The sequence below is a fragment of the Cryobacterium glucosi genome (genome assembly GCF_004402235.1).
Lineage (GTDB): Bacteria > Actinomycetota > Actinomycetes > Actinomycetales > Microbacteriaceae > Cryobacterium > Cryobacterium glucosi.
On sequence record NZ_SOFS01000012.1, the window covers coordinates 343219 to 399983 of the forward strand.

52 protein-coding genes and 5 tRNA genes (2 of these 57 only partly in view) are annotated in these 56765 nt (G+C 64.0%); 24 read left to right on the plus strand and 33 right to left on the minus strand.

Annotated features, from left to right (window positions below; genetic code table 11):
- The 11 genes from ruvC to E3O46_RS04280 all read right to left on the minus strand — a co-directional run.
- Positions 1 to 361, minus strand: the 5' portion of a protein-coding gene (ruvC, locus tag E3O46_RS04230) for a crossover junction endodeoxyribonuclease RuvC (protein ID WP_174774634.1). 239 nt of this gene lie to the left of the window's left edge; only the first 361 of its 600 coding nucleotides appear in the window; it begins with the start codon at positions 359 to 361; its stop codon lies off the left edge, out of view.
- 12 nt (positions 362 to 373) lie between these two features.
- Entirely contained in the window at positions 374 to 1138 is a 765-nt protein-coding gene (locus E3O46_RS04235; protein ID WP_134561163.1) for a YebC/PmpR family DNA-binding transcriptional regulator, read from the minus strand.
- Between the two features lie 177 nt (positions 1139 to 1315).
- Entirely contained in the window at positions 1316 to 1852 is a 537-nt protein-coding gene (locus E3O46_RS04240) for a DUF1697 domain-containing protein (RefSeq protein ID WP_134559863.1), read from the minus strand.
- Between the two features lie 58 nt (positions 1853 to 1910).
- Entirely contained in the window at positions 1911 to 2504 is a 594-nt protein-coding gene (pdxT, locus tag E3O46_RS04245) for a pyridoxal 5'-phosphate synthase glutaminase subunit PdxT (protein ID WP_134449443.1), read from the minus strand.
- Between the two features lie 9 nt (positions 2505 to 2513).
- Positions 2514 to 3416 (minus strand): pyridoxal 5'-phosphate synthase lyase subunit PdxS, encoded by a 903-nt coding sequence (pdxS, locus tag E3O46_RS04250; protein WP_134449442.1) that lies wholly within the window; start codon positions 3414 to 3416, stop codon positions 2514 to 2516.
- An 81-nt stretch (positions 3417 to 3497) separates the two neighbouring features.
- On the minus strand, positions 3498 to 4052 hold the full coding sequence (locus tag E3O46_RS04255; RefSeq protein WP_174775113.1) for an HIT family protein: 555 nt from the start codon (positions 4050 to 4052) through the stop codon (positions 3498 to 3500).
- Position 4053: 1 nt separating this feature from the next.
- Positions 4054 to 6006 (minus strand): threonine--tRNA ligase, encoded by a 1953-nt coding sequence (thrS, locus tag E3O46_RS04260; protein ID WP_134561165.1) that lies wholly within the window; start codon positions 6004 to 6006, stop codon positions 4054 to 4056.
- Positions 6007 to 6097: 91 nt separating this feature from the next.
- Complete coding sequence (locus tag E3O46_RS04265) at positions 6098 to 6769, minus strand: hypothetical protein (protein ID WP_134449439.1); 672 nt, start codon at positions 6767 to 6769, stop codon at positions 6098 to 6100.
- A 104-nt stretch (positions 6770 to 6873) separates the two neighbouring features.
- Positions 6874 to 6945, minus strand: a tRNA-Val gene (locus tag E3O46_RS04270).
- A 35-nt stretch (positions 6946 to 6980) separates the two neighbouring features.
- Positions 6981 to 7054, minus strand: a tRNA-Cys gene (locus E3O46_RS04275).
- 50 nt (positions 7055 to 7104) lie between these two features.
- Positions 7105 to 7176: transfer RNA gene (locus tag E3O46_RS04280), tRNA-Gly, on the minus strand.
- A 158-nt stretch (positions 7177 to 7334) separates the two neighbouring features.
- Here E3O46_RS04280 and E3O46_RS04285 point away from each other — a divergent pair.
- Positions 7335 to 7410 (plus strand) — tRNA-Val (locus E3O46_RS04285).
- 69 nt (positions 7411 to 7479) lie between these two features.
- Here the strand turns inward: E3O46_RS04285 and E3O46_RS04290 are convergent.
- On the minus strand, positions 7480 to 8631 hold the full coding sequence (locus E3O46_RS04290; RefSeq protein WP_166787381.1) for a site-specific integrase: 1152 nt from the start codon (positions 8629 to 8631) through the stop codon (positions 7480 to 7482).
- A 129-nt stretch (positions 8632 to 8760) separates the two neighbouring features.
- Here E3O46_RS04290 and E3O46_RS04295 point away from each other — a divergent pair, with 129 nt between their 5' ends.
- Both E3O46_RS04295 and E3O46_RS04300 read left to right on the plus strand, forming a co-directional pair.
- Entirely contained in the window at positions 8761 to 8961 is a 201-nt protein-coding gene (locus E3O46_RS04295; RefSeq protein ID WP_134449437.1) for a helix-turn-helix transcriptional regulator, read from the plus strand.
- A gap of 853 nt (positions 8962 to 9814) precedes the next feature.
- Entirely contained in the window at positions 9815 to 10171 is a 357-nt protein-coding gene (locus tag E3O46_RS04300) for a hypothetical protein (protein ID WP_134449436.1), read from the plus strand.
- 347 nt (positions 10172 to 10518) lie between these two features.
- On the opposite strand, the gene E3O46_RS04305 is transcribed toward E3O46_RS04300, so the two are convergent.
- Both E3O46_RS04305 and E3O46_RS04310 read right to left on the minus strand, forming a co-directional pair.
- A complete protein-coding gene (locus E3O46_RS04305) occupies positions 10519 to 11283 on the minus strand; it encodes a hypothetical protein (protein WP_134449435.1) in 765 nt (254 codons plus the stop codon).
- 200 nt (positions 11284 to 11483) lie between these two features.
- The gene (locus tag E3O46_RS04310; RefSeq protein WP_134449434.1) at positions 11484 to 12044 is read right to left on the minus strand and encodes a hypothetical protein; all 561 of its coding nucleotides are present in this window, start codon (positions 12042 to 12044) and stop codon (positions 11484 to 11486) included.
- 310 nt (positions 12045 to 12354) lie between these two features.
- Between E3O46_RS04310 and E3O46_RS04315 the strand changes: the two genes are divergently transcribed.
- A complete protein-coding gene (locus E3O46_RS04315; RefSeq protein ID WP_134449433.1) occupies positions 12355 to 13662 on the plus strand; it encodes a hypothetical protein in 1308 nt (435 codons plus the stop codon).
- A 651-nt stretch (positions 13663 to 14313) separates the two neighbouring features.
- Positions 14314 to 14901, plus strand: a complete 588-nt coding sequence (locus E3O46_RS04320; RefSeq protein WP_134449432.1) for a hypothetical protein — start codon at positions 14314 to 14316, stop codon at positions 14899 to 14901.
- A 261-nt stretch (positions 14902 to 15162) separates the two neighbouring features.
- On the opposite strand, the gene E3O46_RS04325 is transcribed toward E3O46_RS04320, so the two are convergent.
- From E3O46_RS04325 to E3O46_RS04335, 3 genes are all read right to left on the minus strand, one after another.
- Positions 15163 to 15690: a hypothetical protein gene (locus E3O46_RS04325; protein WP_134561166.1), complete on the minus strand. Its 528-nt coding sequence runs from the start codon at positions 15688 to 15690 to the stop codon at positions 15163 to 15165.
- Between the two features lie 130 nt (positions 15691 to 15820).
- Positions 15821 to 17107, minus strand: coding sequence for a hypothetical protein (locus E3O46_RS04330; RefSeq protein WP_134449430.1), 1287 nt, complete (start codon positions 17105 to 17107; stop codon positions 15821 to 15823).
- Positions 17108 to 17205: 98 nt separating this feature from the next.
- On the minus strand, positions 17206 to 17784 hold the full coding sequence (locus E3O46_RS04335; RefSeq protein ID WP_134449429.1) for a TetR/AcrR family transcriptional regulator: 579 nt from the start codon (positions 17782 to 17784) through the stop codon (positions 17206 to 17208).
- Between the two features lie 326 nt (positions 17785 to 18110).
- Between E3O46_RS04335 and E3O46_RS04340 the strand changes: the two genes are divergently transcribed.
- The 4 genes from E3O46_RS04340 to E3O46_RS04355 all read left to right on the plus strand — a co-directional run bounded on the left by E3O46_RS04340 (position 18111) and on the right by E3O46_RS04355 (position 24430).
- Positions 18111 to 19145 carry a hypothetical protein gene (locus E3O46_RS04340; protein WP_134449428.1) on the plus strand — a complete coding sequence of 345 codons (1035 nt, stop codon included), beginning with the start codon at positions 18111 to 18113 and terminating at the stop codon, positions 19143 to 19145.
- Between the two features lie 467 nt (positions 19146 to 19612).
- Entirely contained in the window at positions 19613 to 20254 is a 642-nt protein-coding gene (locus tag E3O46_RS04345) for a DNA methyltransferase family protein (protein WP_241987332.1), read from the plus strand.
- A complete protein-coding gene (locus E3O46_RS04350) occupies positions 20251 to 21879 on the plus strand; it encodes an Eco57I restriction-modification methylase domain-containing protein (RefSeq protein WP_134449427.1) in 1629 nt (542 codons plus the stop codon). Before E3O46_RS04345 ends, E3O46_RS04350 begins: the two co-directional genes overlap by 4 nt.
- Positions 21872 to 24430, plus strand: a complete 2559-nt coding sequence (locus tag E3O46_RS04355) for a DEAD/DEAH box helicase family protein (RefSeq protein WP_134561167.1) — start codon at positions 21872 to 21874, stop codon at positions 24428 to 24430. The genes E3O46_RS04350 and E3O46_RS04355 overlap by 8 nt, the downstream gene beginning before the upstream one ends.
- 213 nt (positions 24431 to 24643) lie before the next feature.
- On the opposite strand, the gene E3O46_RS18165 is transcribed toward E3O46_RS04355, so the two are convergent.
- On the minus strand, positions 24644 to 24781 hold the full coding sequence (locus E3O46_RS18165) for a hypothetical protein (RefSeq protein WP_166787380.1): 138 nt from the start codon (positions 24779 to 24781) through the stop codon (positions 24644 to 24646).
- A gap of 1128 nt (positions 24782 to 25909) precedes the next feature.
- Between E3O46_RS18165 and E3O46_RS04360 the strand changes: the two genes are divergently transcribed.
- From E3O46_RS04360 to E3O46_RS04375, 4 genes are all read left to right on the plus strand, one after another.
- Positions 25910 to 28321: a phage/plasmid primase, P4 family gene (locus E3O46_RS04360; RefSeq protein ID WP_134449425.1), complete on the plus strand. Its 2412-nt coding sequence runs from the start codon at positions 25910 to 25912 to the stop codon at positions 28319 to 28321.
- Positions 28322 to 28405: 84 nt separating this feature from the next.
- Positions 28406 to 28777 carry a hypothetical protein gene (locus E3O46_RS04365; RefSeq protein ID WP_134449424.1) on the plus strand — a complete coding sequence of 124 codons (372 nt, stop codon included), beginning with the start codon at positions 28406 to 28408 and terminating at the stop codon, positions 28775 to 28777.
- Positions 28778 to 30308: 1531 nt separating this feature from the next.
- The gene (locus tag E3O46_RS04370; RefSeq protein WP_134449423.1) at positions 30309 to 30653 is read left to right on the plus strand and encodes a hypothetical protein; all 345 of its coding nucleotides are present in this window, start codon (positions 30309 to 30311) and stop codon (positions 30651 to 30653) included.
- Between the two features lie 95 nt (positions 30654 to 30748).
- A complete protein-coding gene (locus tag E3O46_RS04375) occupies positions 30749 to 31045 on the plus strand; it encodes a hypothetical protein (RefSeq protein WP_134449422.1) in 297 nt (98 codons plus the stop codon).
- Positions 31046 to 31170: 125 nt separating this feature from the next.
- On the opposite strand, the gene E3O46_RS04380 is transcribed toward E3O46_RS04375, so the two are convergent.
- The 4 genes from E3O46_RS04380 to E3O46_RS04395 all read right to left on the minus strand — a co-directional run bounded on the left by E3O46_RS04380 (position 31171) and on the right by E3O46_RS04395 (position 35613).
- Entirely contained in the window at positions 31171 to 32133 is a 963-nt protein-coding gene (locus E3O46_RS04380) for a site-specific integrase (protein WP_134561168.1), read from the minus strand.
- A gap of 186 nt (positions 32134 to 32319) precedes the next feature.
- A complete protein-coding gene (locus tag E3O46_RS04385; RefSeq protein ID WP_134448034.1) occupies positions 32320 to 32892 on the minus strand; it encodes a hypothetical protein in 573 nt (190 codons plus the stop codon).
- 59 nt (positions 32893 to 32951) lie between these two features.
- Entirely contained in the window at positions 32952 to 33665 is a 714-nt protein-coding gene (locus E3O46_RS18915; protein ID WP_166787321.1) for a hypothetical protein, read from the minus strand.
- Positions 33666 to 34005: 340 nt separating this feature from the next.
- On the minus strand, positions 34006 to 35613 hold the full coding sequence (locus tag E3O46_RS04395; RefSeq protein ID WP_134448030.1) for an ATP-dependent nuclease: 1608 nt from the start codon (positions 35611 to 35613) through the stop codon (positions 34006 to 34008).
- Positions 35614 to 35993: 380 nt separating this feature from the next.
- On the opposite strand from E3O46_RS04395, the gene E3O46_RS04400 reads away from it, so the two are divergent.
- Positions 35994 to 36500 carry a DUF6804 family protein gene (locus E3O46_RS04400; RefSeq protein WP_134448028.1) on the plus strand — a complete coding sequence of 169 codons (507 nt, stop codon included), beginning with the start codon at positions 35994 to 35996 and terminating at the stop codon, positions 36498 to 36500.
- Between the two features lie 28 nt (positions 36501 to 36528).
- On the opposite strand, the gene E3O46_RS04405 is transcribed toward E3O46_RS04400, so the two are convergent.
- Together E3O46_RS04405 and E3O46_RS04410 are read right to left on the minus strand one after the other, a co-directional pair.
- Positions 36529 to 37155 carry a hypothetical protein gene (locus E3O46_RS04405; RefSeq protein WP_134448026.1) on the minus strand — a complete coding sequence of 209 codons (627 nt, stop codon included), beginning with the start codon at positions 37153 to 37155 and terminating at the stop codon, positions 36529 to 36531.
- 9 nt (positions 37156 to 37164) lie between these two features.
- A complete protein-coding gene (locus tag E3O46_RS04410) occupies positions 37165 to 37473 on the minus strand; it encodes a hypothetical protein (protein WP_134448024.1) in 309 nt (102 codons plus the stop codon).
- 229 nt (positions 37474 to 37702) lie between these two features.
- On the opposite strand from E3O46_RS04410, the gene E3O46_RS04415 reads away from it, so the two are divergent.
- The 4 genes from E3O46_RS04415 (at position 37703) to E3O46_RS04430 (ending at position 39929) form a co-directional block, all read left to right on the plus strand.
- Positions 37703 to 37770: transfer RNA gene (locus tag E3O46_RS04415), tRNA-Ser, on the plus strand.
- Positions 37771 to 38146: 376 nt separating this feature from the next.
- Positions 38147 to 38407 (plus strand): hypothetical protein, encoded by a 261-nt coding sequence (locus tag E3O46_RS04420; protein ID WP_134448022.1) that lies wholly within the window; start codon positions 38147 to 38149, stop codon positions 38405 to 38407.
- Between the two features lie 124 nt (positions 38408 to 38531).
- Positions 38532 to 39242, plus strand: a complete 711-nt coding sequence (locus E3O46_RS04425) for a M50 family metallopeptidase (protein ID WP_134561169.1) — start codon at positions 38532 to 38534, stop codon at positions 39240 to 39242.
- Positions 39243 to 39617: 375 nt separating this feature from the next.
- Positions 39618 to 39929, plus strand: a complete 312-nt coding sequence (locus E3O46_RS04430; RefSeq protein WP_134448018.1) for a hypothetical protein — start codon at positions 39618 to 39620, stop codon at positions 39927 to 39929.
- Between the two features lie 108 nt (positions 39930 to 40037).
- On the opposite strand, the gene E3O46_RS04435 is transcribed toward E3O46_RS04430, so the two are convergent.
- From E3O46_RS04435 to zapE, 4 genes are all read right to left on the minus strand, one after another.
- The gene (locus E3O46_RS04435; RefSeq protein ID WP_134448016.1) at positions 40038 to 40760 is read right to left on the minus strand and encodes a YqjF family protein; all 723 of its coding nucleotides are present in this window, start codon (positions 40758 to 40760) and stop codon (positions 40038 to 40040) included.
- Between the two features lie 4 nt (positions 40761 to 40764).
- Entirely contained in the window at positions 40765 to 41271 is a 507-nt protein-coding gene (locus E3O46_RS04440; RefSeq protein WP_241985051.1) for a type II toxin-antitoxin system PemK/MazF family toxin, read from the minus strand.
- Between the two features lie 184 nt (positions 41272 to 41455).
- On the minus strand, positions 41456 to 42622 hold the full coding sequence (locus E3O46_RS04445) for an ammonium transporter (RefSeq protein WP_370294846.1): 1167 nt from the start codon (positions 42620 to 42622) through the stop codon (positions 41456 to 41458).
- 389 nt (positions 42623 to 43011) lie between these two features.
- The gene (gene zapE / locus E3O46_RS04450) at positions 43012 to 44070 is read right to left on the minus strand and encodes a cell division protein ZapE (RefSeq protein ID WP_134561170.1); all 1059 of its coding nucleotides are present in this window, start codon (positions 44068 to 44070) and stop codon (positions 43012 to 43014) included.
- Positions 44071 to 44256: 186 nt separating this feature from the next.
- Here zapE and E3O46_RS04455 point away from each other — a divergent pair, with 186 nt between their 5' ends.
- Positions 44257 to 45159, plus strand: a complete 903-nt coding sequence (locus E3O46_RS04455) for a sulfurtransferase (protein WP_134448010.1) — start codon at positions 44257 to 44259, stop codon at positions 45157 to 45159.
- A 20-nt stretch (positions 45160 to 45179) separates the two neighbouring features.
- Entirely contained in the window at positions 45180 to 45614 is a 435-nt protein-coding gene (locus E3O46_RS04460; RefSeq protein ID WP_134448008.1) for a SufE family protein, read from the plus strand.
- 5 nt (positions 45615 to 45619) lie between these two features.
- Here E3O46_RS04460 and E3O46_RS04465 read toward each other — a convergent pair whose 3' ends face one another.
- Complete coding sequence (locus E3O46_RS04465; protein WP_134561171.1) at positions 45620 to 46849, minus strand: alpha/beta hydrolase family protein; 1230 nt, start codon at positions 46847 to 46849, stop codon at positions 45620 to 45622.
- A 63-nt stretch (positions 46850 to 46912) separates the two neighbouring features.
- On the opposite strand from E3O46_RS04465, the gene E3O46_RS04470 reads away from it, so the two are divergent.
- From E3O46_RS04470 to E3O46_RS04485, 4 genes are all read left to right on the plus strand, one after another.
- Positions 46913 to 47503, plus strand: coding sequence for a DUF3000 domain-containing protein (locus tag E3O46_RS04470; RefSeq protein ID WP_134559836.1), 591 nt, complete (start codon positions 46913 to 46915; stop codon positions 47501 to 47503).
- Positions 47496 to 48692: an HRDC domain-containing protein gene (locus tag E3O46_RS04475; protein ID WP_134561172.1), complete on the plus strand. Its 1197-nt coding sequence runs from the start codon at positions 47496 to 47498 to the stop codon at positions 48690 to 48692. Before E3O46_RS04470 ends, E3O46_RS04475 begins: the two co-directional genes overlap by 8 nt.
- Positions 48693 to 48769: 77 nt before the next feature.
- Entirely contained in the window at positions 48770 to 49969 is a 1200-nt protein-coding gene (locus E3O46_RS04480; RefSeq protein WP_134448000.1) for a thiolase family protein, read from the plus strand.
- A 3-nt stretch (positions 49970 to 49972) separates the two neighbouring features.
- The gene (locus tag E3O46_RS04485; RefSeq protein WP_134447998.1) at positions 49973 to 52126 is read left to right on the plus strand and encodes a 3-hydroxyacyl-CoA dehydrogenase NAD-binding domain-containing protein; all 2154 of its coding nucleotides are present in this window, start codon (positions 49973 to 49975) and stop codon (positions 52124 to 52126) included.
- Positions 52127 to 52216: 90 nt separating this feature from the next.
- Here the strand turns inward: E3O46_RS04485 and E3O46_RS04490 are convergent, their stop codons facing one another.
- The 4 genes from E3O46_RS04490 to acnA all read right to left on the minus strand — a co-directional run.
- Positions 52217 to 53194 carry an aldo/keto reductase gene (locus E3O46_RS04490; protein WP_134561173.1) on the minus strand — a complete coding sequence of 326 codons (978 nt, stop codon included), beginning with the start codon at positions 53192 to 53194 and terminating at the stop codon, positions 52217 to 52219.
- 112 nt (positions 53195 to 53306) lie between these two features.
- Positions 53307 to 54224, minus strand: coding sequence for an NAD-dependent epimerase/dehydratase family protein (locus E3O46_RS04495; protein ID WP_134561174.1), 918 nt, complete (start codon positions 54222 to 54224; stop codon positions 53307 to 53309).
- A gap of 55 nt (positions 54225 to 54279) precedes the next feature.
- A complete protein-coding gene (dxs, locus tag E3O46_RS04500) occupies positions 54280 to 56235 on the minus strand; it encodes a 1-deoxy-D-xylulose-5-phosphate synthase (protein ID WP_134561175.1) in 1956 nt (651 codons plus the stop codon).
- 111 nt (positions 56236 to 56346) lie between these two features.
- A protein-coding gene (acnA, locus tag E3O46_RS04505) for an aconitate hydratase AcnA (RefSeq protein WP_134561176.1) crosses the window boundary here: on the minus strand, positions 56347 to 56765 show its end. It continues 2401 nt past the right edge of the window; only the last 419 of its 2820 coding nucleotides appear in the window; its start codon lies beyond the right edge, outside the window — the gene reads right to left on this strand; the stop codon is at positions 56347 to 56349.

A 56765-nucleotide genomic window follows, 5' to 3' on the forward strand; every position in this document is an offset into this window, starting at 1 on the left:
CCTTGTCCGCCGAGCCGTAGCCGGTGATCGCCGCCTTGACCTCGCTCGGGGTATGCAGGGTGACCGTGAGGCCGCGCTGGGCGGCGAGCAGGAGGGCGACCCCGCTGATCTGGGCGGTGCCCATCACCGTGCGCACGTTGTGCTGGGCGAAGACGCGCTCGATCGCGACGAAGGCCGGCTTGTGCCGGTCCATCATCTCCTCGAGTCCTCGGCTCAGCAGCAGCAGGCGCTGCTCGAGTGGCAGGTCGGGCGAACTGCGCAACACGGTGACGTCGACGAGGGTCGCCGTGCGGTTCGGCGCGACGTCGACGACACCGACGCCGCAACGGGTGAGCCCGGGGTCGATTCCGAGCACCCGCACGGCCACCGTTGACTACTCGTTCTCGGCTTCGAGCTCAGCGGAGACTGCGGCAGACACGGCGTAGTTGCTGTAGATGTTCTGCACGTCGTCGAGTTCCTCGAGTGCGTCGATGAGCTTGAACACCTTGCGGGCGGTCTCCGCGTCGACGTCGATCGTGAGCTGCGGGACGAAGGCGATATCGGCCGAGTCGTAGTCGATTCCGGCGGCCTGCAGTGCCGTACGGGTCGCCACGAGGTCCTGGACCTCGCTGAAGACCTCGAAGGTCTCCCCCTCGTCGACGACTTCTTCGGCACCCGCGTCGAGGACCGCGCCGAGAACGTCGTCTTCGGTCACGCCGTTCGCCTTGGAGACGACGACGATGCCCTTGCGGTGGAAGTTGTAGGCAACACTGCCCGGGTCGGCCATGTTGCCGCCGTTGCGGCTGACCGTCGTGCGGACTTCTGCCGCAGCGCGGTTCTTGTTGTCGGTGAGACACTCGATCATGATGGCGACGCCGTTGGCGGCGTAGCCCTCGTACATGATCGTGGTGTAATCGACGACGACGCCGGCGAGGCCGGCTCCGCGCTTGACCGCACGGTCGATGTTCTCGTTGGGGACCGAAGTCTTCTTGGCCTTCTGGATCGCATCCACAAGCGTCGGGTTACCCGACAGGTCGGCGCCGCCCATCCGAGCGGCGACCTCGATGTTCTTGATCAGCTTGGCGAAGGCCTTGGCCCTCCGTGAGTCGGTGACCGCCTTCTGGTGCTTGGTAGTCGCCCACTTGGAATGTCCGGACATGAATCTCCCGTTGTCGTGCTTGGCTGTCTGATTGTGGTGCCGGCCGTCTGCCGCCAGTGGCAGAAAAGCGAATTCGTCGCACCAATGCGCTGTTGGCCAGTCTAACCCGAGGTGCCCGATCCGCCCCGCCGGAGCCGTCCGGCAGGCGTGGCGGACGCCCTGACGAAGCAGGGAGGATCAGAGCGTGATGATCTTCTGCAGGGTGTTCAGGTTGCGGGTCGTCGTCGTGGCGCGGTATTTCACCTTGGCGCTCTTCTTGCTGAAGGCGCTCTTGATTCCGACGGCACGCCGGACCTCCCAGTAGAGGACGCCGTGGCCGAGTTCGATCCGCTCGTCCGCCTGGTCGAGCTCCCTGGCATGGCCGGCGAGCTCCGCGAGGTGGGAGGGGTCAGAACCGAACATGACGTAGGCGTGCCAGCCCTCCCGTTCCGGGAACGGGTAGGACCGCACCTCGCGGGCGAGTTCTGCCTCGTCGATCAGCACAATCCAGGCCTCGTAATCGAAGCGCTCCGACAACGCCGCCTCGATCCGGCTCTTGATCGCGTCCGGTGAAGCCTCGGCCGCCTCGTCGACTGTGAAGACGACGTTGCCGCTCGCGACCACCGTCTTGACGTCCGAGTAGCCGAGGCCCTCGAAGGTCTTCACGAGATCATTCATGGCCACGGTTATGCCGTTGACATTGATTCCCCTGAGCAGGGCTACATATCTCATCATCGTTGACTCATGCCAGAACCCTAGTCCCGCAGCCGGCAGGCGGGAAACCCCGGCCGGATCAGCCGAGGAAGCGGGCGGCCGCGACCGTTCCGAGGAAGTACTCGTGGAAGCGGTGCTCCCCCGTGATCTCCGGGTGGAACGAGGTGCCGAGCAGGCGCCCCTGCTCGACCGCGACGCAGCGGCCGTCGGCGAGCCGCGCGAGGGCCCTTGCCTTCGGACCGACGGTATCGACGACCGGGGCGCGGATGAACACCGCGTGCACCGGCGCATCGCCGAGCACCGGTACCTCCAGATCGGTCTCGAAGGACTGCGTCTGGGAGCCGAAGGCATTGCGCCGGACGCTGATGTCGAGGCCGCCGATGCTCTCCTGGCCGCGAATGCCGTCGACGACGGTGTCCGCGAGCATGATCAGTCCCGCGCAGGTCCCGTAGACCGGGAGGCCGGCCCTGACGGCGGCGCGCAAGGGATCGGCGAGGCCGAAGGCCCGCGCGAGCTTGTCCATCACGCTGGATTCGCCGCCCGGAATCACGAGCCCGTCGACGCGGGCGAGTTCTTCTGGTCGGCGCACCAGGACGACGTCCGCTCCGAGGGTGCGCAACACCTGCGCATGCTCGCGGAAGTCGCCCTGGAGGGCGAGTACTCCTACCGTCACCTGTTCGAGCTACCAGCCGCGCTCGGAGAGGCGGTGCGGTGCCGCGAGGTCGGACACGTTGATGCCGACCATGGCTTCGCCGAGGCCGCGAGAAACTTCGGCGACGATCTTGGCGTCGTCGAAGAAGGTGACGGCCTTGACGATCGCGTTGGCGCGCTGCTCCGGGTTGCCGGACTTGAAGATTCCGGAGCCGACGAAGACGCCGTCCGCGCCGAGCTGCATCATCATCGCGGCGTCTGCAGGGGTGGCCACGCCGCCCGCGGTGAAGAGCACGACGGGGAGCTTGCCGGTCGCGGCGATCTCGACGACGAGCTCGTACGGCGCCTGCAGGTCCTTGGCCGCCACGTAGAGCTCGTCCTTGCTGAGCGAAGCGAGGCGCTTGATCTCGGCGTTGATGGTGCGGATGTGCTTGGTCGCCTCCGAGACGTCGCCGGTGCCGGCCTCGCCCTTCGACCGGATCATCGCGGCACCCTCGTTGATGCGGCGGAGCGCCTCACCGAGGTTGGTCGCGCCGCACACGAACGGCACGTCGAACTTCCACTTGTCGATGTGGTTCACATAGTCGGCCGGGCTGAGGACCTCGGACTCGTCGATGTAATCGACGCCGAGCGCCTGCAGGACCTGCGCCTCGACGAAGTGACCGATACGAGCCTTCGCCATCACGGGGATGGAGACCTCGGCGATGATGCTGTCGATCAGGTCCGGGTCACTCATCCGCGCGACGCCGCCCTGGGAGCGGATGTCCGCGGGAACGCGCTCGAGCGCCATGACGGCGACGGCTCCGGCATCTTCGGCAATGCGGGCCTGGGCTGCAGTGACGACGTCCATGATGACGCCGCCCTTCATCATGTCGGCGAGTCCGCGCTTGACGCGGCTCGAACCAAACTGCTCGATGGATGTTGTTTCAGTCATAACGTGAATTCTATTCCTTGCGTCTGGTGGGAACTCCGCGAGCAGCGGCTGCGGGAGCGGGAATGGTAGGGATGGGTGGAGCTAGTCCTCGTCGCGCGGCCAGCCGTCCGCGACCATCCGGCGGACGTCGCCGAGCAGCTGCGGAATGGCCTTGGTCTTCGCGATGATCGGGAAGAAGTTCGAGTCTGTGGCCCAGCGCGGAACGATGTGCTGGTGCAGGTGTTCGGCGATGCCCGCTCCGGCGACCCTGCCCTGGTTCATCCCGATGTTGAAGCCGTCGCAGTTGGAGGTCACGGCGAGCACGCGCATCGCCACCTGGGTCAGACTACCGATCTCGGCGACTTCCTCTGGCGTTGCTTTGTCATAGGTCGCAATGTGGCGGTACGGGCAGACGAGCAGGTGGCCGCTGTTGTACGGGAACAGGTTGAGGAGCACGTACGCGTGCGTGCCGCGGGCGACGATGAGCGCCTTCTCGTCGGTCATCGCCGGGGCGAGGCAGAACGGGCAGGCGTCGGCGTGCGGCTGCGTGCCGTCCTGGATGTAGACCATCCGGTGCGGCGTCCACAACCGTTGGAAGGCATCCGGTACGGCCGCGAAGTCGCTGGACGATTTGATCGTCTCGTCTCCGGCGTCCATCTCAGACCTGCGCCTTCGTTGCGATCGCGTCGACGATACGGGCGATCGCATCCACGACGGGGATGCCGTTCTCCTGGGTACCGTCCCTGAAGCGGAAGCTCACCGATCCGGCCGCCCGGTCGTCTTCGCCTGCGATCAGCTGGAACGGCACCTTCGCCTTGGTGTGGGTGCGGATCTTCTTGGGCATCCGGTCGCTCGAGGTGTCGAGTTCGGCGCGCACCCCGAGTGCCTTCAGCTGCCGGATGACATCACCGAGATAGTCCTCGTACGCTTCGGCGACGGGGATGCCGACGACCTGGACCGGGGACAGCCAGACCGGGAAGGCGCCGGCATAGTGCTCGAGGAGGATAGCGAAGAAGCGCTCGATGGAGCCGAGTAGGGCACGGTGGATCATCACCGGCTGCTGGCGGGTCCCGTCGGAGGCGGTGTACTCCAGGTCGAAGAGTTCCGGCTGGTTGAAGTCGAGCTGGACCGTGGAGAGCTGCCAGGTCCTGCCGATCGCGTCTCTGGCCTGCACGGAGATCTTCGGGCCGTAGAACGCCGCTCCGCCCGGGTCGCTGACCAGTTCGAGCCCGGACTCGACGGCGACCTGCCTGAGGGTCTCGGTTGCCTCGTCCCACTGCTCGTCGGTGCCGACGAACTTCACCGGGTCCTTGGTGGAGAGTTCGAGGTAGAAATCGGTGAGCCCGTATCCCCGCAGCGTCTCGAAGACGAACTCGAGCTGGCTGGCGACTTCCGCCTTCACCTGGCTCGCGGTGACGTAGATGTGGGCATCGTCCTGGGTGAGCCCGCGCACCCGGGTGAGGCCGGACAGCGTTCCGCTCTTCTCGTACCGGTAGACGGTTCCGAATTCGGCCAGACGCAGCGGAAGTTCGCGGTAGCTGCGGCCCCGCGCCTTGAAGATGAGGTTGTGCATCGGGCAGTTCATCGGTTTGAGGTAGTAGTCCTGGCCCTGCCGGGTGATGTTCCCCTCCGCGTCGACCTCTTCATCGAGGTGCATCGGCGGGAACATGCCGTCCTTGTACCACTGCAGGTGCCCGCTGGTCTCGAACAGGTGCGCCTTGGTGATGTGCGGGGTGTTGACGAGGTCGTAGCCGTTCGCGAGCAGCTGCTCGCGCATGTAGTTCTCGATCTCCGCGCGGATGATCCCGCCCTTGGGGTGGAAGACCGCCAGTCCGGAACCGATTTCCTCCGGGAAGGAGAACAGGTCGAGTTCCTGGCCTAGCTTGCGGTGGTCGCGCTTGGCGGCTTCCTCCTGGCGAGCCTGGAAAGCGCGCAGCTCGTCCTTGGTCGGCCAGGCGGTCCCGTAGATGCGCTGCAGCTGCGGGTTCTTCTCCGAGCCGCGCCAGTATGCGGCGGCGAGTCTGGTCAGCGAGTATCCGTTGCCGATCATGCGGGTGTTCGGCAGGTGCGGGCCACGGCAGAGGTCTTTCCAGACCGTCTCGCCCGTCTTCGGGTCGACGTTGTCGTAGATGGTGAGCTCGGCGCCGCCGACCTCGACCGATTCGTTGTCCGCGGTGGCCGCGACGGCGCCGCCCTTCAGCCCGATCAGCTCGAGCTTGTACGGTTCCGCGGCGAATTCGGCCCTGGCGTCTTCATCGGTCACGACGCGCCGCACGAAACGCTGGCCCTGGCGGATGATGCGGTCCATGGCCTTCTCGAGCGCCTTGATGTCTTCTGGCGTGAACGGCACCTCGACATCGAAGTCGTAGTAGAAGCCGTCCGTCACGGGCGGACCGATCCCCAGGCGTGCCGCCGGGTTGACGTTCTGCACCGCCTGGGCGAGCACGTGCGCTGCCGAGTGGCGGAGGATGTTCAGGCCATCCGGCGACGAAATCGTCACGGGTTCCACGACATCCGTCTGGGTCAGCGTTGCGGCGAGATCCTTGAGCTCACCGTTGACGCGCATTGCGACAACAGACCGGTCGGTGAAAAGCTCAAAGCCGTCAGCCACGTGTAGTACTCCTCAGTATTGTGCGAACCCCTCCAACTTTAGCGGCGCGGTCGCGACCGGGATTCCCGTGCGGCTCGGGCGGCTGCCAGGCTCAGGCCACGAGGACGGTGTCGTGCGCACGCAACGGCACGGGTGCCCCCTGCGGCAGCCGGCGGAAGAGATGCCCGATGACGTCCGGTGAACAGGCGATCACCTTGACGAGCCCTGGCCGGTCACGGGCGAGAGTCGGATCGGATGCGAGGGTGACCGCCAGGAGCCCCGCTCCGCCGTCGAGGAGCGGGGAGAGCCCGGCGGCGATCCGCGGGCTGACGTGGCCGACCGGGCGCCCGGTCGCAGCGTGGACGGCGATCCCACGGGGGCCGGACCCGTGCGCCTGCTCGCGGACGAGCGCGACGACCGAACCGGGCTGGAGGAGTCCCTCCCGTGCGACGATCGTGCGCTGGTCGACATTGTGCAGCCAGAAGCTCCAGATGCCGAGGCCGCGCAGGTGGCTGTTGCCGAGCGCGACGACCCGGCCGGTGCTGGGCTCCGTCAGCCACAATTCACCGGCGTCGGCGGCGAGGTACAGGGTGGGCAGTCCTTGCGCATCGGCGATGAGCAGGCGGTCCCAGTCCTGCGGCGGCAGGTACCTGCTTGCCGGCACCCCGCGACGGGGGGCCCTGCTGGCGCCCGGGCGGTCGGTGACGTCAGCGCCGACGACGGCCGGGAAGTCGGTCGCCCGGCGGCCGAACCGGATGCCGTGCGGCACCGTGTGCGAATTCATGGCGAACCTCCCCCTTGAGAGTGCTGCACCAGACTCCGGACCGGTATCCCCATTCCGGTGGACGTTAAACGAAAAAACCCCCGGGGTAACCGGGGGTTTATCTGTGGGCGATACTGGGATCGAACCAGTGACCTCTTCCGTGTCAGGGAAGCGCGCTACCGCTGCGCCAATCGCCCAAATCTAGTGCTTCAAGAACTTCGTTCTCCAAGACTGGAGGTGGATACGGGATTCGAACCCGTGTATACGGCTTTGCAGGCCGCTGCCTCGCCTCTCGGCCAATCCACCGTATTCGGGTTCATACCAAAGAGAATCGGCCTTTCGGCCGATTCAATTCGAGCGGATGACGAGATTCGAACTCGCGACCCTCACCTTGGCAAGGTGATGCGCTACCACTGCGCCACATCCGCAACTGCGCGCATTTCTGCGTGCTTTGAAGACTGTACCGGTACTTTTCCGGATATACAAACCGAGCGGAACTTGAGCGTGCGGTGGCGCGTCGGTGCACGACAGACGCCCGGTCTGGGCTAGTATCGAGAGTCGCGGTCGAACAAAATTCGCTCGCCGCGGGCGATTGGCGCAGTTGGTAGCGCGCTTCCTTCACACGGAAGAGGTCATCGGTTCGAGTCCGGTATCGCCCACCAGGTAAACATCAGGTCAAAAGCCCTTTCCGAATCAAATCGGAAGGGGCCTTTTCTTCTTCCACAAACATTTCACAAGCGTTTTGATGCGGGAGACACTGACGCAACCCACCCCTCTGCGGCCTTCCCGAGAGCATCCGCCACGCCGTCGAGGTCATCCTCAAACAGGTCGGCGTAGATGTCCAAGGTCATGGCGGCGCTCGCATGGCCGAGCATTCGCTGTACAGATTTCACGTTTGCGCCGGCATGAATGGCGAGGCTCGCCGCTGCGTGGCGAAGGTCATGCGGGGTGACCTTTGGGAAGGGCTCGACTGGCATCCCGTTGGCTGCATCGACGCGTGCCGCGTTCACTGTGGCCACTGCGACGTTGAAGGTGCGGGGCCGCCAATTGTTCAGCCGGATGGGGCCACCGGATCTCCCGGCAAAGACCAGCTCTGACTTGAGCCGGCCGGCGGCTTGCGAGCTTACGAGCTCGGCGATGAAGCCTGGCATCGGCACGCTACGGTCCCGATTGCTCTTGGTCGGACCGCCCTCCATTACCCCGAGGACCTCGGTTACCGAAGCTCGAACGTTGACCCGTCTGCGCGGCAAGTCCAGATCCCCGATGGTCAAGGCGGCTGCCTCGCCGAAGCGCAACCCGGTGTAAGCCAAAAAAAGGACGAGGCTCCTGGACTCAGGACGGACGGCGGCCGCCAGCTCGAATACATCGCCATGTGTGAGGTAGATGTTCTTCCGCTTCCGCGCCCGCGGAAGGGCGAGCTGACGCGCCGCGTTAGCTGGCACGAGACGCGCCGTCACGGCGATACTCAACGCACCGCGGAGTATCCCGACGGCTTTCTCAATCGTGGCGCTCCCTGCGCCGCCATCACTCATGTCCTGGACCCAAGCCTGGACATCAGCGTTACCAATGTCCCCGACCGCCCAGCCCTGCCATTTGGGCATAGTCCACTTCGACGCATGGAATCCACGGTTAGCGGCCGTGCTGGGCTTCACGGCAGCGGTCCGAGCAAGGTGTTCGGTGATGAGCTCCCCCACTTTCTTGCGCCGAGCTGACTCCGAGATGAAGTTCCCAGAGTTCTTGTCGATGAGGGTGGCCGCAGCCCATGTCGTCGCGTCTCGCTTCGTCTTGAAGCCGCGCTTCTCCGTACTCTTCCCGGTCGGCTTGCGGTACCGGACCATCCACCTGTCGCCAGCTTGGGTGGAATATTTCGCGAAGGATGCCATACGGCTCAGCCTATGAGCGCTTCCGGTGGCGCTTGTACCAACGAATGTCCCACCTTTTGGGGGCGCTCCATACATGGCGGCATGACGACTTTGACTGCCCCGCTGAATTCCCGCCGCAGGGGAATAGGTATGACACCTTCCCCAACCCCCACTCCCCTACTCAACGCCAAGCAAACTGCCGCTTGGCTGGCCACCTCCGAGGCCGCTCTCTCCCAGCTTCGCTATCGGCACGAGGGCCCTGCTTATGTCCGCCTGGGCCGCGCCGTGCGGTACCGCCAAGCCGACGTTGAAGACTTCATCACCGCTGCCATCGTGCGCACCTCGCGGTAGCCCCAGAAACGACGAACGGCCCCGTCCTCCGAGCCGGAGAGCGGGCGACGGTCCTACGCGGGAGTGGGTCCGCGGACCTCACGATGAGGACGCCGGCGATTCGAAGAATGAGACCATTTACCCGCCCGTGTCACACGTCCACCTGACACCCCAGCCCTCGCCAGGAAGCTCGTAGGTGGTGACGCTCAAATCGTTGGCAGGCGGCTGCAATATGCTTTCAAAGCTAACCTCTTGGCTTCCTCCAGCGCCCAAGCAGGGACCGCCTCCAGCATGGGACCTCCACGTCGTCTGCCTCGGAAAGCACAGGAGGTAGGCGTTTCTTGATTGCGTGGTCGAGACCACCGGTGTCGAACACGTCGCGAATTGCGAGAACGACCCTCTTTCAGTCCTCGCGGCGTCGGCCGCCAAGTCGGCAGGCCGGTTGATTCGGAGGACATTCCAAACTCCGAAGGTTGTGCTGCACCAAAGCCAGTGGAGCAATCCGAAGTCCCTTTGAGAGTGCGTTTCTTGCTTTCGCACACAGGGCACCCTCCTACTCGAATCTGACGCCGTCTTCCTCACGAATGCCCGTGTGGCGACTAGCGCTTGTGGGTAGCGCGAGTCCGGGCAGGCGGTAGCAAAATTCCGGGAACTCGGTAGCGCTTGGGTCTGTGGGCTGCTTTCCTTTTGATGACGCCAATTTCGACATCCGGTACATCATCGTGGGGCGGGCCCAAGGACGCCGCGTCATTGCCCGCGGGGATCCTCGAGCGGCCACCACCCGGATGGCCTGAAGTTCCAATGAATCGCTGGGTCGAGACCCACGAACGTGCCGACGTCTGCCCGATTCCCGGCCGTTGCTATGCTTCGGCCCATGGACTTCTTCCGGCGTATACGGCGAAGCCGCGCCACGCTCATCCCAAGCACCGGTCATTCCCAGGACGACCAGCTCCTGGGGATCATCGGGGGCACCGTCGGCGGGCTGGTGTCTCCCCGCGAATGGATCCACTACGTCTACTGTGATAGCGCCGACGGAGCCGCTACCCTCGAAGCCGCGGCCATCGTTGATGGCTGGGAGGTTCGCCGAGTAAGTCAGGGCGAGGGCATCATCGCGACGCGCATGGACCTTCCGGTCAACCCGATCACCGTGCCTGAAGTACGGAAGTTCTTCATGGAGGCCGCGTCTCGCGTGAAAGGTGGAGAATACGACGGGTGGGAAGCGGCCACATAACTCAACATATGAACGCTGCTGCTCATCCAGTCTGGGCCCCATCCTCCGGCTTCGGACCGCCGCAGGCCACCGCCCAAGCAGCGCCGTGGCAGAACCGGCGAACGAGTCAGAACAGCGCCCTGCGCAACTGCGATCATGCTCGTTAGGAGGACCCTGAACGGTTCTGCCTACGGACAGTGAATCTCGCCGTAGGCGACGAGTGTTGTACGAGGCAGAACCGGCGCTTCGGAATCCTGGCTCACCGAGCGCAACGGAGGCTCGTTTCTCGACATGCGATCATTCTGCCTGAACCGGCCCAGGAAACCGCTGGACTAACCCTTACTCCGAGACCCCGAGCGGAGTCGCGCTCATCTCAGCGCCCATCCTGACGCTGAGGTCCACACCGTGACGGCACCGACGATAAGAGATCCCAGCGCCCATCCGGCGGCCCAACCCTTCGCCGTCATCGTCGCCGTCAACGCCGCGCTGGAGGCGAGAGCCATCGCCAGAATACCGACACCGATGAGCACGATGGTCCGGGCCAGGAGGGAGCTCGCTAATCCAAAAACGGCAAACCCAGAAATCGCATAGGCGCCGCCGACACTCGTGATCACGAATAGGACCCAGAGAATACTCGTCGAGACGAAAAGAGGAGAACGATCCTTTTCCGGATACTCTTCCCTGAGCTGCGCCCGAAACCGGTTCCGGTAGACGGCCGTCGGTCCCTGCAATAATTCCTTCACGGATTCGGGTACTCGGCTGTCGGGTAGCACGAGGAAACGGGCCGCTTGGGATTCGTCGATCCCCGACGCTGCTAAGAGCCGTGCCAGGCGGTCCCGTTCGACGTCCGTGGTCCAGCCGTCGAGAGTAATGCCCCATCGGCCGGCTTGGTCCGGTTTGCCCATCTCTCTGTACCGGTCTGCAAGGACTCGACGAACAGAGCCAAGGGACGGATCAAGACGGATGGCGTCCTTCAATAGGCGCAACGCGTCGGATTGCTGACCGTGCGACCACGCCTCGGCGGCTCGCCCCAACAGTTGCTCATCATCCACGCGTGACAGTCTGACGCAGAAGACGCTGAAACCGAGGAAGGTGGCTGCCTCGACTTCAATATCAGCGTGAACGCGAGTCACGGGGTAGATGCCAAGGCAGAAGTTGAGGGACGCTGCAATGCGGCAACAGATGCTGATTTCCGCCTCTGTTACGACCGCTGCGCATACACGTCGCCACCGCCTGGAGCGCTGCCGGACGCGAGGGGTGCCGAATCCGGGTCAGGGTCGGCCGGGTGACCGCAAAAGGGACGGTCGGCGCGACTTCCGCACCTCGTCTTCGGCTATTCCATGTCCAGGTTGAAGGCGAAAAGTGTCCATGGCTCGAAGCTATGCGCATTGAGCCGTGAAGGTGACATCTTCTGGCTACCGAATTCGTGCTGAACGTAGTCGAGCAGATCATCGCCGTAGATGATCACGTCGGTTTGGTACACCGAGAACACTGGTGCGGAAGGCCCGATGGGATCAGCCGGCAAATACCGGTGACCGTACAAGGGAACAAGCTTCGGCCATTTGGCGATCTGGTCCGAGGCGATCACCCGCCGCAACTCGGTAGTCGCGGGGCGCTGCCCCCAGGACACCGGCCAGAACGCGTCGTTCACGACATCGAACAGCACGCCATCGGTTAGCCAGTTGAGGGCGCTCCGGAGTAGGTCGTCGTTTTCGTTGCGCCAGTCGAACCATCCCTCACCGTGGGGCTGGACTTTCGAAAGAAACTCACGGTGATCGCCTCCGAACCGAAAGCCGAATCGATTCTCAACCCGCGCAATGTCGCGTTCGCTCAGCCCGTCTCCAAGCGAAACTCCGCGGGAACGGAGATAGGCGATGCTCTTATCAACAATCACGAAATCAGACTACGGCGGCGACGCTCAACCCCTACCGCTCAGCTCATGATCTGGCGCCCGCAAGCCGGACGGCTATCGACGCGGTTCTTGAGCAATTCTGGCCGAGCGATCAGGATCCTACTTGCAGCATGAGTGGCCGCGGTTCTCGGCGCCGTTCGTCTCTAGGACGCTAGGGCGCGGATCTGGCTGGCGCCGAAAGGACCGACCCAGGAGCGTTCCCCAATGAAGGGGCATCTAAGGGAGTACGGTGTGGCGGCCCGTTGCCTCATAAGGTTGTCCCTGTGTGTTCTGAATACCAGTTGGAGGCAGGGTGCTCACTTCGCGGGAGATCGCATCGCTGATCCTGATCGGCATCGCAGTTGTCGCTGTGTTTACCGTGCCAAAGTTTCGGGCTCACATGGCACCGTCGATTCGGGCGGTCATGACGGTTGCGTTTGTCCCACGCCTCGTGTTGCTCTACGTCGTCGTGGTGATCATGTCTGTCACGTCGACTGCCGTCGCGTGGCTGATCGGGCTGTGGGACGCGAGTCTGTTGAAGGACGCGGTGATCATCACCGCGACGGTGGTTTTCCCGATGACGTTCCGTTCCCTCTCCTTCAAGTCTGGGGGTGAACTCACTCACAAGCTCGTCCGCGACACCCTCGCCCTCGCCGCGCTGCTCACCGTCTACCTGGACGCGGCTCCTCTGCCGCTGGGGTGGGAGATCGTTTACCAGCTGGCGGCGATCTTCTTCATCACCGTGCAGGCCTTCGCCTCAACCAAGCCCGAGTTCGCGCCTGCGAAGAAGGTGTCCGATGTCTTGGTCTTTCTCCTAGGCGCTTTCCTGCTCACCTGGACCACTGCATCGCTAATTCAGACGGCGCCGGACTGGTCAGAGTTCTTTCAGTCGTTGTTCTTCGGATTTTGGCTGCCGCTATCCCTCCTACCGTTCTTCTACCTGTTCGGATGTTTTGCCGTGACCGAGAAGACCCTGGCCCGATTTCGTGCCTTCAGGAAGCCACTTTCGCCAGAAGTCACAACCGCAGTGATGATCGGCAGTCGTCTGCGTCTTAGCCTGCTCACTCGATTGACCGGACGCTACAACGCCGTTGCGGAGGCAACCGGCTTTCGGGATGGCCTCATAAAAATGGGTCAGTTTCGCGCTGACCTCGACCGCCGCGACGCGGAAGAGGCCGAAAGACTCCGCCAGCTCTCAGACGGCGCTGGAGCGACTGGCGTAGACGACGACGGACTCCATCGCGACCGACGTGAGTTTGAGGTGACGAAGAAGCGTCTCGACTGGATCTGGACATGCCAGAACGGCCAGTACGACCGACAAGGCGGACGGTATTGGGATCACCTGACGGATTTGGTCGTCGATGCCGAAAAGCACGGCCTCCCGGCCGATCACGGCTTCATCGTGGAGACCTCTGAAGACGGCCAGACATGGCGGTCATGGCGTCGTACGCCTGGCGGTGCGGTCCTCGCCGTCGGCGGTCGAGCGCCACGCAGCATGTTCTATTTTCAGGACGACGAGCCGCCCGACACCTGGCCTTCGGAAGGCGTCGGTGGGTGGCGCGACGCCGCGCGCGAAGAGTGGCCCCCAGATTGGAACCGCAACGACGGAACGAGGCTTTGACCTCGATTCATGATCCCTGTCATCGCTGACTGAAATCTGCGGGTGCTCTTGACACGCGGTCCATCATTGACAGACGGCCCTCCCGCCCGCAAGCCGGTCCTTCCGTCCTCGCTCAACTCGACCGATAGACTCCGTCTGCGCGATTCCCGAATACCCCGCCCGGTAGAAATCCCCGGAAAGGTACCTCATATGCAACAAAGTTGAGACACCGGCAGGCCGCTGCACAGCCACACACTCCGTGGCCGGAAGTGGACTCGACTTCTTCGCCCTCAAGGTTCGCGGGCCCGCAACGAGTACCTCTTGCGCCGGAGGGAAACCTCGCGAGCGGCTCGCGCTGCCCATGGAGTCAAGTCGCCAGTCAAGGACGCTGCGTTGAGATCGCCGAAAACTCTCATCTTTTAGTTTGGGTGACAAGGCAACACTTGGCCAATTTCCATGTCCCAAACCGCTACCGACTCCGCAGAACTCTGCTACCAAAACCGTGGACTAGCGCTACCAACAATGCCTACTCCCCACCCGTGGACCGGAACGGGCTCGGCGTACGAGACTGAAAAGCGCTGGCTAGGGGACAAGTCAGGACTGGATCTTTGTCGGACTGGTTGGTCTGTTCGCCGGTAGCCTGAGTGTGAGTTTCGACATGGTGAAGGAGGAATGGATATTGTGACTGTGCTGAGCACCCTCTTGGCAAGCCTCCCGACACTGATCACCGCGGTTGCAGGCGTAGGGGCCTACTTTTTGGGCGGTCTGAATGAGCGAAAACGCGATGAGCGCGCAATGGCTCGGGAGGAGGCCGCTAGACAGGGGAAGCGTGCGGAGGACCTAGAGAGAGAACGCCATGAGTTCCAGCTGGCCAACCTCTTGAAGTTGCAGGAGTCATTGCGAAAAGTGACCCGTTCAGCAGTCCTCAGCGTGATTGCCGATCAACGCAGCGTGGCCGCGACCGGAACCTTCACTTTTGCTCCGTCTGAGATCGACGTAGGCGCGTTTGAGAACACCATCCGTTTCATTCGATTGGTCGAGCGCGTGACAAACGACGAGCTTAGGCAGACGTTGAACGAATTTGGATCGCATCTCGGAACGTTGTCGCTGCCTCCCATGAACTGGGCTGATCTAACAAAGGAAGCGTCCGAGAGGATTTTGAACGCTCGCTTCTCTGGGCTGGCTCCGAGATCAAAACACATTGCCGAGTTACTCGGATTGCACCTCCGGGAAGAACTCAATCGGCGCGACAGCAGGTAACGAGCGGCGAGCATTAGCACTTCATACCGACGTAGCCAACTGGAAAGAGTCTTTTCCGTTCGCCACAACTGGAATTCTCGTGAGTAACGAGTGAGCGGCGGGTTTCTACGTGGAGTCAAATCCCGCACCGAGGACATAGAACCCCTAATAAAACTGTATTTCTTGGTGCACCCCCCGGGACTTGGACCCGGAACCCACTGATTAAGAGTCAGTTGCTTTTGGCGCGAAATACATGGGTTATGGCAAACATTTCCATCAGTCTCAACGGCGATTCGGGCTCAAAGCGCTGGCAAACCGCGGGCAAAGTCCCTGACCCCAAAGTGCGTGCATCATTGGCACAACTGAACGGAGCAGCCGTTGCCTCGAGATCGCCACGACAAGAGATGCGCCAGCAACCAGCAGTGAGACCACAGCAATTCCAGCCAAGCTCCACGCCATACGGCGAGAAAATCTATCCGATGCCGCCGACGCTTCGACTGCTTGGCGCGCGAGCCCAATATTGGCTTCAGTCAGTTCGACGAGGTGGGCAATCGCCGCGTGGGTATCTTTCGCAACACTGACTTGGGCCCCTGCAAGATCCGGCAGCGGACTCCTCACGAGCAGTCGAGCAGGATCACGATGCAGCACACCGAATACCGTTTCGGGACTAACCTCCTGGTGATGCTCCACTTCCTCCCAACTTTTCATGTTTGAAAGCATGTCCGCACCAATCGTCTTCACAGCCTCCCTAGCAGCCCCAATAGCTCCATCGCCAATCAGTGGACGCTCATCGTGTTTCAAAGTCTTCACCCTCCGGAATTCCCTATACCGTCATCTTCCCATCCAGCATCGTTGGGCGGGCGAGGAATCCATCCGGGCCCCATTACCCTGCCTCGCGCGCCTCAGAAACGCGCCATTCCAAGGATGCAGCTCCGATTGGCTACCACCCCGTGTCGCAAGTCCAGGTGACACCCCAGCCGTAGCCAGGAATCTCGTAGGTGGTCACGCTGAATGCAGTTGAAGGCGGATTCAGCGTACTGCCGTAGCTGACCTGCTGGCCTCCTCCGGCCCCTTGGCAGTCACTGCTGCCCGCGTGGATCTGCAGGGGCCACCAGGGGGATGCCGCACTATTCGATGAACTGCTGTCGGCGCCTGAGGGCCCACCTACTGAGTTACCCCCACTAGAAGAACTGCCGCCGGACGAACTGCCGCCCAAGACCGAGGAGGAGACGCTGCCACTGGACGGCCTAGTCCCTCCGGATAACTTGGAGCCGCTCCCCGAAGTGGAGCTGCTGCCGAATGAGGAACTGGACTTGGCTGCAGCGTCGGCTGCGGCCTGAGCGGCTGCGGCCTGAGCTGCGGCTGCTGCCGCGGCTTCGGCGGCCTTCTGGGCTTCGACCGCGTTGTGTGACGTGGTGGCCGCGCTGGCCGCCTGCGTGTAGGCCCAGAGGGTGTCGAGGATGGTGCCGTCGTCCTTGACTGCGGCGATGGCTGCGGTCAGGGCGTCGCGTTCGGGAGCGCCGGCGGACGGGGTGGCGTCCAGGCGGGCCTGGCCGGATGCCGGGACCGAGTTGACGACGGGGGTGAACGCGGCGGTGACAGCCTTGGTGACCTTGTCGAGGGTTGCCGCCAGGTAGGCGTTGCCCCGGGCGGAACCGGTGGTGTCTGCGGTCAGCTTGGTGATGCTCGACGTGGCTGCGGTGATCGCGTCGGTCTCTGCATTCGCTGAGATACCAGTCACGGTTGTGGCCGCGATGGCGTTCGTGAGGGAGAGGCCGGTCGCCAGGTCCAGGTGACGGTCGGCGGCGATGCTCGCTACCGTGTCGCCCAGGCTCTTGCGCGCTGCCTCGAGCGCCGCCTGGGCGCCCGGGTCGGCGAGGCCGGCTGCGGCTCCCACCAGTGCGGTGACCTTGGTGCTCAGGGTCGTGCCGGCGACCAGGTCGTCGACCAGCGTCTTGCTGGCCGCGGCGTCCCGGGTGCGGGCATCGGTCAGGGCCGTGACTGCTTCGGTGTTGGCGGTGAATGCGCTGGCGTGCGTTGCCGCGTTGGCTGCGGTGACGACGCCGAACCCGCCGGCGGTGGCACCGGTGATGAGCAGGGCGGCGAGGCCGGCGGCCAGGCCGATTCGAGCGGTCTTGGGGAGAGCCCTAAAACGATCTCGTAACCTCTGAGCAGAGAGTCCGAGCCTGCCGGTGCGCTCAAACTCGCGGAAAATCGAATCCCCCATTGCAAGCCCCTTTTTGGGACTGAGCCTACTGTACGACCGTACAAGAAAGGAGGTAGAGAATTCCCAATGGAACCCTCGTCAAGCAAAACCCGAGGCGGTCAGAGGAATCGTTCTGGATGCACCACGCCAAGCGCGGGGAGGGCGCGCGCAAGCATTTCTTCAATTCGCTCGGGGAGGTCATCGCGGTCGGTGAGCCGGTTGGAGACCTCCTGCACGCCGGAAAAGTAGGCCACGAGATGCCAGGCCTCGAGGTCATGGTCCAGGCCGGTCGGAATCTCCCCGGCTGCCTCCGCCTCACGGAGCAGCATTCCAATGCGCGCGACCCAGCCAAGATAGGGCGTGGGAAGGGCGACCGGAATGAGGTGGTACTCGCGAACGAGGCGCACCGCCGCTCGAACACTCACGTCGTCCCGGAATGCGCCCGCGACACCGCGAATCGAGGCCACTATCGCTTCCATCCCGCGAACCGTAGGGCCATCGTCAATCACGTTCGCGAACGGCGCGCGGGAGAACGACGAGCGCACGAGTTCGAGGGCGATATCTGACTTGGCGCTGAAGTGGTACTGGACCTGGCCCTTGCCGGTCGCCGCCCTCTCAGCGATGAGGCCAATCGAGGTGCCCGCATAACCGCGGTCGGCGAAATCAATTGCCGCGGCAGCCAGGATCCGGTCCCGCATCGCCGCCGACCGGGAATCATTTCGAGCCACCGTGCCTCCTGCGCTTCCCGAGCCTCAGCACGACGCGGCCTATTGCCGGAGCCCTGAACGACGACAGGCGCCGAAGGGAAAATCCGCGTGTAGCCACCTTCCACATTAGCCATCACCCTCGAAAGTCCACGCCACAAAGTATTGTACGCTCGTACAAGTTCCGGTGAGACTCAAATCTCGACGGACAGTGGGGATTCCGGGGGGTCCGGGACTGTATGGCTGCTCCAGTCAGATTCGACTCTGGCCGGGGCAGCCTTCCTCGAAGGCTTCACGAGCCGGCATGAAGAAAGCCTCAGATGCACGCACCACTGCAGTTGCGCCGCCGGTTCCCCATCGTCGGCGGGGCCCTCATCGTGGCCCTCCTCGCAGGCATTTGGGCAACAGACACCGCAGCCATCGCCTCCGCAGCCCAAATGCAGACCGCTGAGACGGCGTACTCCGAGGCCCTCAGCACCGTGCTCGCGGCGCGCACCACCGCCGTCACCCAGGTGACCGCAGCTCGAGCGGACCTCACGACCGCGACAGGCAGCCTGGCCAGCAGCGCCGGTAAAGTCCTGAGCCCCGACGCTCCCAACGCCCTCAGCGCCGCCGTGGCCGCAGCTGAACCTCTTGTGGCCAATGCCGAAGGGGCGCTGGCCACCGGCGCGAGTGCGCTCACCCTCATTCTGACCACCCCGAAGGACAGCCCCGCCGCCTACGAGGCGGGTAAAGCTGCCCTTCAACAGCTCCACCCCACAGGTGTGAACGTGGACCTCGAGACGCCTACCCAAGCCATCACCGTTGCCATCCGCGCGTGGCAAGACGACCATGATAGACAGGTCGCTGCTCAGGCCGCTGCGGCGGCCAAAGCCACTGCGGCGGTTCAGGCCGCTGCGGCCAAGGCCGCAGCAAGAAAAGCCGCTACGAACACATCAACAACACCATCCGGGGCCGCGACGCAGCGCACCCTTATCGGCCCAGGCCCGAGCCTTGCCGCCCCGCGATCCCCCGTGGTCGCGCAGACTACCTGGCACGTATGGACCACCGGAAAGCAAGCAGAGGTGGACATGTGCAAGGGGGCAGTGGACGTCACCGACTGGTACGGCGGCAAGCCAGTCGTCTTGGAACACTGGGGCTGCGGCGGTAGCGCCTTCCCGCAAACATCTGGGGCCACGGTCACTCTCACTGGCCTACACGCCGGAACCTGGCGAGTAGACGGGATAGTCGCAACACTCTCCTTTGGGGTTGAGAACACCGGTTCCATCCCAGATGGCCACGAGCTCATTTTTCAGACCTGCAACAACAACGACTCGGCGACCATGATCTTCATCGCGTTGACAAAGGTTGGCTAGTTGCCCGATCCGACCGAGCCAACGGACCGAAGAAACAATCTGAGATGACTATCTGGACGCCAAGGTTTCGACCCGGGACGCACCTCTTCGACCCAACGGCAATTGAACAGTGATTCAAGGGTTTCGCTAATTCAATTTGGTGCCGCTGACGCACGCTTCTTGAGTCCCGTCTAAATGCAGTGATCGCTCTGAATATCTCCTCTTCGAGTGGCGTCACGGTCAAATCACGCCTGTGGGAGACGTGTCCTCGTGAGCATGGATTGGCCTGCTTCTGTCCGGCTAACCACGAGACAAATGATAGGTACGCTCGCGAGGTGCACTGACGGACGTTCCAACGAAAGCGCTACCAAAACAATCGATATCTCCGCCGCGAATCCGGGGAGTGGCAACCGGGCAAACACGATTTCAGCATCGGGGCCGCGCCTCCTGGCCGGGTCGAGCAGGCCCGGTACTTGTAATCTGTACCTGTGCCAACAAACATAACGCCTCCCGAAAAGCTGGTTAAATCACGGCGACGTGTCGCGGAGCATGGTGAGGTTTTCACCCCGGCGTGGCTGGTTCAAGAAATGCTCGACCTCGTCAAGTCGGAGACAGAGCGCATCGACTCACGCTTCCTCGAGCCGGCCTGCGGCTCCGGTAACTTCCTTATTCCGATTCTCGAACGGAAGCTAGCGGTCGTGCAGACTCGCTACGGCAGCAGCGAGTTCGAGCGCCGTCACTACGCATTGCTTGCCCTGATGTGCGTCTATGGCATCGAGTTGCTCCCCGACAACGCGGCGGAGTGCCGGTCGAGGCTGTTGAGCACTTTCGCAACCTTCCTCAACCTCGAACGCGCCGATGCTTGGTGGCGCTGTGCAGAACGTGTGCTCGCGCTCAACATCATTGAGGGCAACGCCTTGACCGTGACCGCTAGCGATGGCGAGCACATTACGTTCCCCCAGTGGAGCTACCTGGGCCGAGGCAAGTTCCAGCGACGAGACTTTCGCTATGACGCGCTCTCGCAGCAATCGTCCACGCAGGGGACCCTCATGGAAGACTTTATTGATCACGAGGTCTTCGTTCCCGTCGCCACCTTCGCGCCGATGACCGTGCAGAAGCTCGCGGCATGAGCACCCTCTCGGCGAAGGCAGAATTCACGCTCAAGGGTCACAACCCTGACGTACTCACGTGCATTGCGAGTCTTTCCAACGACGAGGTATTTACCCCGCCCGTTCTCGCGAACCGGGTGCTCGACACGCTCGAGCTAGCTTGGGCTGAAACGAACGACGGCAAGAGCATCTGGGCAGACCCGACGGTTACCTTCATCGACCCGTTCACGAAGTCAGGCGTCTTCCTTCGTGAGATCGTCGAACGGCTCAACCGCGGTCTGGTGGATGAGATTCCGGATCTAAGTGAGCGCGTCGACCACATCCTCACCAAGCAGGTCTTCGGAATCGGGATCACGGCACTCACGAGCCTGATCGCCCGCCGCAGCGTCTATTGTTCGAAGGATGCGACTGGTGAGCACTCCGTCGCACAGTCGTTCGACCGCGATTGGGGCAACATCTGGTTCGAACGCACCGAGCACACCTGGGCGGCCGATAGGTGCGCATACTGCGGCGCTCCGAGATCAGAGTATGCCCGCTCTAAAGACCTCGAAACACACGCCTACCCCTTCATCCACGCGACCGACATCAAGGCGCAGTTCAAGCAAATGTTCGGAGCCGAAGTGCAATTCGATGTAGTCATCGGGAACCCGCCATATCAACTCGAGGATGGCGGCGCTGGCGCAAGCGCAATGCCGATCTATCAGAAGTTCGTCGATGCTGCCAAGGCGCTCGAACCCAGATTCCTTACCATGGTCATTCCATCTCGATGGTTCGCTGGCGGTCGCGGTCTCGCGGCCTTCCGCTCTGAGATGCTGTCCGACGACCGGGTGCGAGTGATTGCAGACTTCCTAGACAGCAGAGACGTGTTTCCCGGAGTGGACGTCGCCGGCGGAGTGTGTTACTTCCTGTGGAATCGCGAAAGCCGCGGCGAATGCCTCGTTAGTTCGCACCGGAAAGGTGGCACCAGCGAGGTCGTGCGCCCACTTCTCGAGCCTGGAGCCGATGTCTTCATCCGCCATAACGAAGGCATCTCGATTCTGAAGAAGATCGTGGCAATTGAATCAGGGGCAGCCACCGCGAGTCTCGCGCTGCCTGAAGGACACCGGTTCGCTGATCAGGTCAGTGGGCAGAAGCCGTTCGGCCTTCGGACCTTCTTCCGCGGTTCAAAAGTCAAGAGCAACATCGATGACGTACTGGTGCTCCAAAGCGGCGGACGGAGTTGGGCCAAGCGATCAGAACTGACTGAGGCGACACACCTGATCGACAGGTGGAAGGTATTCACGTCAAAGTCCTCGTCGGAGCATGCCGGGCAGGCGGACAAGGATGGCCGCCGCCGGGTGCTCTCTTTGACAGGGATCTTAGAGCCAGGATCAGTCGTCACTGAAACCTACGTACTGCTCGGAGATTTCGACTCCGAAGCGGAGGCGCGAAATTGCTTGAGCTATGTCACGACGAGATTCTTCCGGGTTCTGATCGTGTTGAGGGCTTCCGGCCAGGACATCTCGCGAGCTGCATATGCATTCATTCCCACGCAGGACTTCTCCAAACCGTGGACCGATGAAGAGCTCTATGCGAAGTACGGCCTGAACGACGAAGAGGTCGCGTTCATCGAGAGCATCGTCCGACCGATGAGTCTCAATGTCTAAGTCCATCGACGATCTTCTCCCGCCGAAGCCCGACGTCCGACTTCGCCTATATGCATGGTCGAGCCCCGAGGTTGCTGAGCGGTGGCGCGGATGTCTCAAGGTCGGGCAGACGACGCAGCCCGTGAACGACCGTATTCGTCAGTCCCAAGGTCAAGCAAGGGTTCAGTACTCAATCGAGGTGGATAAGTCTGCTGAGCGCGCTGACGGCAGTGCGATCACTGATACCGAGGTACGGTCGCGACTCGTCGCTAAGGGCTTTGAGAACGTCGTGTTCGAGTCGAGCCGCGAATGGGTGCGCTGCACCGCCGCCGATGTACTCACCGTGGTGCAGGAGTTACGCGAAAATCGTGAGTACAGCGGGACCCATCATCATGATTTCAGGATGCGCTCAGAACAAACGAATGCTGTTGAGAAGACGCTCGCCTACTTCGACTCCATATGGGCACAAGACGCCGACGCAGTGCCCGAGTTCCTGTGGAATGCGAAGATGCGTTTCGGCAAAACTTTCACCGCCTATCAACTTGCCAAATCCATGGAGGCGAAGCGCGTACTCGTCGTCACGTTCAAGCCTGCAGTCGAAGATGCGTGGAAGTCAGATCTCGAGTCGCACGTCGACTTTGATAACTGGCAGTACCTCTCCCGTCAGACGGGCACCGATCCAGCCGATGCCGACCCAGATCGCCCACTCGTGTACTTTGGCTCCTTCCAGGATCTCTTGGGCCGCGACGGCGCTGGCAATTTTAAGGCCAAACACCGGTGGCTGACCGAATTGCCATGGGACCTAGTCGTGTTCGACGAATACCACTTTGGCGCTTGGCGGGACGCGGCAAGGGAGCTCTTCGAGGGGGAGGATGACTCGGCTAGGAAGAGGGAACTGGAACTGGAGTTTGGCAGCGACCTCGAGATTTTCGCCCACGAGATCGAGGAACTCGGCAGCGCCGAAGATACCTTTGTTCCAATCCGCGCCGGTGCATACCTCTACCTCTCCGGGACACCGTTCAAGGCGCTCGCCACAGGACGCTTCATCGAAGAGCAGATTTTCAACTGGACGTATACCGACGAACAACGCGCGAAGGCCGAGTTCGCGGATCAGCGGCCGGCCGAACGCAATCCGTATGCGGCGCTACCCGAGATGCGGCTCCTCACTTACCAAATGCCTGACGAACTCGTCGCGGTAGCGAACCAGGGTGAGTTCGACGAGTTCGATCTCAATGCCTTCTTCGAAGCCACTGGAGCATCATCGGAGGCAGCATTCATTCACAAAGACGACGTGCAGAAATGGCTCAACATCATCCGCGGGTCGCACCTCCCGACGCAGGTCGACGCTATGAAGGCTGGCACACGGCCACCCTTCCCTTACTCCGATACTCGTTTGCTTCCCTACCTTCGGCACTCGCTTTGGATGCTGCCAAGGGTAACGTCCTGTGCCGCAATGGCGAATTTGCTGGCTGAGCCTCAAAACGCGTCTTGGCATGACTACGCGGTCGTGAATGTATCGGCTCCTGGAATCGGCGATGGTCTGGATGCGCTTCCTCCCGTGCGCCAAGCGATTGGCAACGGCTACGACACGAAGACCATCACTCTGACCGTCGGAAAACTCACTACTGGTGTCACGGTGCCGCCTTGGTCGTCGATACTCATGCTGCGCAACCTTAAGTCGCCCGAAACTTACTTTCAGGCTGCCTTCCGAGTGCAATCGCCATGGACGATTCAGAACCCTAACGGCGACGATCCAAAATCCGAACAGATCTTGAAGCCTGTATGTTTCGTGTTTGACTTTGCACCGACGCGGGCGCTTAAGCAGATTGCAGAATATGGAGCGGGGCTCTCCCCGGAGACACCAAATCCTGAACGAGCCATAGAGGAACTTGTTAATTTCCTCCCTGTGCTGGCATACGACGGGTCGAACATGACCCAGGTCGACGCAGCTGGCATCCTCGACATTGTGATGGCCGGGACCTCGGCAACTTTGCTAGCCCGTAAATGGGAGTCTGCGATCCTCGTGAACGTCGACAATGACACCTTGCGTAGGATCATGGGATCGCAGGCCGCCATGGATGCCGTGATGAACATTGAGGGATTCCGCGCCCTTGGCTCGTCAATCTTTGAAACCGTCGTCAATAAGTCGGAAGCGGTCAAAAATACCAAGAAGGCGGCGGGCGACGGCATGACCACCTCGGAGAAGAAGGAGCTCTCGGCAGAGGAGAAGGAATACAAGTCGAAGCGAAAGCAGATCCAGGAAAAGCTGATCAAGTTCGCAACCCGCATTCCCGCTTTTATGTATCTCACCGATTTTCGGGAGAACACACTTCACGATGTCATCACCAAGCTTGAGCCGGAACTCTTCAAAGCGGTTACCGGACTCACGGTCGAGGACTTTGACTTGCTCGTGTCGCTCGGTGTATTCAATTCGGCTCACATGAATCAGGCCGTCTTCGCCTTCCGTCGTTACGAGGATGCATCCCTTTCGTACACTGGAATCGACTCGCACGTGGAGCTTCGCCGCTATGGCCTGTATGACACCGTTGTGGCACTTGATGGCCGGAACTAGGGGCGCCTTTTAGAAGCCCAACTGCCGATGACTCCTGTCGTTGTACTGGCATCTTCGTATCGCCAAGCCAAGCGCAATTTCTCGAAGTCACAGGGTCACGGCGGGTTTAGTGGGCTAGTTTCATCACCCCTTGTTGTGCTTCGGTGGGCGTGCCGATCACGCCGGGTCGCCGCTGGCGAGGAACCGGGGGCCAAGGATGATGCTGAAACGTTGCTAGTTCCGGGTGAGTGCAGTGGCCAAGGCCGAGGCAGGCCCGATTCCTGTGCCGGCCACGAGGTTATACGGGACGTCAGCGGGCGTGCTCAGCCCGCTGCCGCAGGTGTGATTGTTGCCCTCCACGATGGTGTTCATGGATCGTCGGGCCTCACGAGAGCTAGGAAGCGGTCCGGGAATACCGGCGGGGGATCCGTCGTACGCATGCAAGGAGAGCCGCGGCCACCGTACTGACGGCCCTCTTTCGGCGATAACCAACATCTCGAGGGTTAGACCCCGGATTATCTAGCCTGCGCAAAGCCGTCCGACCGGGCCTCTTCCGCGCACCGAGGTCGCAGCCGCCATCCCGCGGCTCGTCACAGGACCGTGAGGTGAGCGACCGGCGCGGCATCGCGGCGGAAATGTTCGGGGGATGTCCGCCAAAACCGTCCCGGAAACGATCCATAGGGCGTCTGTCGGCGACTTCCACGGACCGTGGCAGGGCGCTGGGAGCTCGCCCGGCCGGTTGAGATGGACCCGCGGGGCACCTATGCGGTCGACCGGGAAGATTTGGGGAACAAGTTTCCAAATTTGGGGAGGTTTCGAGGAACATTTTCGGCCCGATGAGGGCCAACTCCTCCGTCTTTCCGGGGTCTCGAGGAACAAAGGAATGGAAGGAACATTTTACGAGAACTTCTCATACAGCTATTAGAAACACACCTCGCTTCTTTGGACTTATGGATCCGCCCGAAAGCGTTCCTTTTGTCCTTTTGTTCCTGGATTGCCGAAAGAGCACGGCACGAGGCCCCAGACAAACTGCGTGCAGAGAACGATTTTTGGACTCCTTTGCCCATCTGCCCACGGGTCGCGCACCGCCCGTCAACTCTTGGGATAGACGGCTTCCTGTGGAGGCACCTGAGGTTGCCCCGGTGGATTCCTTGAACGCTTCCGCGGCCCGAATCTGAGCGGGCATCCTCGGTTCCTTGCGCTTATCAATTCGATCCGTCATGACCTAGATCAGCAACACCGTTCACAGACCATCTGACGCCATCCCGCCCGGATATTCGCAGGTGGAAGGGGCCCACCGAATCGGGCACAAAAAGAATTGTTTCGGATTGCCCCAGTCTTGCCCCGCTCGCGCATCTGAAAGGTGAGGAACAAACTGCACCGCACCAAACATCGCCGCACCTAACTGACATACATACACAGCACCGAGGCTGTCATGGAGGATTCCCTCCCTGGCCTAAAGCGCCGCATCACGCGGCCCCCTTGGTTAGGAACCAAACAATGAGCGCCACCGTAACCACTTCAACACCGGTCATCATCCGGCCCAGTACCGAGCCCATCGACGTCACCATGCTCGACGCCGGCTCGGCCGCACCAGAGCTCGACGCGAAGCACGCGGCCTACCTCGCCACCCGCGGCGTGTCCCCTCTGGTCGCCCAGGCCCGCGGGTACTTCTCCTGCACTCCGCTCCCGCTGCCGGAGGATTCACCCACGACCGGCCCCATCCAGGAGTTCGGTTGGTCGCGTCTCCAGAACGAGGCATTCTGCGAGGCCGACCCCGAGACCGGCCGCTATGTTCGCGCCCTCGTCATCCCGCTCTACGCGGGCCGTGACCTGTACGCTAACGTCCAGGTCCGCCTGGATAGCCCGCGCCGTGTCATCGACTTGGAGGCCACCAAGAAGGCCAACCCCGTCAAGCTCGACGCCGACGGTATCGAGGTCCCGGTCAACAAAAAGCACGTGACTAAGTTCACGTCAATCAAGTTCGAGGTCCCGGCGTTCGAGTCCTGGGAGGCTGCACTCCCCGGGGCCAACGGTCAGCCCACCCGGCGCGGCTCCGAGGACTACATGCTGCCCGCCGATATCCACCCGCTCGCCGCGGGCTGGGTCGACGACACTACGGTCCCGGTGCTGCTGACCGAGGGAATCCCCAAGGCCGACGCGGTTCTCTCCGAGGCGCTGCGCACCGGAGTCAAGCTCGTCCCCATTGCCCTGACCGGTGTCACCATGGGGTACCGCGCCGCCGGCTCCCCCGAGAACCCGAGCGACAACCCGGTGCTGGTCGCCGAGACCCTAGGCCTCATCCCGTGGGCGGGCCGCACCGTCTACATGGCGTTCGATGCTGACTGGGCAACCAACCGCATGATCAAGCGGGCACTCGCGACCACGGCCGCGCTGCTCACCGCTCAGGGCGCCAGCGTCAGCATGGTCTGTGTCCCCGCCACCGAAGCCGACCCGAAGCGCGGCATCGACGACTTCCTGGCCGCCGCCCGCGCCGGTGGTGCACCCGCCCCGCTCACCGAGCTCCTCAACGAGCGGACTCTGAACCCGGCGCAGGCCGAAGCACTCACCCGCTACTACTCTGCGGACGACGTGGGCCGCGGCGACCGTTTCGCCGCCGAATGCCTCGCCGAGAAGGACGCCGTCTGGAACATCGACGGAAAGGAATGGATGCGCTGGAACGGCAGCATTTGGGACCGCCGGGCAACCGCCCCGCTGCTCCGTCGCGCCATGGCGCTCACCGAGCGTGACACCGATAACCAGGAGAGCTACAAGGCGGGCCGCGGCGTCCGGGCCCTGGAAGCGGCGCTCAAGGTTGGTGCTACACACCCAGACCTCGCGGTCAATGAACTCGACTTCGACCTCGAGCCGAACGTGCTGAACGTAGCCAACGGGATGGTGGACCTCCTCACTGGCAATCTCAAGCCTCACGACCGCCGTCTGCTCCAGACAAAGCGGTCCGGGACCAGTTACTCCCCCACGGCCAAGGCACCCCGCTGGGAGCAGTTCCTCGGGGAGACGTTCGGTCAGGACGCCGAGCTCATCGCCTATGTCCAGCGCGCGTTCGGGAGCGCCCTCTTCGGTGACGTCCGCGATGAGTTCGCCATCTTCTGCACCGGGGCCGGGCAGAACGGCAAGGGTGTCTTCATCGACGCGATCTCCTTCGCCATGGGCAATGACTTCGTCGTCCCGCTGAGCCCCGATATCCTGCTCGGCCACCCGTCGGACGAGCAGCTCGCTGAGCTCCACGGCAAGCGGCTCGCCATCATGCAGGAGAGCAATGCGGGGCAGCAGTTGGACTCCGCGGCCCTCAAACGCATCGCATCGAAGGACGCGATCTCCGCGCGGAAACTGTTCAAGGACCGGTTCAGTTTCCGGCCGTCGCACACCCCGGTGTTCATCACGAATCACTTGCCCCGCGTGACCGAGCAGGACCGCGGTTCATGGCGCCGAATCAAAGCGGTCCCGTTCGACAACCAGGTGACAGAGGAGGCCAAGGACGTCAATCTGCCCGACACGCTCCAGCTGGAAGCCGAAGGCATCCTGGCCTGGCTCGTCCGTGGTGCGCTCGCTTTCCGCGAGCACGGCCTGGGCACCGCGGCGGCCGTCGAGCGCCTCACCGCCGCGTACCGCAAGTCGGGAGACACGCTCGGCCAGTTCCTCGAGGAATACTGCATCGTGGAGCCGACGGCCAACGCCAACCGTGCCATCACCTACCGAGCCTTCACAGCGTTCTGCGTCGAGTCCGGCATCCGCCCCTGGTCGCAGCGCGCCCTCGTCGGGGCACTCGGCGAACGCGGTGTCATCGACCGCATGGAACCCGCACACAAGAACGCGGGTGTCTGGTACTGGGCCGGCTTCAAGCTCAACCCGGAAGCCCCCGCCAACGCCCAGTTCTTCAAGAACTTTTAACCCGCTGCAGGGTAACTACTGAAGGCGGCCAGCACACCCGCTGGCCGCCCCGCACCACCCCTAACTGTCCAGAGAGGACACGCAATGTACAGCCCCATCACTATCAAGGCCCGCATCACGAGCTCCCCCCTCTACGGAATCGTCCTGGTCGCCAAGGTCACTACGAACACGACGCTGGACTACGACGACGAGCACACCGCCCAGCTTGAGCGCGCCGCCGTCAAGCTGGGCACCGCCACCGTATCCGACGCGTTCGCCGAGGCGCTCCGCACCGTCACCGGGCTCGTCGGCGACATCGAGGTGCGCGGCCGGCAGCGAGATGGAGTCCTGCTCATCGCCGAGCAGCTCGACGAGCACATCGTCATGGGTATCGACGCCGCCGCGGTCGCAGCGGTCGCCGCCGATCTCATCGAACGGACCGGATTTGTCAAGGTCTGGATGGACCGCTCCCTCTAGCGTCACAGGCGGCTGGCATCGTCGGCGGCCGCCTTCACCCTGCGCGGCAACCAGTCCTCGAGAGGATAACGAATCATGCAAGACACCACGTCACCACAAATCGAAATCGAAGCCACGCCCGGCGGTGTCGCCGCGCACCGCCGGCACCGAACTCACGTGTCCACTGCACCGCTTCCTTCGAGCGGGGGGTCGCCCTCTTGACCGGAGTGGGTTCGCTCGCGGCGTTCACCGCCCTGCACGGCACGCCTGCGATGGGCGGCAAGGAGGCAAAGCTCCTCAGCGTCCCGGGCAGCGGGTCTTCCCGCCCGCCGCTCTTGGTGCTGGCGGTAGCCGCCGTCAACCAAATCTTGAAGACACTGGCGAATCTGAACCGAGAATAGGCCCATATTATGAGCGGCCCAGCGCCGCCGGCAACCGTGCGGACACGCTGCACACGGGCAGGTGGCATCGTGGCGCCGCGCGCCGGCCCGACACGTCTGGGAGTTACCGGTACGGTCGGCACCCAGACGCTGTGGATTGGCGAACGCTTGCCGGCTTTCGCCGCCGCACACTCGTCGGAGCACATTGACTTCTTGATCCACCCCCTCGCTGAGATCCGCTCGTTAATTGGCTCCGTCGAGCTTCGCTTCCCCGGCACCACCCGCGCCTCTTACTCCGAATTTCCCACGTGGCCTGAGGAGCGGCCGGGTAGCTATCTGGGAGCCGACAGGCACCGCCGCCCCACGACAATTCGTGAACGCTGCGACGAGGGTCTGTCGGCCACATGGACGCGAATCTCGGCCATGGCGGGCGCTCGGATCAAATCGACGAGCGGGCACCGGGTTGCAGCCATCAAGCGGAGCCTGGCCCGGAGCCCAATGCGGAGGACGCAGACTGACGACCTCCTCACACGGCGCCACCGACGGGGACCCGAACTCGCAGAGTCGCTTCACGGCAGCGCCCAAAAGCATCAGGGTGGAGTGCAAGCTTGGGCCGCCGCAGGATGGGCGGTAATGGGGTCACTTTGAATCGGAAATTCGCGTGAAATTCGTCGAATGCTCATGGGTCTATTTCGGTCCCGGTGACGTTTCATTTTCCAAGATATCCTCGTGCTTTCACCGCAAGAACGAAGTCCAAATTCGCGTCGATGACTCCGCATAGCCGTCGTCTGAGCAAGCCAGCGGGTGGCCGACAACCACACCACGGAACATGATGCTGACGGAGCACTCACCGCGTTTCGGGTGCAGCCCTTCGGTCAATCGCATCCATTCACAATCTCGCGAAGCTGCCCAACCAATTACCGACGCGACTACGCTCCGGTAATCCCAACCGCCAGGGAATCGCACATAATGTTGGAGAGCTGCGCCCTGCAGGGATCGCTCAGCTCGCCCGGCCACTGCCGCCAGCGCCACGACCGTGAGAGCTCTATCGGAGCGGAATCGCACCTCGACGGTCGCCAAGGGCGCACGCGTTTCGTCGCGTCGTATCGCTCGCCGGGCATGCCGGGGAGGACACTCTGGGGCAGCGGTGCCCGCCCTGGAGAATCACCATCATGCTGGCCGCCGAGGACACCACCTGGGGTGTAGACGCGCTCGAATGCTTGCACGCGGTCGTCGCCCAGCAGGCCGAACTCCTCGGGCTGGAAGCCACGTTCGCGTCAAGCCGGGGCGGCCGGCTGGCGACAGTTTGGCTGGAGGCCACCGACCTGCCGGAAGGCGACGGAGTGTTCGACCTCGAGATGGACTTCTCCTCCACCGCATCGCCCGTCGGGCCGCTCGGCCTGACCGCTCGCGTCGAGGCTGTCCTCGCCGGCCTAAGCGCCGACCTTGAGGCAATACCGGCCAGCCTGCCGGTGTCTGGTGAGGAAGCCGAGCGGCGGCAATCGCTGCACGACTAGGGGCATAAGAGTCCCGGTGACCCTCGAGTCACCGGGCCTTTTGCGCGCACTGCGCATAGAGAAAGGCGAGGGCCGTTGGCCCAGAGGAGGTCACTATGGACCAGCAGGAAGAAGTCACCGAGCTGACCGGCACCGAAGGCGCCCGCTGGCGCGTCTGGACCCAGGGAAGTTCGCACCTCATCGACCTCGACGCCATGACCGCCCAGCGCGTCCCGGGCCCGGGACGCCCCGCGACTTTCAATGACCGACCGCGGCCGCTACGAAGCCTCGAGGAATGTCAGGTCGGCGCCTCCGGTCGCTGGACAATGCACTCCGATGACCCAACGGTGGAGTTCTTCTGGCACGTCACCTCGACGGTTCGCCGCATCGAACGGGTCGCCGAGCCGGAGTAAACTCACCGCCATGAGGCCCCTCGCCAGCCTGCCCGTGCCCGACGGTGACGAACCCGTCGCTCTGACTGGCGAGGAGCCATGGCTCACCACCGAGGACCGCCCCACTATCTCGCGGCCACCGTGACTCAGAGTCCCAGCGCTCCAGCTGAGGAGTCCTGAATCACTCCCGCCGACCGAATATATCCCAGGGCCACGGCCACTGAGGCGTGGCGGGAAGTCCGCATGATCTGCTCAAGAGGAACGCCGGCGCGGCTCGCCTCCGTGATGTGGCTGGCTCTCAGGGAATGGGCCGACACCCCGTCGAGCTCCACCCTCGCAGCAGCCGCTCTATTTTGCAGAATGACATTGACACTTTGCCCCGTCAACCCGCCCGCCAGTACCACCCCGGTCCGGCTCACTCGGGCGAAGACGAGGTCACTCTTCGACCCGCTGCGCACGCTAAGCCATTGCCGCATCGCCCGCAGCGGGTCCGTCGCCATGTGGTGCCCAGCCGGCACGCCGATGACCGCGCCGGCACCATCCTGATCTGCTTTCGAGCGGCGAATGGTGATGCGGATCCCCTCGGCCGAGAGCGCCAAGTCGGCGCGGGTTAGGGCCGCGAGCTCACTGCGCCGCATCGCAGAAGCGAAGGCCAGGAGGATGAGCGCAGCGTCCCGCTTGCCTGCGGGGGTGGCTCGGTCAAAGGCGAGAATCCGCTTGAGCTCGGGCACATCGAAGGCCCTCGACTGGTGGAGTGGTGCGGTCCCGAGCCTGCGCCGTAATCCGGACATCACTGTCTTCACGCCGCGGGATCCGGTCGGGTCTCTATGCCCGCCAGCCAAGTGAGCATCCCGGATTGCCGCGACCGCGACAGTGATGGTAGACATCGACTTCGTCTCGGCGAGCTCGACGAGGAACGCCGCGCAAACCGCGGGATTTGACGGTAGCGAGGGCTGGTCGTTGGCTTGGCACCAAGTGGCAAACCCACGCATCGCCGAAGCGTAGGTCCGCCGCGTATTGGGCGCCTGGGATTCGAGGAGTGCAGCTTCGATGAGCGCGACCTGCGCGAGCGCGAGCGGTGAGCCGAGGGGTGCGAGTTCGTTGTCCACGACCGAATCTATGCGCGGTCAAACATTGATAATGCTCGGGACTCCTGGAGTCACGCTAAGCGTGGTTATCGCTCGTTGAACCTGCCGCTAGGGGACTCGCACGTTTCGGCGAATGCCAGAGGCGGAACCGGCGGGCCTCGGCGATGAGTGGACCGATTGAGCGCCGAGCCGCGAACAGCCACGTGGTTACCATGGCCACTTCAATCCGAGTGTCCCCCAGAGACTAAAAGCCAATAACGTACCGCCCATTATCACGAGTCCATGGCCAGCAACTTTGAACGTGTCCTGCAGCTTGCCGCGAACAAGCTCTGATAGCGCTTGGAAAATCAAACCGACCAAGGTCACAGTCCCGAGAACTGCGTTGAGCGATGGAATCCCCAACGGTTGACTAAATGAGTACACCATCGTGGCATATACGGTGACCGCAATAATCCCTAGAACCAAGACGATGACAACCATCTTTCCTACCCGGGCCAGCAATGACTCCTCGGCATGTCCGGACTTGTCATCGGTCTCAGAAGGTGCCGTCGGCGGCTTATTCTCAGGTCCTAGGATCTCCTCGTCTGATCCAGACGCGTCATCGCGCTGAGAAGCTGCCATCGGCAGCTCGTTCTCAGGTCGCACGATCACTTCCTCCGCGAATTTATCCTTCGTGCGCGGCGTGAAAAGACCAAACACGACCCCTGCGAATGCGAGGAGTGCAAAAGCACCTACGGCAATCGAGCGGCGTGGGATCGCCGTCAGGATCTGTCTACTCATTCAACTGTCTCGTTTCTGGGTGCGGCAAATAGGAGTGGGCTGATACAAAGATTCGAGCATCAGTCAGGCACCCAGTACCGAATTGCAGAGGCTCCCGGATCGTCCAACACGATGGCCACGCTGTGCCGAGCTCTTGTGGCTGCAACGTAGAACTTTGCGCGTGCGCCCTCCACCAGGACAGAACCGTCCGACAAATACTTCGCAATTGGTCCCGTTGGTTGAATGAGGACGCGCGGGAATGTCATGCCTTTGACCTCACCCATGTTCCGTCTGGGCAGACCGTGGTGTTCGCTGCGACGGTCCCAGACGAGGAGTTGTGGCGAATAGGTAGCGACGTACTGAGGAATTTGATCTTTCCGGAGGAGAAAGACGCCATCGTGCCCGGTAGCGCTCACGTTGAGTGATCTTGTGTCGGCAAACTCTGGGTAAAGTGCATCGGCGAAATCGCAGATCGCTTGCCCGCAGCGCCAAGAATGGTTGCGCTCTTCCAAGCTCAGGAGGTCGAGTTTCTCCATCTGAGCGAGCCATTTGATAACGTTCGACTTGGTCAGACCACGATTGGTTCGAGATGCCGTCGTCGAGTACGTGCCTTGCCTAGGGTCACCGGAAAGCGTCATCGTCACAGGCGATTCGAGCAGTAGCTGCAGAAACTCGAAGTCGCGGGCGGATACATCCTGAATCTCATCGAAGAAGAAGTGCCCATAGATTTGTGCGATTCTCGCGACGACCGCGCCGCCCGACTCCTCATTGAGGAGCAATGCGAACTCGGCCAAGAAGTCACGGTAGACACGAAAGGACTTGTCCAAGTAGTAAGGCGCGGTGCTCTTTTTGGGAAACCCAGGTCGTCTTTCGAAATGTAGACCACTCACGAGGTTCGGCCCCAAAACGGGATTCTGGTAGGGCTTGACACCGTGTCGAATGAGGAATGTCAGCCATGGGATTACTTCGATGTTTGAAGGAATAACACCGTTCTTCAAAACTATGCGGGCGCGGATCTCCCTGGCGCCGTTGTCCGTGTAAGTGGTGAGAACGACCCCCTCGCTAGCAGGCACAGCCAGGGCGCGATTGACAATGTCCTCAGTCTTGCCTGAGCCCGCAGAAGCGATGAACGCTTTACTTGACGAACGCAATTGCTTCGTCGATATAGTTCGGCATGGGAATCGTGTCTGCATACGAAAATACAGCAAGAGCCGCTTCGGTCTTTTCGGCGGTCATATAGTTTTGCAGCAAGTCGTCCGTATCGAAATCAGTCTTGAACACGGCATTAAGTAAGTCCCGCCCCGCGGCGGCCACCAGCTGAGGCTCTAATGTCCTGCCGTTTGGCGCTTGGCCGACGAAGCCTCTAACGACGCCGTCCCGCTCAAATGCTTCGAATCGTTTTCTGGCTTTCGCGTCACTGGCATCGTCGTCGAGGTCGGTCACGACGGCGATCTTGCACCCAAGAGCTTGACCCAATGCGAGGAACCTCTTGAAGGCTAGAGCCTGCACGCTCATTACGTCGACGCCGTCTTCAAGCGGCATGCACCCGTATTTCTGGACGTACGCCTTTTGCACGACCAGTTCGTCCGACGGACCCTCGACGAGAATTACAGCGCGCGCGAGCACCATGCGGAGGGTGTCGTACCCCGACAATCGAAGAAAGTAGCTTTGGGTATCGGCCTCAAGGCCGTTTAGGACCCCGACCGTCCCGTTCGAGATGAGGCGAAGCTTCTCGACACCGAGTTTATTAAGAACAAACGAGCTGTGTGTCGTCAGTACCAACTGCTGGCCGACGCTACGCTCGCGAATCAATCCAATTAGGGTGTTCAGGTTGCTATGTGACAGGTGGTTCTCTGGCTCTTCAATCATCACGACGTTTCGGTCCGAAGCGCTCTTCTCCAGAGCGAGCAGAATCTTGAATGCAGATTGCTCGCCCTGCCCAATTTGAGAGAACGGAATTCCGTCAAGGTGCGGGATAATTCCGGATTCCCATGAGGCCCGAGCAGAAGAATCTGTGGAGAGAGCGAGACTCTTTTTGCTGAGCGTGGTGCGCTCAGAGCCAAGCTGTGCGTTGGCAGCAACAAAGGCCGGGTCGGACAGCAGTCCCTCACGATGGCTTCGAAAGGCCAGGGACAGTTTGGCGCGCGCCTCAGGCGTCAGGTTCTGAGATATTGATTTCCGTAAGTAGTAGTCGGTACCGCTTTGCAGACGCAAAGTCGATGCATCGATGACCACTGCAGTCACTAACGCTCGCGTTCCGACGACGCTCTCTCCGGCAAAGTCCCGACGGTCCACACGATAGAACTCGATAGGCACGGACTTGACAGCTGTCGGCTCGGATATATAGGCAGCGTATTCCGCTGAGTAGGCGCGGTCGAGGCTTACCTCGAGACGGATTCCAGGCACATCTCTGGCCAGGGAGTTGTTCTTCCCCTTGAGCCGAGCCAACGCCGCATCGTCCCGAAAATACACCTCGATGACAATTGTCGGCGGTTCAACCTGGTTTCCGGCGATGATCCCGGAAAGGTAGTTCTCTACTGCAGACTGAGTGAACCAAAAGGGGGACAATTCTGGTTCTAGAGAACGTCCTCCAATCCGACCGGCAAGCACCATCTCTAAAGCTTGGATAACCGTCGACTTACCTGCATCATTATTGCCAACGAGGATGTTGAGCTCCGGATCCAGGTCAAAAGCGAGGCTTTCAAACTGTAGAAAATTCTCGATGACGAGCTTCTCAATCACTGTGCGCCCCTCGGTTCTGCAGTTTCGGTCCCCGATGCAGGCCCCGAAGCTCAGTCTGGCGCATCGCGGGAGCGAGCACGCACCTACTCGTCCTTGCAGGGTTGATGTCGGTCTGGTTCTCGCGAACCGTTAAATGTTAGATCGCGGCTACAAACGAAGAACTGCTTCAGCTAACGCCAAGCGAGGTCACCACTGGTCGAAGCGTCCGTTCCATAGCAACGGTCACGCTTCACCCCGGGGTGATTCGCTATCTTCCATCCTCCATAAACCGGTCTTTGGCCGAGCATGAAGGGCCGTCTTTTGCTGGAGCATGTGGACTTGCTGAAGACATGGCGTCCAGGATCGCTTTCGGATGCATTAGTGTCCCTTACGCTCAACGTGTGCCCAGCGACGCAGCGTCCGCCCAATTGTCATTTACAAACCGATATCCGGCCATTGTCCCGGCGACGTTTGCCGGAGGCTTGGCTCTTGTCGGAGCATTAGACCTGCCATACGGTTTCTACTTCTACTTCCGAACCGCATTGAGCTCTGCAGCCGTTTTGCTTGCGTTCTTTGCAATCCGGTCTGAGCGCCCAGCTTGGCTTGCGCTTTTTGTTCCAATATGCATCCTGTGGACCCCGGTCGCGTGGATCCATCTCTCCCGTGGGACTTGGCAAGTTCTGGACGTAATTGTGGCTGGATTCCTCATCGCCGTTGGCTTTGCAATCCCAGCACCGCCGGAACAAAAGAACGACGACGACGGAACAGTCCTCAAGCGCATGGTGTGGTGGAAGATGACAGCCATCGCCCTTGCGCTGACCATCTTTTTCGTGATGGCGTTCAGCGGGTCCGGCTCCGGGAACCCGGATTGCGTAACGACGTATGACCGAGTCGCGTCATGTGAGTAGTGGACACGGCACTTCTCCATGCTGCCCCTCAAAAGAGCGCCTCGCCGTCTCCAGACGGACCCCGTGGGTTAGGCGCCGGGGCATCGATCTCAATGACTCGGCAGACCTGGGAACAGCTGCCCTGGGTGAGCCCCCAGGGTCCGGGGTCGATGACGACGATGTCGATGACGCGGTCCTTTATAAGCCCACTGAGGGCGCCCGTTACGAGCTCGCGTCCAGCCGTCCCCCTCGCCCCGGAGTCGAGCACAACCAACCGTTCCAGCTGGCTCAGCGACGGTTGCTCAGCAAGGAAGGCTCGCAGCGCGCGGATGCGCCGGCTGAAGTCCTCGAACTCCCCGGCCCGTTCGCCAGCCAGCCTCACACTCGTCAGGGAAATATCCACCAGCGGGCCGACGTCCACACCCGCCGCACTTCGAAGGTCAAGCTCAACTTCTTCTTCCTCGGTCTGACCGGCCCAGCCGTCGCTGATGGTGGCGATACGGATGCCCGCGGCCGCTGCCCTTGCGATGAGCTCGAGAGAATTCTCTCGGCCTGCCATCGCCGGCGGAGCATCTAAGACATCGCCCGATGCCCGAGCAAAGAGCTCACGCTCCAACGCTCCGTTGCGAGACGTGTCACGGTTTATTGCGCTGGGGCCGAGTACAAGGAGTTGCATACATGCTCCCTATTCGCTGTGGCGCGGAGAGCTGGGCTCAGGCACCGGCCAGCCGCCAAAAGTGAACACCCCAGCGCGGTGATCATCGGTCTCCGCGTGCTCCCACGAATAGGACATGCGCGCGTCCCTGGCGTTGTTCTCACGCCGTGGAGCGAGCTCCCGCATCTCCCGGACAGTCAACACCCTATAGACGCGCAACGGCGCATCGAGCTCCTCCATGAGTTCCCACTGCCGCGTCTGCAGGCCGGACCGCGACGCGAATCGCGAGGCCTCGGTAAGAGTGCCGGTCATGAGCAGGTCGGGATTGAAGATGTCCATAACTACCTCTATGCGCGGTGCCTCAGAAGCCTCACTCGATTGCACCGCCGACAATCGAGGTGAGCACCTGGCCAGGTGCGGCGGCGGCCCCAGTCAGCCAGGCGCGAGCTCTATGCGCGGTGCGCCTGCCTAGCCGTGAGCACAAACATTTCACAAACAATTTCCATCCACGGCAGTCATTTCCGGTGATCTGGAGTGACCAAAGTTTCGCGGAATTATGCGGTTCTCTGGACGGTGACTGGGGTCGCAGCTTCCTTTACACGGAAAAGGTCATCGGTTCGAGTCCGGTATCGCCCACTCCTACACAGGAGAAAACCCCGCCGGAGCGGGGTTTTTTTGTACCCTCGTACTGGGGGGGGCCAATCCCGCCAACCTGAGTGCGTCCTGTGCCAAGCTCTTCTTCAAGCCGAAGGACCATCCCATTGGATCCCCGGCCCAGCGAACCCTCCTTCGTCTTCATCACGAAAGAGCGCTGTACTCCCGTCCTGTTCCGTGAAGTGAACCGAGTCGCATCGTTCGCTTCCCGGGACTCGTGAACGCCGCACGACGACGGCTGCGTTCGACCTGCCGCATGCACGCCTCGCGGCAGACCTCGTGCGTCCGTCGTCGGCCGTTCCAGACACCACCCGGTAATCCCCCCAGCAGTAGTACAACAGCCAGAAAGGCTCCTCTCATGACTTCCGTCGAAACCACAACGGCCACCCCCGGCAAGATCCTCGGCATCGTCGGGTTCATCCTCGCCTTCATTCCCTACCTCCAGCTGCCCGGCCTCATCGTGAGCATCATCGGCTTCAACCAGGCCAAGAAGGCCGGCGCCCCCAACGGCCTCGCCAAGGCCGGCATCATCCTGAGCGCGATCTTCCTCGTGCTCTTCGTGGTCATCCTTGTCGTCATCTTCTCTGTGGCAGCCGCCAACCCGACGCCCAGCGCCTAAGCACCCGGTTCAGCGCGTCCCGCTCCCCCTCAGGCCCCGGCCTTCAGGGGAGCGGGACGTTTTCCATGTCCGGCGCTCTGACCCTGGCAACGTCCGGATGGCCTCGCCCACCTAGTCTGTGAACATGGATCTCCTGCTCGGCTTCTGGGAACGTGTCACGGCCAGGAACGATGTACTCCCCCTCATCCCCGCCTGGCTCACCATCGCGGCCGCGGCCGCCATCGTGCTCGTCCCGGCGTTGTGGCGGGCCTGCAGGAATGTGGTCACCATCGCGCATGAGGGCGGCCACGCGCTCGTCGCGACCCTCGGCGGCCGACAGCTCGACGGCATCCGGCTGCACTCTGACACGTCGGGGCTCACCGTCAGCAGGGGCAAACCCCGCGGACTCGGGATGGTGCTGACCCTGCTCGCCGGCTATTCCTCGCCCGCCCTGCTCGGACTCGGTGCGGCCTGGCTCCTGAGCCTGGGGTATTCGGTCGGACTGCTCTGGCTCCTGCTCGCGGCCCTCGCCCTGCTTCTCATCCAGGTGCGCAACTGGTTCGGACTCTGGTCCGTGCTCGCGACGGCCACGGTGATCTTCGCGGTCACCTGGTTCGGTTCCGCGTTCGTGCAGAGCGTCTTCGCCCTGCTCGTGACGGCATTCCTTCTTCTCGGCGCCGTACGCACGGTGATCGAGCTTCAGGGATCACGCTCCCGCCGCCGCGGCACAGCCTCGGATGCCGACCAGCTCGCCCGCCTCACGCACATCCCCGGCCTGCTCTGGGTGGGTGTCTTCCTGATCATCGCGATCGCGTGTGCTGTGCTCGGCGCCGGCCTCCTCGGATCGGGCGGCTGAGCCGAGATCCCCGTCGCGACGGGGGTCGACCGGAGGCCGGCGCGAGCGTGGAGAATCCTCCTTGCACTCTGAGTGTCCGCTGTGCCATGCTCGACCCAAGCCAGACAAGAACTACAGTTCCCGACGACTGACCCAGCGAACCCTCCGGCGCATCAGTGCGACAGAGGGCACCTTCTTGTCCAGCATCGATCTCTCGGCGCAGCGCACACGACGCCCCCTGCTGCCGTTCGTGCTTTCTGCTGCCGCACGTCACCCGAGCAGCCGCCACCCGGACGATCACCCGACCGACCTCCGGTTCCTTCAGCTGTCTGGGTTCCCCATACCCATCTGCCGCCTGCCCGTCCGGGTTCCGGCGCCCACAGAAAGGCCGTCACCATGACGACTCCCGTAGCCTCCGCAGTCAACCCCGGCAAGACCCTCGGTATTGTCGGTCTCATCCTCTCCCTCGTCTCGCTGCAGCCCTTCGGGCTCATTGTCAGCATCGTCGGCTTCGTCAAGTCGAAGAAGGCAGGACTCGGCAACGGCTTCGCCCTCGCCGGAATCATCATCAGTGTCGTCGGCATCATCGTCGTCGGGATCGTGATCGCGGTCGCAGTCAGCGCGGGCGTCAACCTTGCGGCATTCTGCACGGAGCACGGCGCAGGCGTCTTCGACAACAACGGAGTCACCGTCACCTGCGGGGCATAGTCCCCCGGCTTCCCGAACGCCCGACAGGGCCCCCTCGACCGTTACCGGCGAGGGGGTCCTGTTGTCAATGGGCTCCCCGCTCGGCCGCCGGACCGCCAGTGATACGGGTCAGCCCGTTCCGAAACGGGTCGTGACGCCCGGCGAATACAGCACCGAATCCGGTACGCGCCCGCTGAGCGCCGGGAAGCCGGCCTCGGCCAGCAGAGTGTCGTCCAGGTGCACGAGCTCGGCCTGGACGAGCTCCCAGGGCTCGTGGTGGTTACGGAGGTAGACCGTGCGCCCCCTGGCACGGGTGAAAAGCGCCCAGCGCGCCGTGAGGAAGTCCGCGAGCGGTTCACCGGTCACCGGTTCCATCCCCGGCCGGACGACGATATCGGTCCTGGCCCGGCCTGCGAAGTGCCGCAGGGAGGAATAGCGGTACTCGCCCGCCACGACGGCCAGCCGCGTCCGCGACCACATGTACGGAAGTGCGAACGCGGCACGGGCAGCGAGCACCGCCGCGAGCCGCGACGCCTCGAGGGAGACGAAGACGACTCCGCGTCGCCCCTCGGCGTCGACGGCGTAGAGCCGGACATTCACCTCCACGAAATTCCCGAAGTACGGAATGGGTGGGCTGCCCCAGATCGTGGCCCGATCCAGGACGAACGGGATGAGGCCCACCCAGCTGGTGCCGTCGAATTCGTCGGGAACCAGGCCCGCGGGCAGGAGCGGTGCGACCTCGGCGGCCGGCACGCGCCAATGCACGAAGCAGAGGTGCGACCAGCGCTGGCTCGCAACAGCCCGGCCGGCGAGGGGCGGCGCAATCGACGAGGCCGGGTGACTGCTCGGCATGGTCCTAGTTCCAGCCGTAACGGCCGCGCAGGACCGTCGCGATGCGCCCGTAGCGCGCGGCATCGACCCTGGCGGCCTCACGACGCATGCCGCCCGGGTTCACGATGAAGACCCGGTCCACGTTGACCCAGCTGGGACGGCCGCTCCTGTCCCAGTCGCCGACGCCGAGCGCCACATAGTCGGGGTGCCCGGTTCGGTCCTTGCTCGTCAACTGGACGGCCAGGACGGCCCCTTTGCCCGCCTCGGCCACGATCACGACCGGGCGGTCCTTGCCGCGCCCGTCACGTTCCTCGAAGGGAACCCAGGTCCAGACGATTTCTCCAGGGTCCGGACTCGCATTCCGGGTCGGCCGGTAGGCGAGCCGTACATCACGAAGACTCCGCGGGTCGACTTCGACGGTCGCGCCCGCTCCGGTTCGACCAGGGCTCGGAACCGTCGACCGGTCACTGCGAGGCCTCGTCGGCGCGAAGAGTCGCCGCAGGGCACTGAAGAAACCGCGGATGGCTGACACAGCCACACTGTATCGCACCCGATCCGTCAGGCGCTGACGGGCGACTGCTGGGTCGACGGTCAGCATCCGCTCGTGCACAGGCACCGGATCGGACGCAAGAAGGGGCGCATCCGCGTGCCGCGGATGCGCCCCTTCTTGTTTCGGCTGGCTCTGGTTTCAGCTGCCCGCGCAGAGAAAGTGCCGGTTAGACGGCGTCGAGCGCGTAGCCCTCTTCGCCGTGCACGATGGTGTCGACGCCGGCTACTTCGTCTTCGTTCGTGATGCGGAAGCCGATCGTCTTCTGGATGATCCAGCCGATGGCGTATGCCATCACGAAGGAGTAGATGCCGATGCCGAATGCCGCGAGGGCCTGCACGCCGAGCTGGTTGAAGCTGCCCGTCTGGAGGAGGCCGACGTTGTTGCCGACGAGACCGACGTAGAGCGTTCCGATGATGCCGCCGACGAGGTGGATGCCCACGACGTCCAGGGAGTCGTCGAAGCCGAGCTTGAACTTCAGGTCGATCGCGACGGCACAGACGGCGCCCACGATGAGCCCGAGGAGGATGCCCCACATCGGGGTCAGGATGTTACACGCGGGGGTGATCGCGACGAGGCCTGCGACGGCGCCCGATGCTGCACCGATCATGGTCGGCTTGCCGTCCTTGATCTTCTCAACGATCAGCCAGCCGATGATACCGGCGGCGGGTGCTGCGAGGGTGTTGATCCAGGCGAGGGCGGCGATACCGTCGACGGCGGCTTCGGAGCCGGCGTTGAAGCCGAACCAGCCGAACCAGAGCAGTGCGGCGCCGAGGAGGGTCAGCGGCACGTTGTGCGGCTTGGAGATGCCCTTCTTGAAGCCGACGCGCTTGCCGAGGACCAGGGCGAGGGCGAGGCCGGCCGCACCGGCGTTGATGTGCACCGCGGTGCCGCCGGCGAAGTCGTTGACCTTGAGGAGGAAGGGAGCCCAGCCGTCCGTGAGGTTGAACACCCAGTACGCGACCGGGAAGTAGACCAGGGTGGCCCAGACGCCGGCGAAGATCATCCACGCGCCGAACTTGGCCCGGTCGGCGATCGCTCCGGAGATGAGGGCGACGGTGATGATCGCGAAGGTGGCCTGGAAGCCGGCGAACGCGAGGGCGCCCAGGTCGGGTCCGCCGTCCTTGCCGCTCGTCAGGAGTGCGTTGAGGCCGATCAGCTCGGACGGGTTTCCGAGCCAGCCGCCGATGAGCGGCGGTCCGAAGGACAGGCCGTAACCGTAGAGGACCCACAGCACGCCGATCAGGCCCATGGCGCCGAAGCTCATCATCATCATGGAGATGACGCTCTTCGCCTTGACCATGCCGCCGTAGAAGAAGGCCACGCCCGGAGTCATCAGGAGGACGAGGGCTGCCGCGACGAGGAGCCACAGGGAATTGATGTTTGTGGTAAGTGCATCAGTCGTATCGTCCAGCAGGACCGACAGTTCAACCATGGATATGGTTACCTCTCTCTAACTAACAGGGATGACCGCCGACGTGCACAGGGTGAGCGTGAAGCGTGTATCGGCAGGTACAGAGACAGTGTGGAGTGCACACGTTTCCGCACACGCTCAGGGATGTTTCGACCGCGTTACGCGATTGTTGACCGTGTTAACATCGTGTTTCCTGACGCCCGGTATCTCCCGACTCCGCGTTTCCCGGCTTGACTCAGCCGCCGATTCGACAGGGCCGTTCCGGCAAACAGGCACGTCAGAGCCGCATTCGGCCGCGACGGATCCCGGTTTCAGTCGTGCGGAGGGAGCTCGCCCGTTGTCAGTGCCACCATCCGCGACTGGGAGCGCTGGTACTTCTTCCGGTAGCCGCCCGCGAGCATCTCATCGTCGAAGACCTCCGCGAGGGGCAACCCGCTCGCGACGATCGGTATTTCGGCGTCGTAGACGCGATCGATGAAGGCGACCAGCCGCAGGGCATCCGTCTGGTCGGTCAACAGGTAGCTGTCGGTCAGGGCGATGACCTCGACCCCGGCGATCAGTTTGATGTACTTCGACGGATGCACGGTGCTGAGATGCCGGATCAGGGAACCGAAGTCGTCTTCCGTCACGTTCGCTCCCCTGGCCACGAGCGCCGCGACGAGCCGGTCGAGTTCGGGTCCCTCGACGGCGACGGAGTGGCCTTCGATGTCGCGCCTGCGGTAGTCGAGCCCGTCGATGCGGAGGATTTCGAAGTTCGCGGACATGGCGCGGATCTCGCGAAGGAAGTCGATGGCCGCGAACCGGCCCTCACCGAGTGAATTCGGCGGCGTATTGGAGGTCGCGGCGACCCGGGTGCCCGAGGCCACGAGCTCGCCGAGCAACCGCGTCATCAACATGGTGTCGCCCGGGTCGTCGAGTTCGAACTCGTCGATGCAGATGAGCTTCGCCCCGGAGAGCTGCCGGACCGCCGCAGCATAACCGAGCGCCCCGACGAGGGCGGTGTATTCGATGAAGGTGCCGAAGTACTTGGGGCCCGGCGCGGAGTGCCACAGCGCGGCGAGCAAGTGGGTCTTCCCGACGCCGAACCCACCGTCGAGGTAGATCCCCGGGAGTTGCGCTGGAGCCTTCCGGGTACGTGAGAAGAATCCGCCGGGGCGCTGCGGTCGCCAGGCCTCGGCGAAGGCCGTGAGCCGGTCGACGGCCTCGAGCTGGGAAGGGAAGTTCACATCGGGCCGGTAGGACTCGAATGAGGCGTGCTCGAACTGGGGAGGCGGCACGAGTTCGGCGACGATTTCGGCCCCCGTGATCTCGGGAGAGCGTTCCGCGAGCAGATGCAGCCGACTGGGAGCCCGGGGCGCCTCTGGAACCATCGTGGAATACCCGTGTTTCTGTCTCGGTTGGCCATATGGGCTGCTTTTCGGACATTCGTGTTGAAGTATTTCACCACGAATGCGCGACCAGGCCGGACCGCGTACATTCGAAGCGCGGGCCGGAAGACCAGCCTAAACCGCGTTCAAATGATCCCGGGGCACCGCCCGGCCCCACTGGAGGTTCCCATGCCCGTCGATCTCGATCCGGATGCCAAGTTCGCCGCGTACGCTCATCCCGAACGGCTCGTCAGCACGGCCTGGCTGCGCGAACACCAGGGTGATGCCGGACTCACTGTCCTCGAGTCCGACGAGGACGTGCTCCTCTATGAGAGCGGCCACATCCCCGGCGCCGTCAAGATCGACTGGCACACCGAGCTCAACGACGCGGTCCAGCGGGACTTCGTCGACAGCGCTGCCTTCGCGGCCGTCCTGGGTTCGAAGGGCATCGCGCGCGATTCCACCGTCGTGATCTACGGCGACAAGAACAACTGGTGGGCCGCGTACGCGCTCTGGGTGTTCAGCCTCTTCGGCCACCCCGACGTGCGCCTGCTCGACGGCGGCAGGGACAAGTGGATCGCCGAGGGCGGAGCCCTGACCCGCGAGGCCACGGAGGTGGCTGCCGCGGAGTACCCCCTCGTCCCCCGCAACGACGCGCCGATCCGCGCCTTCAAGGACGACGTGCTCGCACACTTCGGCCGCCCGCTCATCGACGTCCGCTCCCCCGAGGAGTACACCGGGGAGCGCACCACGATGCCCGCATACCCGGAGGAAGGCGCCCTGCGCGGCGGCCACATCCCCTCTGCGGCCTCCGTGCCGTGGGCGCGCGCCGCGGCACCGGATGCGACCTTCAAGTCCCGCGCGGAACTCGAGGCGATCTACCGCGGCGAGGCGGGGCTCCGCGAGAACGATGCCGTGATCGCGTACTGCCGGATCGGCGAGCGGTCGAGCCACACCTGGTTCGTGCTCACCCACCTGCTCGGATTCGAGGACGTGCGCAACTACGACGGTTCCTGGACGGAATGGGGCAACGCCGTGCGGGTCCCGATCGTCACGGGAGCGGCCGCCGGTACGGCCCCCGAACCCCGCTGAACCAGGACAGGATCTGATTGATGACCACCACCGAACTGCCCGCGAAACTGGCCGAGATCCAGGAAGACTTCCTCGAGCTGGAACAGAAGGACCGCTTACTCCTTCTGCTCGAGTTCGCCGATGAACTCCCCGAGCTTCCGAGCCGGTACCAGGAGCATCCCGACCTGCTCGAACGCGTCGTCGAGTGCCAGTCACCCGTGTTCATCTTCGTCGATGTCGACGACCGGGACGCGGTGCACCTGCACGCGACGGCGCCCAGGGAGTCCCCGACGACCCGGGGATTCGCGTCCATCCTCGCGCAGGGCCTCGACGGCCTGTCCGTCGCCGAGGTGCTCGCCGTGCCGGACGACTACCCGCAGACCATCGGACTCACGCAGGCGGTCTCGCCGCTCCGCATCCGTGGCATGTCCGCGATGCTCGCCCGCACCAAGCGCAAGCTGCGCGAGCGCCCCTGAGACCGCTATCCGGCCGGGTGGAGCGGATCATCAGGCCCGGTCGGTTCCGCCGGGGATTCGAGTTCGCCGAGCCAGGTCCCGATCGCCGCGTTCCATCCTTCCCTGTCATAGTTCCAGAGTTTGGTGTGCCGCGCGACGGTGAACGGTAGAAAGGTCACGATGTCGGGCCGGCGAACCGCGAGGGCGCGCGACGGGCTCGAGGGCACGTAGCCGTCGTCATCGCTGTGCATCAGGAGCACGGGGAGCTCGAGGTCGTCGGCGCGGGTCACGAAGTCGAGCCTGCGGAAGTCGATCGGACTCGCCTGGCCGGTGAGGCGGCCGCCCCACCGCCGGCCGAGGACCTGCATGGCCCCCGTGGCAACGAGGCCAGGCAGGCGAAGCGTGCTGCCCTGCAACGCGACGACGTCTGCCCAGTCGATCACAGGCGAATCGAGCACGATGCCGGAGAGCAGGTGCGGGTAGCCCGTACGCGTCGCGGTTTGCAGCACGATCGCGCCGCCCATCGACCACCCCATCAGCACGATGCTCGTCGCGCCGCGAGCCGCCGCGAAACCGATCGCCGCATCGATATCGCGCCATTCGGTATCCCCGAGTCCGTACCGGCCGTCGTCGCTTCCCGGCGCGTCGCCGTCGTTGCGATACGAGACCAGGAGGCAGCTGTAGCCCCTGTCGTGGAACACAGGGACGGCCCGCAGGGTCTCCTGCCGTCGCACACCCCGCCCGTGCACCTGGATCACCCAGCGACCGTCCGGCCGCTCGGCGGGGACCAGCCAGGCCGGGGCCTCGCCGACCTCCGTCTGCACCTGCACCTGCTCGAACGGGAGGCCGAGATCCCAGGGACCCAGATAGGAATACCCGCCGAGGCGGCCTCTGCGGGCCTCGCTCAGGTCCCCGTAGTCGATTCGGGCTATCCGGCGGATGACCGCCGTCTTCGTCACGCGGAGGACCTCGCCGAGCTGGGCGTGCCCGGACTCACGCTCGAACCAGAAGCTGTAGTCACCGGGCAACACGGAATCCGGCGTCACCGCGAGCGTGATCGTCGCGGCCTCGAGATCGACGCCGAGAACGTCGGTGTCGTCGGCGCGTGCGTCGGACGGCGTCACGATACGACGCGCCATCACGGCGGCCAGCACGCTCACTCCCGCCACCACGACCGTGGCCGCGCCGGCAACTACGAGAGCCGTGACCGCGACGACCAGTCCGCCCGGCGTCCCTGACCTCGATTTTTCCCGCACGCGTACCTCCGGCTGCCCGGCGTGCCTCACCGACCCGCCCGGAAAAAACTCTAGTCTGCAGACGTGCCCGAAACACAAGAACCACTCCCCCCGGAGTTCGCCGCTGCGCTCGCGGCCATCCGCAGAGCGCACACCCGCACCGACCTGGTGCTCAGCGAAATCCCGGCCCCCGGGAAGCTCGCCCCGCACGCCGTTGCCCTCTCCGCGGATGTCGCCCCGTCACGCCACGGAGGCAACTCCGATCTCGGGACCGGCCGTTTCATCCTCCTCTATGACCCTGAGGAGCCGGAGGCCTGGGGCGGAGCATTCCGGGTGGTCTGCTTTGCGCAGGCTCCCCTCGAGACGGAGATCGGTGTCGACCCTTTCCTCGCCGAAGTGGCCTGGGCCTGGCTGATCGATGCCCTCGACTCCCACGGAGCCCGCTATACCGCGGCATCCGGAACCGCGACTAAGATTATTTCGTCGGGCTTCGGCGAACTTGCGAAGCAAGGCGACGGTGCGCAGATAGAGCTGCGTGCTTCGTGGACACCTGTGGACCACAATCTCACCGCTCACGTCGAAGGCTGGGGCGAATTGATCTGCATGCTCGCAGGTCTTCCCCCGATTGGCGAAGGAGTCAGCATGTTGTCCGCACGCCGAACTGGTCGTGGTTGATCACCGCGTGATCGATACGCGGGACGCCTATCTGGCGGCCACCGCTGCCCTCAGCGAGGGAACGGGACCGATCGGCATCGACGCCGAACGGGCATCCGGTTTCACATACTCCCAGCGCGCGTACCTGATCCAGATGTACCGGCGCGGCGCGGGCACCTTCCTGTTCGATCCGCCGGCGATCGGGGATTTCTCCGAGCTCAACGCGGCGATCGCGGGAGACGAATGGATCTTCCACGCCGCCAGTCAGGACCTCGCGTGCCTGAGGGAGGTCGGCCTCGACCCGCACAACATCTTCGACACCGAACTGGCCGCACGCCTTCTCGGCTTACCGCGGGTCGGCCTCGGCACGGTCGTCGAGGAACTCCTCGGCATCCATCTCGCCAAGGAGCATTCCGCGGCGAACTGGTCGACCAGGCCGCTCCCGGAGAGCTGGCTCGTCTACGGCGCCCTCGACGTCGAGCTCCTCCCCGACCTGCGCGACCGTATGGTCGAGATGCTCGCCGCCGACGAGAAGACCCAGATCGCCGCCCAGGAATTCCAGGCGACGCTCGACCACGAGCCCAAGCCGATCAGCGCAGAACCCTGGCGCAGGCTGTCCGGGGTGCATTCGATTCGTTCCCAGCGCAACCTCGCCGTCGCGAGATCCCTCTGGCTTGCCCGCGACGACCTCGCCAGGCACCTCGACGTGTCTCCGGGGCGCCTCGTCCCCGACGCGTCGCTCGTCGCCGCTGCACGGGTGTTGCCGGCCAGCAGGCAGGCGCTCGCCGATCTCCGCGAGTTCAGCGGCCGCGCGAGCCGCAGCGAACTCGACAGGTGGTGGACTGCGATCCAGGACGGCATCCGCGCGACGGACCTTCCCTCCCTGCGCGGAACCGGTGACGCCCTTCCCCCGCCGCGGGCGTGGTCTGACCGGAATCCAGAGGCCGACCTGCGGTACAAGGCGGCGCGGCTTGCTCTCGGCCAGATCTCCGAGTCCTTCGCGATCCCGATCGAGAACCTCGTCACTCCGGACTTCGTGCGCCGGATCGCCTGGACGCCACCGGAGCCGATCGAAGTGGAATCCATCAGCGAGGCGCTCGCCGCCCTCGGTGCCCGCGACTGGCAAATTGAACTCACTGCACAACAGATCACGGCTGCCTTTGTCGAAGCCAACCAAAACATCGCCGTAACCGTCGAGGTCGATTCGTAGGATCCGTCCAAGGATTCGACCCGTCAATCGTGCCACCCTAGGATCAACCGACACCTGATCTGATTGATGGAGGCACCGTGGCCGAAAGAGCAGAAGTCGTGTTTGTGGATGGGGTTCGTACCCCGTTCGGACGCGCCGGCGAAAAGGGCATGTACTGGAACACCCGGGCGGATGATCTCGTGGTGAAGGCCATGATCGGCCTGCTGGAACGGAACCCGAAGGTTCCGGGGGAACGTATCGACGAGGTTGCGATCGCCGCGACGACGCAGTCGGGAGACCAGGGACTCACCCTCGGTCGCACCGCGGCGCTGCTGGCCGGGCTGCCGAAATCGGTGCCCGGATACGCGATCGACCGGATGTGCGCCGGTGCGATGACCGCCGTGACCACGGTCGGCGCCGCGATCGGCTTCGGGGCATACGACCTCGCCATCGCCGGCGGCGTCGAGCACATGGGCCGGCACCCGATGGGCTCCGGCGTCGACCCGAACCCGCGGTTCCTCTCCGAGCGGCTCGTCAGCGAAGACGCCCTGAACATGGGCTCGACCGCAGAGCGCATCCACGACCGCTTTCCCGAGTACACCAAGGACCGGTCGGACCGGTACGCGCTGCGCAGCCAGCAGAAGGTCGCAGCGGCGTACGCGGCAGGCAAGATCCAGCCGGACCTGGTCTCCGTCGCCATTCGCAGCGAACAGGGCTGGGGGCTCGCGACCCGCGACGAAGCGCCGCGCCCCGAGACGACCCTCGAAGGCCTCGCCACGCTGAAGACCCCGTTCCGGCCCTTCGGCCGGATCACGGCAGGCAACGCGTCCGGGCTCAACGACGGCGCGAGCGCCTGCCTGCTCGCGAGCGGCGCCGCCGCAAAGGAACTCGGCCTCAGCGTCAAGATGAAGCTCGTGAGCTTCGCCTTCGCGGGTGTCGAGCCTGAGGTCATGGGCCTCGGCCCGGTACCGTCCACCGAGAAGGCCCTCCGCAAGGCCGGCCTCGGCATCACCGACATCGGACTCTTCGAGCTCAACGAGGCCTTCGCGGTCCAGGTCATCTCCTTCCTCGATCACTTCGGCATCGACGACGACGACCCCCGCGTCAACGAGTACGGCGGTGCGATCGCGATCGGCCACCCGCTCGCCTCCTCTGGCGTGCGCCTGATGAACCAGCTCGCGCACCAGTTCGCCGAACACCCCGAGGTCCGTTACGGCCTGACCGCCATGTGCATCGGCCTCGGGCAGGGCGGCACCGTCATCTGGGAAAACCCGCACTTCAATCGGAAGGCAAAGTAAGCGATGACCGACTACACCGCACTCGATTTCTCCGAACTCGTCGCCCTCTCCGGTGACGAGGTCGTCACGCATTCCTTCGTGCGCGACATTCCCCTGTCCGGGGCGCGCACGCTCGCCCTGGTCACCCTGGACAACGGCAGGGACCACACCCGTCCGAACACCCTCGGTCCGGTCACCCTTCTCGAGTTCGCCGCCACCCTCGACGCCCTCGCCGAGCGGGCGGCACGCGGTGAGATCCACGGCGTCGCCGTCACAGGCAAGCCGTTCATCCTCGCCGCAGGCGCCGACCTCGGCAAGGTCAGCGAGATTCCCTCGCTCGCGACGGGCAAGCTGCTCGGCCAGCTCGGCCACCACGCCCTCGGGAAGCTCTCCACGCTCGGTGTGCCCTCGTTCGTCTTCATCAACGGGCTCGCACTCGGGGGCGGTCTCGAGATCGCCCTCAACGCCGACTACCGCACGGTCGACGCATCCGTCGCCGCCGTCGCCCTCCCCGAAGTGTCCCTCGGGTTGATTCCCGGCTGGGGCGGCTCCTACCTGCTGCCGAACCTGATCGGCATCGAGAACGCCCTCACCGTGATCATCTCGAACCCGCTCAAGAACCGGGTCCTCAAGGCCACCGACACCGTCGAGCTCGGCATCGCCGATGTGCTCTTCGGGTCCGCGGCATTCCTCGAGCATTCCATCGCCTGGGCGGACGGCGTGATCGCCGGCACGACGACGGTCACCCGGCCGAACAAGCCGGGAAAGATCGAGCGCCTCGTGAAGTGGGACGCCGCGATCGGAATCGCCAGGCGGATGCTCGAAAGCAGGATCGGGACTGTCGCGCTCTCCCCGTATATCGCACTCGACCTGCTCAAGGCCGCCAAGAGCGGCACACGCGAGGAGGGCTTCGAGCGCGAGGACGATTCCCTCGCCGCGCTCATCGCCGGCGACCAGCTCCAGGCCAGCATCTATGCGTTCAACCTCGTGCAGAAGCGCGCCAAGCGCCCGGCCGGTTCTCCGGACAAGAAGCTCGCGCGCCCGATCACGAAGGTCGGCGTCATCGGTGCCGGCCTGATGGCGAGCCAGTTCGCCCTGTTGTTCGTTCGCCGCCTGCAGGTGCCCGTCGTCATCACGGACCTCGACCAGGCCCGCGTCGACAAGGGCGTCGCGTACATCCACGGCGAGATCGCGACGCTGCAGTCCAAGGGCCGCATCACAGCGGACGAGGGCAACCGGCTCAGGGCTCTCGTGACGGGCACGACGGACAAGGCGAGCTTCTCCGACGCCGACTGGGTGATCGAGGCCGTGTTCGAGGAACTCGGCGTCAAGCAGGATGTCTTCGCCGAGATCGAGAAGTACGTGTCGCCGGAGGCGATCCTCGCGACGAACACCTCGTCTCTCTCCGTCGAGCAGATCGGTGCGAAGCTCGCCCACCCGGAGCGCCTGGTCGGCTTCCACTTCTTCAATCCGGTCGCTGTGATGCCGCTCATCGAGGTCGTGAACACCCCGCAGACGAACGAGACGACCCTCTCGACCGCGATGGTGATCGCGGGCAAGCTGAGGAAGAACGCCGTGATCACGCGTGACACCCCCGGCTTCGTGGTCAACCGCATCCTCGCGAAGCTCCTCGGTGAGGCCATGCACGCTGTCGACACCGGCACCCCGTTCGAGGTCGTCGACGGCGCGATCGCGCCGTTCGGACTCCCGATGACGCCGTTCGAGCTCCTCGAACTCGTCGGGCTCAAGGTCGGAGCGCACGTCCTCGACACGCACCATGCCGCGTTCCCCGACCGGTTCTTCGAGAGCGACAACCTGCACCGGCTCGCCGAGCACGGCAAGATCCTCGAGCGCGATGCCAAGGGAAAGGTCACGGGCTTCGACAAGACCGCGAAAAAGATCGTCGCCGGCGGCACGACGCCGATGACGGGCGAGGAGATCCTGCGACGCATCGAGGACGGACTCGCCGACGAGATCAAGCGGATGCTCGACGACGACGTCGTGCACGCGGCGGAGGACATCGACCTGTGCGTGATCCTCGGGGCTGGCTGGCCGTTCCAGATGGGCGGGGCCACCCCGTACCTCGACAGGGTCGGCGCGAGCGAGCGCGTCTTCGGCGGCACGTTCCACACGCCGATGATCCGCGGAGTCTCGTCGGAGGTTCCCGTAGCCCTCTAGCGTCCGCTGCCCGCCTGAGTTGCGCAAAAAACACCCTCGTCGAGTCGGCGAGGGTGTTCTTTGTGTGGCTCAGGCGGGGAGGCGCCCTGGTTACCTGTTGACCCCTGACATGTCGGCGTAGCGGTCGCCCGCGGGGGCGTCGAGCGCGCCGAGGGTGGCGAGCTGCGCTTCCGTGAGGATGAGGTCACCGGCGGCGACGTTCTCCTCGACCCTGGCGACCCGCTTGGTCCCGGGGATCGGGGCGATGTCGTCGCCCTGGGCCAGCAGCCAGGCGAGCGCCACCTGGGCAGGGGTCGCGTCGAGTTCCGCGGCGACGGCATCCACCTGTTCGACGATGCGGATGTTGGCGGCCAGGTTCTCGCCCTCGAACCGAGGGTTCGAGCGGCGGAAATCGCTCGCGTCAAGCTGGTCGAGCGAGCGGATGGTCCCGGTCAGGAAGCCGCGACCGAGCGGCGAGTATGGCACGAAGCCGATGCCGAGCTCGCGCAGGAGTGGGAGAAGCTCCTTCTCCGGGTCACGGCTCCACAGCGAGTATTCGGTCTGCAGCGCCGTCACGGGGTGTACGGCGTGCGCGCGGCGAATCGTGTCCGGTGCGGCCTCCGAGAGCCCGTAGTGGCCGATGACGCCCTCCTCGATGAGTTCGGCGAGGGCGCCGACGGTCTCCTCGACCGGGACGCCCGGGTCCATCCGGTGCTGGTAGTACAGGTCGATGTGGTCGGTTCCGAGTCGGGACAGGGAGCCATGCACCGAGAGGCGCACGTTCTCGGGGCTGCCGTCGAGGCCCCTGCTTCCGTCGCCGCGGTGCAGGATGGTGCCGAACTTGGTCGCGACGACGACCTCGTCGCGCCGGTCGGCAAGTGCTCTTCCGAGGAGTTCTTCGTTGAGGTACGGTCCGTAGATCTCCGCGGTGTCGAAGAGCGTGACGCCGAGGTCGATCGCGCGGTGGATGGTGCGAATGGACTCCGCTTCATCCGTTCCGGCACCGGAGTAGAACGCGGACATGCCCATGCAGCCGAGTCCGAGCCGGGAGACGATGAGGCCGGTGCTTCCGAGAGTGATGTTCTTCATGCTGGGGAGAGCCTTTCCGATTCTGAGTGGAGGGAGGTCGTCGCCGACCTCGGGGATCGAGACCGTGCTGGGCGGGGTGGGTATGCTGCAACCCTAAAACCTCGAGGGCGGTTCAGGGATGACGGATGCCGACGCCGGCGAGGAGGGAACGGTACCCCTCCCGATAACTCGGGTAGGCGAAGCGGAACCCGCTCGCGAGCAGGAGGGCGTTACGACAGCGCTTGTCGCCGCCGCGAGGTCCGGGCGACGCCCGGCCCGCTGACCCGACGGGACTCGCGGGACTGTCGGCCGATTCCCCCACCACTGTCGACGCGCGGCTCGCGAGTCCGACCGGATCGGGAACGCCGAGTTCTGCGGCGAGGAAGGCGAGGACGTCACCGCGCCGCGCGGGAAGGCTGTCCGCGCCGAGGTAGAGCGGCGCGGGCTCCGCGTCGCCGGTCACGAGGTGCACGATGGCCGCTGCCGCGTCGTCCCGATGGATGCGGTTGGTGTGGCTGGACAAACCCTCCGCAGAGGTCGTCCCGTCGCGGACTTGGCCGATCAGGCGTTCCCTGCCGGGCCCGTAGATCCCGGCGAGCCTCAGCACGGTGGCGCCGGGCAGGCGGCCGCGCAGCAGGTCCTCGGCTTCGAGGAGCACGGCACCGGTCCCGGACGAGGGCACAGCGGGAGTTCCCTCGTCGATCCAGCTCCCGTCATTCACGCCGTACACGGCGGTCGAGGACACGAGCAGGAAGCGGCTCGGTTCGACGCCCGCCGCATCGAGGGCGTCGAGGAGGTTGCGCAGGCCGTCCACGTAGGAGGTGCGGTAGGCATCCGCGGTCGGGCCGGCCGCGGCGATCGCGACGATCACGATGTCGGTATCGGCGGGGACCACGGGCCGCTCACGGGTGAGGTCGACGGCCTGGCCCTCGATCGCGACGGGGAGAACGCCGGGCGACCTGCGCAGCCCGACGACGCGGTGTCCGAGTGCCGCGAGCCGCAGCCCGACCTCGGTTCCGAGATCGCCGCAGCCCGCGATCATGACCGTCATCGGCATGCCCCGTCGCGCATACGCGGTGCGGGCGAGCCGGTCCAGGGTCGCCCGGTCACTCCGCGCGGCCGCCGCGCATCGTGATCGATCCCGTGTCCGTTCGATCGGCGGGGAGCGGCCGCGCGTGCGGGAGCTTGCTGCCGAGCACCATCGCCACGACGTCGCGCGCGATGTGCTGTGGCGTGAGGCCGACACGTTCGAGGATCTCGGCGCGGGTGCCGTGGGCGAGGAATTCATCGGGCAGTCCGAGTTCGGTGACGGCCGTGTCGACGCCGGCCTCGCGCAGGTCCTGGCGGATGCGCGTGCCGATTCCCCCGACCCGGATCCCGTCTTCGATGCTCACGACGAGGCGGTGCTCAGCGGCGAGCCCGATCAGGCTCCTGGGCACAGGGACGACCCAGCGCGGGTCGATGACGGTCGCGCCGATCCCCTGCGCTGACAGGCGCCTGGCGACGTCGAGGCCCATGGCCGCCATCGGTCCGACCGTGACGATGAGCACGTCTTTCTGCGTCGATTCGAGGAGAACGTCGACGCCGTCGTCGAGGCGGGCCACAGCGTCGAACTCGACCCCGGTGCTGCCCTTCGGGAAACGCAGCACGGTCGGTCCGTCCTCGACGGCGACGGCCTCTCCGAGCTCCTCGCGGAGCCTGGTCGAGTCGCGCGGCGCAGCGAGACGGATGCCGGGGACGACCTGAAGGATGGCAAGGTCCCAGATGCCGTGGTGGCTCGGCCCGTCCGGGCCGGTCACGCCCGCGCGGTCGAGGACGAAGGTCACCCCGGCCTTGTGCAGGGCGACGTCCATCAGGACCTGGTCGAAGGCGCGGTTGATGAAGGTCGCGTACAGGGCGACGACGGGGTGCAACCCGCCGAAGGCTAGGCCGGCGGCGCTCGTCACGGCGTGCTGTTCGGCGATGCCGACGTCGTGCACCCGGTTCGGGAACCGTTCCGCCATCCGGTGCAGCCCGGTCGGACGCAGCATGGCCGCCGTGATCCCGACGATCCGCTGGTTCTCGGTCGCGAGGTTCAGGAGTTCGTCGGCGAAGACCGAGGTCCAGGACGGCGCGCCGGGGGTCTCGGTCGACTCCCCCGTCTCCGGGTCGATCTGGCCGACCGCGTGGAACTGGTCTGCGGTGTCCTGCATGGCAGGGTTGTAGCCCTTGCCCTTCTGGGTGATCGTGTGCACGATCACCGGCGCACCGTAGTTCCTGGCCTGCTGGAGCGCCTCGAGCATCGCTTCCATGTCGTGCCCGTCGACCGGACCGATGTACTTGATGTCGAGGTTCGAGTACAGCGCCTCGTTGTTGGAGAATCGGGCGAGGAAGCCGTGCAGCCCGCCGCGGACACCGCGGAAGAACGCACGGGCCGGTGCGCCCATGCTGTCGAAGGCGCGGCGGCTGCTCAGGTAGGCCGCGTGATAGCTGCTGCGGGTGCGCACGGTGTTGAGGAACCGGGCCATGCCGCCGATCGTCGGGGCATAGGAGCGGCCGTTGTCGTTCACGACGATGATCAGGCGGCGGGTGTTGTCGTCGCTGATGTTGTTGAGCGCTTCCCAGGTCATCCCCCCGGTGAGCGCACCGTCTCCGACGACGGCGATCACGTGCCGGTCGCTCTGCCCGGTCATCTCGAAGGCGCGGGAGATGCCGTCAGCCCAGGACAGCGAGCTCGAAGCGTGGGAGCTCTCGACGATGTCGTGCACGGACTCCGAGCGCTGCGGGTACCCCGCGAGGCCGTCCTGCTGGCGGAGGCCGCTGAAGTCCTGGCGGCCGGTCAGGAGCTTGTGCACATAGGACTGGTGCCCGGTGTCGAAGACGATCGCGTCGCGCGGCGACTCGAAGACGCGGTGGATGGCGATGGTCATCTCGACCACGCCGAGGTTCGGCCCGAGGTGCCCGCCGGTCTTGGAGACCTCGCTGACCAGGAAGCCGCGGACTTCCGCCGCGAGCTGGACCAATTCTTCGAGCGAGAGGCGGTCGAGGTCACGCGGCCCCGTTATGGTCTCCAGCAGGCTCATCGGCAACACCTTTCGAGTACGACGTCGCGGGCAGAAAGGAACCGGCGCGTAGCTTCAACAGGAGTTGAGTCTACGCGCCGGTCCCGAACGGTTACCCGGTAATCGTGCCGGTTACGCGACCAGTGAACGAAGAACGTACTGCAGGATGCCGCCGTTCCGGTAGTAGTCGGCCTCACCGGGCGTGTCGATGCGGACCACGGCGTCGAATTCGACGGTCGCCTTGCCCGCTGCCGAGTTCTCGCTCGGGGTCGCGGTCACGTGGACCGTCTTCGGGGTGACGCCGGCGTTGAGTTCCGTCAGGCCCGCGATCGAGACGATCTCGGTGCCGTCCAGTCCCAGGGACGCCCAGCTCTCGCCGGCCGGGAACTGCAGCGGGACGACGCCCATGCCGATCAGGTTCGAGCGGTGGATCCGCTCGAAGCTCTCGGTGATGACGGCCTTGACTCCGAGGAGGCTGGTTCCCTTGGCCGCCCAGTCCCGTGAGGAACCGGAGCCGTACTCCTTGCCGCCGAAGATCACGAGCGGGATGC

What these genes read in the sequence shown, in the direction of transcription:
- dxs (WP_134561175.1), bottom strand. Translation starts at nt 56,235, where the DNA reads ATGAGCCTGCTGGAGACCATAACGGGGCCGCGTGACCTCGACCGCCTC.
- E3O46_RS04385 (WP_134448034.1), bottom strand. Translation starts at nt 32,892, where the DNA reads ATGAGTAGACAGATCCTGACGGCGATCCCACGCCGCTCGATTGCCGTA.
- E3O46_RS04350 (WP_134449427.1), top strand. Translation starts at nt 20,251, where the DNA reads ATGAGCACCCTCTCGGCGAAGGCAGAATTCACGCTCAAGGGTCACAAC.
- E3O46_RS18165 (WP_166787380.1), bottom strand. Translation starts at nt 24,781, where the DNA reads ATGAACACCATCGTGGAGGGCAACAATCACACCTGCGGCAGCGGGCTG.
- E3O46_RS04290 (WP_166787381.1), bottom strand. Translation starts at nt 8,631, where the DNA reads ATGGCATCCTTCGCGAAATATTCCACCCAAGCTGGCGACAGGTGGATG.
- E3O46_RS04355 (WP_134561167.1), top strand. Translation starts at nt 21,872, where the DNA reads ATGTCTAAGTCCATCGACGATCTTCTCCCGCCGAAGCCCGACGTCCGA.
- E3O46_RS04425 (WP_134561169.1), top strand. Translation starts at nt 38,532, where the DNA reads ATGGATCTCCTGCTCGGCTTCTGGGAACGTGTCACGGCCAGGAACGAT.
- E3O46_RS04435 (WP_134448016.1), bottom strand. Translation starts at nt 40,760, where the DNA reads ATGCCGAGCAGTCACCCGGCCTCGTCGATTGCGCCGCCCCTCGCCGGC.
- E3O46_RS04320 (WP_134449432.1), top strand. Translation starts at nt 14,314, where the DNA reads ATGGATATTGTGACTGTGCTGAGCACCCTCTTGGCAAGCCTCCCGACA.
- E3O46_RS04460 (WP_134448008.1), top strand. Translation starts at nt 45,180, where the DNA reads ATGACCACCACCGAACTGCCCGCGAAACTGGCCGAGATCCAGGAAGAC.
- E3O46_RS04430 (WP_134448018.1), top strand. Translation starts at nt 39,618, where the DNA reads ATGACGACTCCCGTAGCCTCCGCAGTCAACCCCGGCAAGACCCTCGGT.
- pdxS (WP_134449442.1), bottom strand. Translation starts at nt 3,416, where the DNA reads ATGACTGAAACAACATCCATCGAGCAGTTTGGTTCGAGCCGCGTCAAG.
- E3O46_RS04405 (WP_134448026.1), bottom strand. Translation starts at nt 37,155, where the DNA reads ATGCAACTCCTTGTACTCGGCCCCAGCGCAATAAACCGTGACACGTCT.
- E3O46_RS04455 (WP_134448010.1), top strand. Translation starts at nt 44,257, where the DNA reads ATGCCCGTCGATCTCGATCCGGATGCCAAGTTCGCCGCGTACGCTCAT.
- E3O46_RS04265 (WP_134449439.1), bottom strand. Translation starts at nt 6,769, where the DNA reads ATGAATTCGCACACGGTGCCGCACGGCATCCGGTTCGGCCGCCGGGCG.
- E3O46_RS04360 (WP_134449425.1), top strand. Translation starts at nt 25,910, where the DNA reads ATGAGCGCCACCGTAACCACTTCAACACCGGTCATCATCCGGCCCAGT.
- zapE (WP_134561170.1), bottom strand. Translation starts at nt 44,070, where the DNA reads ATGGTTCCAGAGGCGCCCCGGGCTCCCAGTCGGCTGCATCTGCTCGCG.
- E3O46_RS04340 (WP_134449428.1), top strand. Translation starts at nt 18,111, where the DNA reads ATGCACGCACCACTGCAGTTGCGCCGCCGGTTCCCCATCGTCGGCGGG.
- E3O46_RS04445 (WP_370294846.1), bottom strand. Translation starts at nt 42,622, where the DNA reads ATGACTCCGGGCGTGGCCTTCTTCTACGGCGGCATGGTCAAGGCGAAG.
- E3O46_RS04375 (WP_134449422.1), top strand. Translation starts at nt 30,749, where the DNA reads ATGGACCAGCAGGAAGAAGTCACCGAGCTGACCGGCACCGAAGGCGCC.
- E3O46_RS04420 (WP_134448022.1), top strand. Translation starts at nt 38,147, where the DNA reads ATGACTTCCGTCGAAACCACAACGGCCACCCCCGGCAAGATCCTCGGC.
- E3O46_RS04495 (WP_134561174.1), bottom strand. Translation starts at nt 54,224, where the DNA reads ATGACGGTCATGATCGCGGGCTGCGGCGATCTCGGAACCGAGGTCGGG.
- E3O46_RS04335 (WP_134449429.1), bottom strand. Translation starts at nt 17,784, where the DNA reads ATGCGGGACCGGATCCTGGCTGCCGCGGCAATTGATTTCGCCGACCGC.
- E3O46_RS04485 (WP_134447998.1), top strand. Translation starts at nt 49,973, where the DNA reads ATGACCGACTACACCGCACTCGATTTCTCCGAACTCGTCGCCCTCTCC.
- E3O46_RS04295 (WP_134449437.1), top strand. Translation starts at nt 8,761, where the DNA reads ATGACACCTTCCCCAACCCCCACTCCCCTACTCAACGCCAAGCAAACT.
- E3O46_RS04490 (WP_134561173.1), bottom strand. Translation starts at nt 53,194, where the DNA reads ATGAAGAACATCACTCTCGGAAGCACCGGCCTCATCGTCTCCCGGCTC.
- E3O46_RS04300 (WP_134449436.1), top strand. Translation starts at nt 9,815, where the DNA reads ATGGACTTCTTCCGGCGTATACGGCGAAGCCGCGCCACGCTCATCCCA.
- E3O46_RS04410 (WP_134448024.1), bottom strand. Translation starts at nt 37,473, where the DNA reads ATGGACATCTTCAATCCCGACCTGCTCATGACCGGCACTCTTACCGAG.
- E3O46_RS04330 (WP_134449430.1), bottom strand. Translation starts at nt 17,107, where the DNA reads ATGGGGGATTCGATTTTCCGCGAGTTTGAGCGCACCGGCAGGCTCGGA.
- E3O46_RS04365 (WP_134449424.1), top strand. Translation starts at nt 28,406, where the DNA reads ATGTACAGCCCCATCACTATCAAGGCCCGCATCACGAGCTCCCCCCTC.
- E3O46_RS04255 (WP_174775113.1), bottom strand. Translation starts at nt 4,052, where the DNA reads ATGGACGCCGGAGACGAGACGATCAAATCGTCCAGCGACTTCGCGGCC.
- E3O46_RS04240 (WP_134559863.1), bottom strand. Translation starts at nt 1,852, where the DNA reads ATGATGAGATATGTAGCCCTGCTCAGGGGAATCAATGTCAACGGCATA.
- E3O46_RS04370 (WP_134449423.1), top strand. Translation starts at nt 30,309, where the DNA reads ATGCTGGCCGCCGAGGACACCACCTGGGGTGTAGACGCGCTCGAATGC.
- E3O46_RS04235 (WP_134561163.1), bottom strand. Translation starts at nt 1,138, where the DNA reads ATGTCCGGACATTCCAAGTGGGCGACTACCAAGCACCAGAAGGCGGTC.